Genomic DNA, 56,499 nt, shown 5'->3' with positions numbered 1-56,499 from the left:
ATTGAGATTAAGCGTTTTTTGTATGGATTAGAATCTTCTAAGTGAGAAGGAAGAATACAGACAAGAGAGAATAACATATCCAAGGGGGGTGTAGTATGAAACTGAGCTTTATGATAGCGTCTTTGTCAGCAGTTGTCGTTTTTACTCTTAGTCTGATCACGGGCAGTTGGTACTTCCTTATATATATATCAGGTTCCTTGGGTGTTATGAGCTTGTTCCTGGCTTTTTTTGTTTATTTAGATTCGGTTATGCAGGATAACAAAGAATCCTTTTTTTCCGAGTACGGAGTTAAAAAGGATAGAAGGGAGGCGGCGAAAGTACATGCAGCTGCTTCTGTTCCCAACCTGACAGTTGCACTTATATATTTATTTGTCTCCCACTTTATTTTTTAGTAAAGCTTGTTACATCTTATAGTTAATTTTGTAAAAAGCGCTCGTTTGCACTAAAAGGTACAAGTACGGGCAACCATTCATTCTTCATTTCATTCACGGTCTCATAGCCTCAGCTTCCCCGGGAAACTCAACCTGCAGGACCTTCTGCTCATCCTCTCCCGAAGGGGTTTCACACAATCTATAACGTGACTGATGCAACATTCGCCTTTACCAGTTCCTATAGGAAAAGACAGAAATGAGGTATTTTTTTGTCTCTTCTGGCTCACAATTTTATCCTCCGGCGGGCGTTCGATTTCTTCTACTTCACTAAACTTCCTCTCTCCTTGCTATTACCTCTCCCATTATTTTATTGTAAACGCCTTCAACTTATAGAAAGAGAAGACGATAAAGCATATAAGGAGTTAGAAAATTCTATATTTTTTGAAGGAGGGAGAATAATGGGGTTAAAAGGAAGGCTGCTATTACTGTGTTTGGTTACATTAATCGTTCCCATGAGTATTTTAGGGTGGGTAAGCTACAAAACCGCAGAAGCTGAACTTACACAAGCAGGCGAAATCAATTTAGAAAACAATGTTAATCTTGCCATGGAATTAATTAATAGTGTGCGAAGTGATGTGGAAGCCGGCGGACTGTCTTCAGAGGAGGCACAGGAGATGGTAAAGGAAAGTCTGGTCGGAGTGTTGCAGGAAGATGGGAGCCGCAAGATCACAGAACAAATTGACCTTGGGGAACATGGTTATTTTTACATAATAGACAGGGGCGGGACACTGCTTGCCCACCCATTGTTAGAGGGGGATAACATTTGGGGGGAACAAGGAGAAGATGGCTCCTTTTTTATTCAAAATGTTATTGAAGAGGCCGTCGCCGGCGGCGGATTTGTCTCTTATGACTGGCCGCTCCCTGATAACCCGGAGCAAGCTGCTCCTAAAATTATTTATTCCAGTCTTGACGAAGAGTGGGGATGGGTGGTTGCAGCAGGCTCCTATTATGTTGATTATAATGGAGGAGCTCAGGGAGTCCTGCATGCTTTACTGCTGACGGTTGCTATTTCTACACTTGTGGGTGGAGGAATTATTTTTTATTTTGCAAACCGCATCTCCAGGCCTGTAAAAGAAATAGAAAAAGAGCTAACGGAAATAGCAAATGGAGTATTGAGCAAAAAAGAGCTAAGAATAACAAGAAGGGATGAAATAGGTTCTCTTGGAACGCAAGTAAACATGATGAAACAGTCTATACGCTCTATTATCGAAAATGTAAATGAAGCAGGTGAACAAGTTTCAGCAATGGCACAGGAGCTTAATGCTGCGACAAATGAAAACACGCGTGCCTCAGAACTGATCTCCTCCTCGATACAGGAGGTAAGTGATTATGCCGGAGAACAAATAGCGGCCAGCAGAACAAATTCTGGAATTATGAATGAAATTAGTAATACCATTGACCAGCTGAATAGAGAAATGATAGCTGTCCGGCAATCAAATACAAACGCCAACGCCAACACAGAAACGGGAAAAGAAATGGTGAGAACCCTTGAAAAACAAATGAAAAATCTACAGGAGACGGCTATTTCTACAAGCAAAGAAATGGAACAACTGAAAGATAAATCCGCTCAGATTAATTATATTATAACTATTATTACTGATATAGCAGACCAAACAAATCTCCTGGCATTAAACGCAGCTATTGAAGCGGCAAGAGCAGGTGAACAAGGAAAAGGATTTGCTGTTGTAGCTGATGAAGTGAGGAAATTAGCAGAACAGTCCAGCGATTCGGCTAAGGAAATCAGAGCATTAATCGGCGATATTCAGGGAGGGGTTGAAAACTCAGTCAAGGCTATCGAAGTAAACAATAAACATGTGGAAGAGTGCCAGACAACCACCGTTCACACGGGTAAAGAATTCAACAGTATAGAAGAGGCTGTGACGTTGATAAATACGCATGTAAACAAAGTAACCTCCTTACTAAGAGAGGTTGTAGGGAAGACTGGCAGATCTTTAGAAAGTATTCAAAAAGCAGAAGAGGGCGTCAGCCACACCGCACAAGAGGTGGAGCAAGTAGCTGCGGCTACAGAAGAGCAAAGCGCTTCAATGGAGGAAATCAATGCTTCAGCTGAGAATTTAAGACAAGTTTCTGAAGATATGCAGAAGACAATTAATAAATTTTCACTTACAAAATAAAAAATATATAAAGCACTCTCTAAAATTAAAAAGAGAGTGCTTTATATATTTTTTATTTTGTTTCTGCTCTATAGACTGGCTTAAGATTCTTTCTTCGTGGGCTAGGGACAGACTCCAACCAATCATCGAGGCACTCCATTCTTCTTCTTTTCCAGAGAGCTCTATCTTTTGCTTCCTTGTTGAAGAGATGAGGACTGATTGTTAAGATAAGCATCGTGTTACATTACATCATTACATTTATTGGAGGTTTTATTTAATGCGTAAGTGGGTAGGAGCTCTTTCTGTGTCTATGGCTGTTATAATCTTTGGTGCAAACGAAACGGAGGCATCAAGTTCGCATACAGTGCAAAGCGGTGATACGCTCTGGTCCATTGCAAACAATCATGATGTAAGTGTCGAGGAAATTAAGAATACGAATAATAAAAGTGAGAGCATGATCCATGTTGGTGAATCCTTGCAAATTCCTTCGACTGACAATGAACAGGATCATAGCCCATCAGCAAATGAATATAGTGGTACTGCCAGTGAGGAAGATAAGCGTTTGTTATCCCAGTTAGTTACAGCTGAAGCAACCGGTGAGCCATATGAAGGTCAAGTAGCTGTGGCTGAGGTGGTACTTAATCGCGTAGAAAGCTCTAAGTTCCCAAATACTATTCAAGGCGTCATTCATGAGCAAGGACAATTTACGCCTGTTCAAAACGGATCAATTAACCAGGTCCCTACAGACACTGCAGAGAGAGCAGTAGAAGAGGCGTTGAACAATAGTGGGCAAGGGCATGGTTCTTTATTCTTCTACAATCCTCAAACAGCAACAAACTTATGGAATGCAACAAGAGAAGAGACAAAAACAATCGGCAATCACGTATTTTCAAAATAAATTCTATATCAAAAGTCATTAATCAGAGTGTTCAAAGAGAGACTGTCACAAAAGTAATTTTGCTGACAGTCTCTTTTTTGAAGAGGAAAATGAACTCTGGCTGCTTCATGCTATGTACTTGCTCCAACTGCTCTTTTATCTACAATAAAATGACTAAAAAATTTTACATTCGCCTTTAACAGGACCCAAAAAATTAATAACCACTGCTCGTAATTTTCAGACACAAGTGATAAAGTAAGTAAATGAAAAAGGGCGAATGTTATGAAAATCTTTTTGTATAAGAAAGTAGAGGAGAGGTGAAAGAGATGGAGAAAAACCTGGTTCCATCTATTGTAAAAGATCAGCACCTTGTTAAGCGAAGAAGAGAACAAATGGTTAATGCGGCTGTCGTGTTACTGAAAAAGAAAGGTTTTGACAGGATTACAACAAGAGAGATTGCCAGGGAAGCAGGCTTTAGTATTGGGACACTTTATGAATACATAGGAAGAAAAGAAGATATTTTATATCTAGTATGTGATTCAATCTTTGAAGAAGTTCGCGATCGCCTTGAGGCCAGTTTGACGAAAGGCGGAAATGGCATTGATTCACTGGAAGAGGTTATTTCTTCTTTATTTAAAGTGATGGATGAAATGCAGGACGAGGTGCTGGTGATGTACCAGGAAACAAAATCTCTCCCCAAAAATGCTCTTCCTTATGTTCTTAAAAAGGACGAGGAGTTAACAAAAATTATTGAAGAAACGATATTAAACGTTAGGGAAGCAGGCGGGATTTCCCTTTCCGATAAAGAGTGCTGGCTCCTTGCTCATAACATTATTGTCAGCGGGCAAATGTGGACCTTCAGACGGTGGGCTCTTCGAAAAACGTGCACCCTGGAAGAGTATACAAAGATGCAGGTTAATTTATTGCTGCATAAATTGGTTTAAACAATTGGATAGCGGGCTGTCCCAAAATTTTTTCAGCTGAAATACAATGAGCTTTTACCTAAAGTCAAAAGTGCGGCATCCGTTCAAGCTTCATATCTTTCCTATTTATGGTTTCTTTTAGCCGTTGGAAAGCTTCATCTGAAAGTCATTTGAAAAAATTGCAGCGTCACTGTGGGACAACCCCTTCATGACAGGAGAGTACTAGTAGTTCCTGTTTTGATTTCAGATATTTCCCAAATTTGATAATGAAATTTTCTTAATATTATGATATAGTGAGTAAAGATAAATATCTCCTTGTACATGTAAGAAATGGTTTTTATTTACCACCAACCTGAACGATTGTTCAGTCTACAGTCATAAGAGGAGAGTACAAAGTGAGATTAGATTCGAAAATAATGAAAGCCTTTACATAGGCAGGGAGGATTGTTATGAGCAGCATTAAAGCAGATATGGCAGGGAACTTGTGGAAGGTATTAGTCGGGGAAGGGGATCAAGTCAAAGCAGGAGAAGAGGTTGCCATTTTAGAATCAATGAAAATGGAAATTCCTATTGCTGCTGATAAAGATGGAGTGGTTAAGAAGCTTCTTAAGCAAGAAGGTGATTTTATTAATGAGGGTGATGATTTGATAGAGTTAGAGTAAAGGCGGGTCGAGTAATAGGCCAGATGAAATGAACATTGCCCCCCCAGAAGAAAGACAGTTAGAAATTACTTATGAACTCACTTTCCTTATATTCACACTATAGATTGAGAGAGGTGACAGTTCGTGGAGGATGTAATTAAGTTATTAAATTGTTCAATTGATAATTTAAATGAGCTGGAACGGGAAATAAAAGGATTAAATGAAAAAGAGTTAGAAACAGTAGCGTCTGCATATCCATTTAACCACCACTTTCTTGAAATGATTGATAGCTTATCCAAATGGAAGAGAGAGATTGAAAAAGTAAACACTAACTAAGGATTATTAATTATCATTTAAGAAGGGATGGTGCTCAAAAGCTTTACTTTTGAACACCATCCCTTCTTTTTAGTTGAGCATGCCAAAGTCTTCTTTTGGCAAGATAAATATCACAATGAAGCCGAAGAGATGTGACCCACTTATATATGAACTCAACTCATTTCTGACTTATTAAATATAGTTTCTTCGATAGATTGGTGTATGATCGCTGTCATTTCTTTTACTTCTTGTTCCGATGCACAAAGAGGCGGCATAAAGATCAGCGTGTCACCAAGAGGACGAGACAGCATGCCATTTTTTCTCATCGTTAATGTTGTTTGATAAGCTATTCTGTCTTCAAAAGGAAAAGATTCTTTCGTTTGTTTGTCCTTTACTAGTTCAATTCCCACCATAAAGCCCAGCTGACGTACATCCCCTGTATGAGGGAGCTGTTCTATAGGTTGTAATGTTTCTGATAACACCTCTGCTTTTTTCCGCACACTATCCACGATGTTTTCTTTTTCAAACAGTTCTAAGTTAGCCAGAGCTGCGGCACAGCCAAGCTGGTTTCCAGTATAAGAATGACCGTGAAAAAGAGTCTTTAATTTCGTGTAATCATCATAAAAAGCCTGATGAACTTTTTCTGTTGTTAAGGTTGCGGCAATTGGAAGGTAGCCCCCGGTTATTCCTTTTGCAACCGTCATAATGTCAGGCTTGATGTTCTCGTGCTCTACAGCAAACATTTTTCCTGTTCTGCCAAACCCTGTGGCTACCTCATCAACAATTAATAATACGTTATATTCCCGGCAAAGGCGTTCCACTTCCTTATAGAAACCTTCAGGCATAATTTTCATGCCGCCTGCTCCTTGAATTTTCGATTCCATGATGAGGCCGGCAATTTCTTTATGATGGTTTTCGAAAGTATCTCTGAGAGCCTGCAGGGAATCTTTCATCGCTTCGCCACCATTTCCGCTAGGATGACGATATGCATCAGGAAAGGGTACTTTCAAGCTGTTAAACATCAATGGATTATATATTTTGTGAAAAAGGTCCACAGCCCCTACACTAATTGCACCCACTGTATCGCCATGATAACCGTTAGTAAAAGTTACAAATTTAGTTTTCTTGCCATTCCCCTGGTTGTACCAATATTGAAAGGCCATCTTTAAGGCAATTTCAATAGCTTCTGCTCCGCTGTCAGAATAAAACACCCTTTTTAAGTTAGTAGGAGAGAGAGCTATTAATTTTTCTGCCAGTAATGTTGCAGGAACGTTCGAGGCACCTAGCAGGGTAGAGTGTGCAATGGAATCAAGCTGGTCTTTAATGGCCTGATCAATTTCCTGTTTCTTATGACCATGAACATTAACCCATAGGGAAGAGTATCCGTCGTAGTATTCTTTTCCGTATATATCTGTTAGCTTTACACCTTCTCCTTCTTTAATGATTAATGGATCCTGCTCGTAATCTTTCATTTGGGTAAAAGGAAGCCACAAATATTCCTTGCTCATCTCAATTAGTTTGTCTGGGTTAACCAATTGTTTTCACCTCTCAGTATGTTTACTAATTTTTCTGTTTCAATAAAAGGGGCCAGTGTTGCAAGTAAATCGGCAGAGCCAATTTTTTCTTCTATCTCGCGGACTTTCGGGATCGATCCCAGCACCGGGGCAAACTGCTGAATGTATCGAATGTTTTCTTCTTCTATAAAAGTTTTTTCAGCAGGGACATTGGAGAATATAACCCCCGCTATTCTCAGGCCTTTTGATTTTGCATAATAGATCGTCTGCAGTGTATGGTTTATGGTCCCTAAATTAGGACGAGCTACAATGAGAAGAGGGAAACCGGCTTCTTTGGCTAAATCGGCCATGTCTTTCTGTTCATTTATAGGGACCGACAGGCCGCCTGCTCCTTCCATAAGAATCGAGTTGTAGGTACGAGAAAGATTTCTCATCATCTCAAATATGACTGGGAAATCGATTGTTGTACCGACTAGCCTGCTGGCAAGATGAGGAGAACAGGGTGGTTCAAAAAGATAGGCTGAAAGATTGCTGCTGGCCTCTCTCACACCTGATTTTTTATACATCTCCACGTCAGGAGCAAGAGAGTGTCCTTCATCCTGGGAAATCGTACCCGTTTGTATTGGCTTAAAAGGCACAACATTGAAGCCTCTTTCATGCAGTAATTGATAAAGAAGACAGGTAACGATTGTTTTCCCTACTTCTGTGTCTGTCCCTGTTACAAAAAAACCATTCGCATTCATTGGCGTTCCTCCCTGAATGTAAACCTTAATATGAAATTGGTTGACAATGAAGATATAAATATTGGTTTCAAGGTTTTAAAGTTCCCTTGTCACATAAAGGTAAAGAGAATGATAGGTAGCTGGAATTCTTTGATCCTCAGTTAGGAAATTGTCATTGTATGTCTCAATCATTTCTTTAAACAAAGAAATGGATTGACTGTAATGGTGGCTGTTGCTGTTTGATGCACCGATTTCTTTTACACTTTTCAAGAACGCTTTTACATCAGGAAAAAGCTCAACGTGCCTTTCTTCTGTTCCGTGGAAGGAGAAATGTTCTTTATCTATACCGGCCTCTAACATAGCAAAGAGATCCTGTAATGAATAAAAATCCTGGCTGACCTTCACTCTTTTGTTATAAGAAAGTCGTTCAACTGCCCATTTCACAGCTTGGTTCAGTTCACAAAAGGTAGAGGAGCCGAAGGTGGAAAAAAGAAATAAGCCTCCCTCATTTACATGCCTGCACGTTTTAACGAGAGTTTCCGGAAGGTAATTGAACCATTGAAAAGCGGCATTCGAAATAACTAAGTCATAGGTGTTTTCAAAAGTGAACTCTTCAAAATCTGCACAATGAAAGGAAACATTATCATTGGTAACATACCTTTTTGCTGTCTCAACCATTCCTGGAGCCAGATCGACAGCATCAATTGAAGCGTCAGGATACACATTTGCAAGCTTTTTTGTCATGGTGCCTGTCCCAGAGCCAATTTCTAAAATGGAAAGAGGTTGTTTTTCCAGTTGGTTCTCACAATAATCAAGAAGATGATTGGCCATTTTTCTTTGTACGATTGCATGGTCATTATAGGTTGCTGCTTTGTCGGAAAATCTTTTTTTTACAAGTGTTTTATTTATCATGACACGACCTCACTGGTACAAGTAATAATCTTAGCTGACGTCTCTGGTAATGAGAAAAAAGGTAAGTGGCCGCACTCTAATTCGTGAAATGTACCATCAGGTAAATGACCTGCCAGGTTGATGCCAGCTTCTATTGGTATAATCCTGTCGTATTTTCCATGAATAATGTGGACGGGAACATGTATGCAGTGAAGCTTTTCTCTTACGTCTTTTTCAAGTAAATAATCAAGTCCGATCTTCAAATCCGTTAGAGGCTTGTTTCGTTGAGTTTGCTGCTTGAAAAAGGAATCTAAGGAATGTTTTTCTTTATCGGTTCTTGAAAACATTTTCCGGTGAAAGGACTCAAGGACAGTGTCTGCATTTGCTGTTAGACTGTCTCTCATTTTTTCAACCGAGCGATTACTCCATCCATAAGAAACATTGGCTGCAGAATCCTTTGTGAATCGGGGCGTTGCGCTAAAAAGATACATGTTTTCTATATTGCCAACTTTCTTTGAAGCTGCCTCGAGGGCTGCAATTGAGCCTAATGACCAAGCAATAAGAGTAACAGAGTCGAATTTTTGCAGTGTTTCTTCAACTCTCTGGTCAATATCCTCGACAGAGGAAAGATGAAACCAGGAAAGGTACTCTATATGAACCTTTTTCGGCAGGAAAGGAAGAAGAGGCTCCCAAATTGTCTCGTTCATAGCCCATCCTGTTAAAAAGATAAAAGCAGAACTCATGTTATCACCCCGAGTTCTTTTCCAATTCTTTTTATGACCTGGCATGCGCTTATCAAATCTTCATCACTGTGAACAGCCATAGTGCTTAAACGTATTCTTGCTTCCCCAGGGGGAACGGTAGGAGGTCGGATAGCAACAGCAGATATTCCTTCTTCCATAAGCAAAGAACTGAAGGTGAGGGTGGTTTCATTGTCTCCTGTCAGGATAGGAACAATATGAGAATCAGATAAACAGGTATTAAAGCCTGCTTCAGTTAGTATGCTTCGTACCAGCTTGCTTTTTTGAAGCAGGTTCCTGCGTCTTTCTTCATCTTTCTGCACTAGAGTTATAGAAGCCTGAATGGCTCCAAGAACAGAAGGAGGGAGGCCGGTAGAAAAAATAAAACTTCTCATTTTATTTACCAGGTACTGAATCACAATCTGATCCGCCACCACATATGCCCCGAATGAACCTAAGGCTTTTCCGCAAGTCCCTACAAACAGGTCGATTTCCTCGTCCACCTTTTGCTGGTAGGAGTAACCCCGGCCAAAAGGTCCGTATATACCGCTGCTGTGTGCTTCATCAACAATTAAAAATGCTCCGTAATGTTTTTTTAACGTAACTATGTCCTCTAACGGGGCAAAATCACCATCCATGCTGAAAAGGCTGTCTGTAATAATAATCTTGTTTTCTATATCTTTGTCTTTTTTTAAAAGGCTTTCAAGATGGTTCATGTCATTGTGGTTATAACGTCTTTTCTTTGCTCTGCTTAAAACAATGCCGTCAATGATACTAGCGTGATTTAACTTGTCACTGTAGACAACGGCATTTCTGGAAGCAAGCGCAGATATAGCCCCTACATTTGCAGTGTAGCCGTTATGTACAATTAAAGCAGAATCACGTTGCTTCCATGATGTAATAGCTTGTTCAGTTTCTTCATAAAGTGGGTGGCTGCCCACGATGAGACGAGAGGAGGAAGCACTGGCTCCATAATCATGAATGGCTTGTAAAGCACCTTGTTTTACTTCAGGATGGCCGGCTAAACCTAAATAGTCATTAGACGAAAAGTTAAGCATTAGTTTACCATTTCTTCGTATCCACCCCTTTTCTAACGGTTTATGAGAAACAAGACTTCTTGTTAGTGACTGTTTTGCTATGTCTTCTAACTCATTATTGATAGTCTGATAGAGAGGTGACTTTGTCCTTTGCCTCATAGTTTCACCTGCCTTTTCTTCCTATCATACAAGATAAGTTAAATAATGTTAACCATTAAATTTAAAAGGTTAACAATTAACGATGGAACGGGTAAGAAACTGTTTCAGGAATTAGAGACCAGCTCAAAGACATGGTATGATTGAATGGGAAAAATACTTACCTAATAGGCTGCCAGTGGAGGTCGCTTTATGAAACAGAAACAACAAAAGAATCAATCAAGGATAGAAGATAAGCATGTTCTTATCGTTACCTCTGTAGAGGCTGAAAAAGAGGCAGTAAAACGAGGGCTTCAAAATACCGGAAAATTTACCGTCATTACAGGAGGGGTCGGCCCTATGGCCGCAGCGGCAAGTACTGCGGAAGCTATTGCCGCCCACCCATATGATTATGTAGTAGTGATGGGTATTGCAGGCGGCTTTAAAGGGAGAGCGCCGGTCCGGTCTATTGTTGTAGCGACAGAGTTAATAGCTTCCGATATGGGGGCGGAAACCGAGGATACGTTTTTAAGCCTTGATGACTTAGGCCTTGGTACTTCTTCCATAGAAGCCGATCGTGCTATATCGGAAGACCTTGCCCTTTGCTTTAACCATAGGCAGGTTCCAGTATACCGGGGTGCTGTTTTAACTTCTGCGACCGTTACGGGAACGAAACAGAAAGAAGAGGTACTGAGGAGACGTTATCCTAATGCTGCAGCTGAAGCAATGGAAGGGTTCGGGGCAGCTACTGCTGCCGCGCAAAGGGGCATACCAATTCTTGAAATCCGCTCTATTTCTAATGAAGTTGGGCCAAGAAACAGAGAGGCCTGGGATATAAAAGGAGCGCTCTCTTCCTTAGAGACAGCTGGCGCAGTTTTAAAGGAGGCTTTTCTAAAATGAATATTGCATACTCATCGTGTCCAAATGATACATTTGTATTTCATGCCTGGGCTCATGGATTACTGCCTGAGGCACCAAAGCTTAATGTTACATACGCTGATATTGATAAAACAAACCAGTGGGCTATGAATAAGGAAGGGCCTGAGATTATGAAGATTTCCTTTGGAGCCCTCCCATGGGTATTAGACGATTACAATCTGATTCCTTGCGGGGGTGCTCTGGGAAGAGGGTGTGGACCTCTCGTTTTGTTGAAAGACCAAAGTGAAAACCCCGCTTCCCTTTCTGGAAAAAAAGTTGCTGTTCCCAGTGAGAGATCGACAGCTTATTTGCTATTTCGTTTATGGGCCGCGCAAAACGTCCCAGATGGATTGGGAGAAATTGTGGTCCTTCCTTTTAATGAAATTATGCCAGCAGTCCGAGATGGGAAAATTGATGCCGGGCTTGTGATACATGAAGCCAGGTTTACATATCAACACTACAATTTATGCTTGATGGCAGACTTAGGAGAGTGGTGGGAAAAGGATACTGGGCTGCCAATTCCCTTAGGAGCGATTATTGCCCGGCGTTCCCTTAACGTGGATGACGTAACAAAATGGATCAGAAAATCGGTACAGTACGCCTGGTCCAATCCTGCTGAGTCTGATGCATATGTTATGGAGCATGCTCAGGAAATGTCTGCTGAAGTAGCAAAACAGCACATTGACTTATATGTAAACAAGTTTACTGAAGACTTAGGAGAAGAAGGGTATGCTGCTGTAAGAGCTTTATTAGGTAGAGCTGCCAAAGAAGGACTGGTACCGTCTATAAGTGGAGGTTCTTTGTAACAGACGAGAAAAATCCGGCTTCCTTTGAGAAGAAGCCGGATTAGTCCTCTGGTTGTTTGTAGAAAAGCGAGTACATTCAGATGTGAGGAGCTGTTTCTTTCCACTGTTTTCTTTGTGAAGCCTGGAGATAGACAGCCCCGGCACCGGCTATGAATGTAAGAACTGCTGAGAGCAGGAAAGCACTTAAGTAGGACTGAGTATAGTCAATAAGAAAGCCTGTAATAATTGGAGAAATAAGCTGCCCTATGCTGAATAGCAAAGTAATAAATCCCATAGCTACCGGCACAAATTTCACTCTGACGTAATCTCCCGCGCTTGCGTTCATTATTGTTGGCACGCCCCAAAGCGTTATTCCGTATAAAAGAACCTGTACCAAAATAAGCCCGGTGTGGGTGGAAATGCTCAAAAACACCAGCATAAAAAACTGGATAAAATAAACGAAAGCAAGAGCCGGCATTCTCCCAATTTTGTCAGAGACGGAGCCCCAAATAAAGCCGCTGACTATACTGGCTGCTCCGGCAGCAGCAAAAAACAGTCCAGCCTGGCTGCTGTTAAACCCTCTGTCGACAATGAGGTAATCAACGAGGAAGGTAGAAAAAATTAAGTAGGCAATTCCCCACAAGAAATAGAGAATACCAATAAACCATAAGGTCTTATTGCGATACACAGTATCTGTTTTTAATACTTCCTCCGCTTCCTCACGAGCGGCCGGGTTCTTCTTTTCTTTACTGGAAGCTATGGGGCTCAGGTTGATATCAGACGGAGTATTTCGTAGAAAAAGAACATGCAAAACGGCGATTATAATTACTGTGATGGATAAGATATACCAGCTGAGCCGCCATCCTGTACCGTCGGCAATTTCAACGATAACTGGAACCACAATACCGCTGAATACAATGCCAAAGCCTGCTCCGGCCATGACAATCCCCATTACCATTCCACGCATTTTAGGGGAAAACCATTGGCCGATTAACCCAAGGGACGGGACATATGCTCCACCGCTTCCTACCCCAATGAAAAAGCAGCCGATGTAAGCATGAACAAAGGATGAAGCATTTGCAGTAACAATCATTGCTAAACCAATAAGAAGTAAGGAAAATATAATGACTCGTTTGGCTTGAAACCGAATGACAAAATAACCGACACTAGTAACTGAAAGTAAGTATCCTAGGAAGATGGATGAGGCAATGAGCCCGGTTTCACGGTAATCAAAGTGAAGGCCTTCTCTCATAAATGGAAGAATGGCTCCAAATGAAAAACGCCCAAATCCTAAGCAGGCAAACACACTGAGTACGATTAGAAACAGGATCAGCCACCCTTTATGTACGCGCATAATTCTCAGCTCCTTACATACTAAGAATAGGTATAATGTGCTGGCTTGTCCATTCTTTTAAGCAAGGTTTTGGCAGAGAAGAAGAACGGGTTAAATTTAATTTAACTTTATATGGGAGGGAAACGTAATGGATGTACTTGAAGCAATTAAAACAAGAAGAAGCACAGGCCTGGTTTCACAGGAGCCTGTACCTGAGAGCCTCATTGAACAAATACTTGAAGCAGGAACCTGGGCCCCAAGTCATCACCAGACCGAGCCGTGGAAGTTCTTTGTCATGACAGGGGAGGGGAGAAAACCTTTAGGAGAAGTGCTGGCAGACATTGCAAAAGAGGGAATGGACGAACCTTCTTCAGAGGAAAATATAAAAAAGCTTGAGAAAACAAAAGAAAAGCCCTTCAGAGCCCCTGTAGTGATAGCAGTTGCTGTTGAACCTAGCGATAATCCTAAAGCGATTCAAGTGGAAGAGTACGGTGCTGTATTTGCTGCCACTCAAAATATGCTTCTAGCTGCCCATGCTTTAGGGCTGGGAGGATTCTGGAGGACAGGAAAACCATGCTACCATTCAAAAATGAAAAAGCTTTTTGGTCTTTCTGAAAATGGCGATATCCTGGGTTTTCTTTACATCGGATATCCTCAAAAAAAGAACCCTGAAGGGAAAAGAAGACCTTACCATGAAAGTACAAAGTGGATACAAAAGGAAGATGATTTCAATTAACCAGCAGGGCACTTCCTGCTTGCTTTGATATACTGTTACTCATTGACAACATAATACCGAGGAGTGGAAGTCATGTCCGAACCGATTTTAGATATTACCCAAAGCCCACATAAGAAAGCAAAGCCGGATCCTGAACATTTGAGCTTCGGAAAAGTTTTTACCGACCATATGCTTACCATGGAATTTTCCAGAGATAAAGGGTGGCATAGTCCGCAAATCGTCCCTTATGAACCTGTGTCTCTTGACCCGGCAGCGATGATCCTTCATTACGGACAAACCGTGTTTGAAGGCCTTAAAGCTTATCGGGGGGCTGATAATCAAATCCTGCTGTTCCGCCCGAAAAAGAACTTTGAACGCTTAAACCGTTCCAGTGACAGGATGAGTATTCCTCCTGTCAATGAAGAACTGATGCTGGAATACTTAAAGCAGCTGATCAGCCTTGAAAAAGACTGGGTACCGGCAGCGGAAGGTACATCCTTATACATTCGCCCTTTCATTATTGCAACTGAACCAAACTTAGCGGTCGCGCCATCCTATTCATACACGTTAATGATTATTTTATCCCCGGTAGGTTCCTACTACCCGGAAGGGATACATCCAGTCAGCATTAACGTAGAATCTGAATACACAAGAGCAGTGAGAGGCGGAACAGGAACGGCGAAAACAGCCGGGAATTATTCAGCTGCCTACAAAGCTCAGGAAAGGGCAACAGAAAAGGGGCACGCTCAAGTTCTTTGGCTTGATGGCGTTGAAAAGAAATATATTGAAGAAGTAGGCAGCATGAACGTTTTCTTTAAAATCAAGGGTGAAGTTATTACTCCCGAGCTCAGCGGCAGTATTTTGGAAGGGATTACCAGAACTTCTATCATTGAGATGCTGAAAGATTGGAAAATACCTGTAAGTGAAAGAAAGATCACCATGGAAGAAATCCATCAGGCTTATGAGGAAGGAACCCTGGAGGAAGCGTTTGGTACTGGGACGGCAGCTGTCATCTCGCCAATCGGTGAGCTTCATTGGGAAGACAAAGCGATGGTGATCAACCACAGACAGACAGGCGAATTATCCAGATCCTTATATGATACGTTAACAAGTATTCAAACGGGCAAGCTTGAAGATCCTTACGGATGGACAATAAAAATAGACTAAAAAAGAGAACGAGGTGACAAGCCTCGTTCTTTTTTTATGCCCAGCGTGTAAGGTTAATGAAAGAAACGACTGATAAATGATAATAGCATGATCCCGGCAATTACAAAGCAGACAATGACCAGGACTTTTTCTTGATCTGTCGTTTTCTTTCCCTGTTCTGTATTTTCATTCATATAATAACCTCCTGCCATAAGCGAGTGAAAACATTGCCGTTATCTTCCCCGTGCGTATTCAGCATTAAAGATAAACAATCTCATTAAGAGAAACAGAGAAGGGACGAGAAGAAGAAGACCTGCAAGGAAAGCAAGAATAAGGGAGATACCCATTTCCGGACTGGTGACATTTTCATAAATGGTAATATGCGGGTAGAGAATGTAGGGAAGATGAGTGTATCCATAACCAAAAAATGCAAATCCATATTGGAAACAAACTAAGAGAAAAGCAATCCCCATAAATTTTCTTTTATATATACAGAGGATCGCTGCTAAAAATGCCAGCAAAGATAATACAAACAACCAACCTTCCTCCACCATAGCCTGAAAATGCTCAGGATTATGGGTGCTTAAGGTTAAAAACACTAAAAAGCTCAAAAAAATGGTAGGTCCTCCCCAAATTAAAGAAAATTTCCTCATGAGTTCAAAGGCATCCTTATCTTTCGCTACGTTGGCGTAATAGGTTAAAAATGAGGCACTGATAAAAAGGACACTAACAATCGCAAGCATAACGACAATCCATGAATACGGACTTACAAACAGTTCACCTAGAAGCAGCTGGACATTTGAATCGTCCACAGTGATGAATCCACCTTCTGAAATGGTTAAGACAGTTGATAAAGCTGCTGGGATCAAAAGCCCTGTAATACCGTACAAAAATAAATATACGTTGCTTTCTCTGGCACCATAGTTCGCAAACGCATAAAATGACCCTCGGATAGCAAGAAGCACTAAAGCAATGCTGCCTGGAACAAGTAGAGCCGTTCCAAAGTAAAAGGCTGAAGCCGGAAAAAAACCGACCAGGCCAATCATAAAAAATACAAGGAATACATTGGTGACTTCCCATACAGGCGAAAGGTAACGGTCAATCACCTGCCTGATTGTATGCTTTTTGTTTGTCACCTTGGCATAGTAGGAATAAAACCCAGCTCCAAAATCTATCGAACCGATAATCAGGTATCCATATAAAAACACCCACAAGATTGAAATACCGATTGTTTCTATCACACCGAGCACCTACTTTTTCTATAAAATAATGTTTTGATTTTCGATTTCTGATTCCACGGTCTTCTTTTTAAACAAGCGGATCAGAATGATAGGCAGTAATATAGCCAGGGCTAAATATAAAGAAGAAAAAAGAAGAAGCATTTCAAAAACGTGTTCAGAGGTAGTAGCCGCTTCTGCCACAGTCAGATACCCCCGTAAAATCCATGGCTGTCTGCCTGCTTCAGTCATAATCCATCCAAACTCAATAGAAAGAATAGAAAGAGGAGCACAAATGATAATGGCTCGCAGCAACCACTTGTTTAACGAGTTAAACCGATTAAAGTAATAAAAAACTAAATAGGCAAAAGCCACGGCAGCAAGAAACATACCAATTGTTATCATTAGGTTAAAGAAATAATGGATATAGAGAGGAGGCCAAAGTTCTTCAGGAAAGTCGTTTAACCCAATAACTTCAGCTGTCGGCCGGTTAAACGCCAAGATACTTAGTGCGTAAGGAATACGTATACCAAACTTTACTTCCTGCTCATCAGGGTCCAAAATTCCTCCTAACAATAAGGTGGCACGATCCTCTGTTTCAAAATGCCATTCCGCAGCAGCCAGCTTTTCAGGCTGATAAACTGCGAGAAATTTTCCCCCAATGTCTCCATTTATAATAGTGGCAATCGAAAATACGAAACATCCAATCATGGCTAAGTGAAGAGCTTTTTTGTAATAGATGTGTGTCTTTCCTCGAAGGATATGAAAAGCTGCGATAGCAGCTAACAAGAAAGCTCCGGTTAAATACGCGGTGGTAAGTACATGGGAAACCTTAGAAGGCATCGCAGGGTTAAACATAGCTACTAAAGGCTGGACGTTCATAATTGTACCTTCTGCCAGATCAAATCCTTGAGGAGTATTCATAAAAGCGTTCACACTTGTAATAAAAAAAGCAGACGCCGATGAACCAATAATGATGGGAATGGATAAAAGCCAGTGGTATATAGGATTTTTGAATCTCTCCCACGTATATAAATAAATCCCCAGGAAAATAGCTTCAAAAAAGAAAGCGAAGGTTTCCATAAATAAAGGGAGACTAATAACATGACCTGCGGCTTGCATGAAGCTTGGCCACAATAATGATAATTGAAAGCCGATGATTGTTCCTGTCACGACGCCAACGGCTACTAATATCGTGTATCCTCTCGTCCACCGGCGTGCAAGCAATATGTAATGGGGGTCTTTTTTTTTGATTCCAACCAGTTCAGCAATGGATATAAAAATGGGCAGGCCTACGCCAATGGTAGCCATCACAATATGAAAGGCCAGGGTCACAAACGTTAATAATCGGCTTAGCACTACCGGATCATCAATCATTTTTCTCCTCCTCCATCGTATTCTCTGTAGCATACGGCTCCTTAGATCTGCTTACCCAAAAGAAAAAAACAGCTAAAGAAATGAAAATTACCATGACGGGCAAGATCATAATCATGAAATTATTGATCACTGTACCATCCTCCTCTTAATGCTCTTAGTATGACTGCATAAATGTGGAAATATGTAGGGTGAGAAAAATCAGGATAGTGGGAGAAGGTTTGTTGCATGTGATGAACTGAATAAAGCTTTCTTTCATTAGAGAAAATAAAAGGGGTTGATCAGGAGGTGAAACGATGAGGAACTCATTTGCCAATCATGAAGCAATGGAAGCCCATGAAATCCTGAACTTCAAGACTGTCTGTCTGTTAAAGGCCAAAATGATGCAGGGTATTGTCTTTGATCAGGATTTGCGGGCGCTGATGGAACAGGATGTTCAACAATCAATTCTGGATATAAAGGAACTGGAGCGTTTGTATCAGGAAGGAAATATGCAGTAAAGGAGAAAAAAGGATGAATGAAGATTTTTTAGACCCGATTAATGCTGTTGGAATGCCTGATCAGGCTGATTCAGCTATAGCCTTAGATTTTCTGTTGACTGCTAAAACAGGGGTAAGATATTATTCTATGGCTTTAACAGAAACAGCAACACCAGAGTTAAGGACAGCATTAATTAATCAAATGACAGCCGCGATTAACCTTCATGGGCAAATATCACAGCTTATGATGAATAAGGGATGGCTTAGGCCGTTTGATGTGAAAGAGCAATTTGAACTAGACATAAAATCTGCACAAACAGCAGTGGAGATAGCAAATTTAACTCTCTTCCCTAATGATACAGATCGGTTAGGAACGTTTGCGACTCCATATGAATAATTAACCTGTAGGAGGAAGAGGAATGAAAGCAGTGACATATCAAGGGATCAAGGATGTAAGAGTCAAAGAAGTCCCTGCACCCAAAATCGAAAAACCAGATGATATTATTGTCAAATTAACCACAACTGCTATATGCGGCTCTGATCTTCACCTTATTCATGGAATGATTCCAAATTTTCCAGAAGATTATATTATTGGCCATGAGCCACAGGGTATTGTAGAAGAAACAGGTCCGGAAGTAACCAAAGTTAAAAAAGGGGATCGGGTCATCATTCCTTTTAACGTCAGCTGTGGAGAATGCTGGTTTTGTCAGCATGAATTAGAAAGCCAGTGTGATAATTCAAATGAAAATGGGGACATGGGAGCTTATTTTGGATACTCAGATACAGCAGGAGGGTATCCGGGCGGACAAGCTGAATATATGAGAGTGCCCTATGGAAATTTCGTTCCTTTCAAAATCCCTGAAGATAGTGAAATTGAAGATGAAAAGCTGGTTCTCCTTTCTGATGTCATGCCCACGGCCTATTGGAGTGTTGATAACGCCGGGGTGAAAAAGGGAGATACAGTAATTATTCTTGGGTGCGGACCTGTCGGCCTTATGGCTCAAAAGTTTGCCTGGCTGAAAGGAGCAGAAAGGGTCATAGCCGTCGATTACGTGGATTATCGTCTTCAGCATGCCAAGCGGACAAATAATGTAGAAATCATAAACTTTGAGCAGCAAAAAGAAATAGGGTTACATTTGAAGGAAATGACCAATGGCGGTGCGGAAGTAGTAATTGATTGTGTAGGCATGGACGGTAAGATGACTCCCCTTGAATTTTTAGCGACAGGAATGAAATTACATGGCGGTTCCATGAGTGCGATTACTATGGCAGCTCAGGCTGTGAGAAAAGCAGGTACTATTCAATTAACGGGCATATATGGAATGCGTTATAATGCTTTTCCTCTTGGCGATATATTTCAGCGCAACGTCAATATAAAAACCGGCCAGGCTCCAGTGATTCATTATATGCCTGCCCTTTACAATATGATTGCTGAAGGAACAGTCGATCCTGGGGATATTATTACTCACGTCCTGCCGTTAGAAGAAGCAAAACATGGGTATGAAGTATTTGATACAAAAACAGAAGAGTGTATAAAAGTCGTATTAAAACCGTAAAAAGAATTGATGTAGAGAGTATCTCTGGTGCCCAGAGGTGCTTTTTATTTATTTTTTAATGGCTTTGTTACATTTTGCTGGTGATTTTCGTTAAAAGCCGCTCGCTTGCATATAAAGGTACATGTGCGGTACCAGGCGTCTCGCACTTTTGTCAATCAAATGAGTTAAAAAACAACACAGAGCCTCTTTACTAGACAAAGGGTAAAATAAATGTGTGATAAACTTCACATCATCTTTATAAAGGAAAATATATAGTACTTATATAAGCTTCCATGTAAGAGGAGCTTGTAAATGGTGAACTGGTAAAGGAGAGATTCTAATGGAATTTGTCATAAGAGGTAAAGGAATGGAAGTAACAGAAAGCTTAAGAGAGTATTCTTTAAATAAACTCCAAAGAATTGAAAGATTCCTTGATCAAGCAAATGAAGCTGTTGTTCATGTAACGTTGAAAGTGACTCGGAATCAGCAGGGAGTGGAAGTTACAATTCCAAATGCGCCTATCATCCTTAGAGCTGAAGAGATGAACAAAGACATGTACGCTGCGATTGATGCAGTTATTGAAAAATTAGAACGCCAAATGAAAAAGTATAAAACTAAAGTTAACCGTAAATTCAGGAATGACAACAGCTTAAAAGCAATGAACAGCGAGGAGTATGGAGGAGGACAAGCTGTCCTTACAGAGGATCCAGAAGAAATTATACGGAAGAAAAGATTTGCATTAAAGCCTATGGATGAAGAAGAAGCAATTCTTCAAATGAACATGCTTGACCATCAATTCTTTGTTTACAAGGATATGGAAACAAATGAAACGAACGTCGTGTATAGACGTCATGACGGAAGGTACGGTCTTATACAGGGAGCGTAAGTATGATAAAACTACAAACTCCTTTTGCTGTGAGAAGCTCTTCTCACAGTTTTTTTTACATAACCTGTGAAATGTACCCTGGGGGCTCTTCGGCTCACTCGATTCCCGAAGACATTTTGGGCTATACAATCAAAATATTTATAAATACAATTCCTGACATTAACAAAACCTTGTAAAAATAGCCCCCCATTTTACTAAATGAGGGACTTTTAAGTTTCTTTTGCCCTAACGTCTTACGATCAATACATCACGTTTTGCGTTTCTGGCAACTTGTTCAGAAACACTGCCGATGACAAATCTTTCTACGGCTCCCAGCCCTGTTGCGCCGACAACAATCAAATCAGCCTGCCATTTGTCTGCAATTTCTCTGCCGAGCATGACTTTAGGGGAACCAAAATCCAGGGAGGTTTCTACATTCTCGATCCCGCTTTCAACGGCTTCTTTTTTATATTGATTCAAAAGCTGCTGTCCTGTATCTTCTATCCAGTTAGTGAAATTAGGGCTGTACGGCTCGATTCGAGAAAAGGAACGCAGGTCCACAACATGGGAGATGATGAGACGCGCTTTAGACTTTTTGCTAATCTTTAACGCCTTTTCGAAAGCATGTTTTGCCCCTTCTGAGCCATCAACAGCTACTAAAACATTCTTATATTGTAAAGTCATCTTTGTTTCCTCCTATGAAAAATGGTATAAACTAATCAGTAGACTTACGAACAATTAATACGTCGCAATCAGCACGACGGGCAATGTTTTCCGAAACGCTGCCAAGAAAGATCCGCTGTGCTGCATTAATGCCTGTGGCCCCGACTATGATTACGTCAGCTTCATGTTTTCTGGCAATTTCTGTTGGTATTTTCACTTTGGGTGTTCCATACTCAAGGACGGTTTCCACGTTGTTGATTCCACTATTGATTGCTTTTTCTTTATAATTTTCAAGCAGTTCTTCACCGTATTTTTTAGCTCTGAGAAATGCGGCGTCATCATATTGTTCGAGGGAAGAGGTAATTCTTGTATCTACGACATGGGAAATGATCAACTTAGCATCGTTTTCTTTGGCCAGCTCAAATCCTTTTTTGAGGGCTTGAAAGGATTCTTCTGAACTATCAACAGCTGCTAGAAGCGTTTTATATTCTTGGTTCATGTTTACTGCCTCCTTATTAAAACTCTCTATACTCTTATTATAAAAAAAGAGAAGAGAGCAAGGTGTGAGATCTGTCACACTTTATGGGTTTTAATTTTTGTGACCAGAAGTATATTTTGAGGCATCTGACTCTTCATTGATTAAAAAACTATGATCATTTAAAGTAATAGAATATATTAGTAAGGAGAAATTATATGAGTGAAATAAAAGGTAAGCTAGAAAATGGGAAAAATGCAGTAGGAGATAAACCTGAGATTTGTGTCCCCTTGATTGGTAAGGATGAGCAAGAAATCATGCAAGAGCTTGAAAAGATAGTGAAAGATAAACCAGACATTATAGAATGGCGGGCAGACTTCTTTAAGGACTTATCTAATGTTGAAAAAGTAATTTCCACCCTGCAAAAAATCAAAGAGAGTGGGAATGAAATACCCATTTTATTTACGATTAGAAGTGAAAAAGAAGGAGGACAACCTGCAAGAATTGGGGAAGAGGAGAAAATGGAAGTGTTTGCACAAGTTTGTGCAAGCGGATACGTTTCTTTTGTTGACTACGAATTAGCCAATAATCATGAAAGTATAGCAAGGCTTAGGCGTTTTTCGAAGGAAAATGGTGTTAAACTGCTCATTTCCCACCATAACTTTGAGGAAACCCCGGAATTGTCAGAAATGATCTCCAAATGTAAAGAAGCAGAATTATTACAGGCTGATATTGTTAAAATTGCTGTGATGCCAAATAATATGGATGATGTTCTTTTGTTGTTGGAAGCAACAAATAAATTATCTAAAATGTTAAGTGTCCCGTTAGTAACAATTTCAATGGGCAAGTATGGAGCCATAACAAGGATGTTAGGATGGGTCTTTGGTTCAGCAATCACTTTTGCAGTTGGGGAGCAGAGTTCAGCACCGGGCCAAATACCAATAGAGAAACTTAAAGAAATGATCAAACTAGCAGATGAATCAATGTCCTAACCTTTTATACCTCCTATAGTTGGAAAAGACTATTTCCAGCTAGGGAGGTTTTTGTTATGAAAACAAAACAAAAAGAACTCAATTGGATAATTCCAATGTAAGTTCTCTATTAAGAAAAGTAATAGAGTTTTGTATAAGAGTTATGCAGAAAAGACAGAAATCGTTTCACCCAAAAGCAAGTAAAGCTCGTTCTCTAACTCTTTCTCTGTTGCCTGGTAAAGCTGTCTGCCATCAGACATTTTATAAATATTGTGGTGCAAAAGGATATCAATCATTTCATTTTTATTGATGTAGTTTGATGTAACAGTAAAAGACATAGAAACCATACCCCCTAATATGTAAGCGCTTTCAATTTAATTATAGTTTATCTCTATGAACCTGTCAATTTGCAATTACAAAAATTAGTAAATGAATATATTATTTTCTTACTTCCATTTTTTTCTTAGACAATTTTATTAGCTTCCTAATAAAAAAGAATAGCTTCTATTACCATATATTTATGATGATTATCTCATTTACATTAGGAAAAGAAAGGAGTATACTCATTAATTGTTTAGGAGGCTAACTATTTATGAAAAAGTTAGAGGAAAATTTGAGCTATAACATAGGAGTGCTGGCTCACCTGTTGCGTAATCACCACAACCAGGTATTGATGAGTTTTGATCTGAGTTTTTCGCAAGCTAAAGTTCTTTATTTTTTGCATGAGTTTGGTGAGCAAAGTCAATCTTCTCTGCAAAAACGGTTATATATACAGCCTTCATCTATGAATGGACTGGTAGAATCAATGGTTAAGAAAAACCTTATTGAAAAAAAAGAAAGCCAGCTTGACCGAAGGACAAAGCTCATTTCTTTGACCGAAAAGGGAATAGAAACAGAAGGAAGACTGCGAGAAGTAAGAGAAGAGGTTGAAACCGACCTTGTGAGGGACTTTGAGCCGGCAGAAAGGGAATTGCTTCTTAGCTGGCTTAAGAAAATGACTCTGAGAATGCAGCAAAGAAACGGCCAGAATGAAAAGGAGTTAAAGTAATGAAAAAGCAAAGTGACCAGCTTGGAACTGAACCGATTCCCAAGCTATTAAGAAACATCTCCGTCCCTGCTATGATAGGGATGTTTGTCATGGCTTTATATAACGTAGTTGATACAATCTTTATTTCTCATGGGGTTGGTCTGGACGCAGTAGCAGGAGTGACGATTGCCTTCCCTGTTATGATGATTATGATGGCTGTAGCAGCGGCTTTTGGAATGGGTGGTGCTTCGGTCATTTCACGGCGGCTTGGAGCCCAGAAAAAAGATGATGCCGATAAAGTATTAGGAAATATCCTGTTTATGATTCTTTTGATAGGGGCTGTTTCCTTTATAGGAGCTTTCACGATCATTGAGCCGCTTGCTCAATTGTTCGGAGCAACTCCCGAAGTTCTTTCCTATGCAGTAGAGTACCTGTTTCCGATTCTTATTGGGTCCGTTTTCTTTGCTTTTGGTTTTACAGCAAATGCCATTATTCGATCAGAAGGGAATTCCCGTTTTGCCATGTTGACGATGGTCATCCCTTCGATTCTGAATATTATTTTAAGCCCCATTTTTATATTTGTATTTAACATGGGTGTAGGCGGGGCTGCAATAGCTACTGTTTTGTCACAAGGAATTATTAGTGTCATCGTTCTATGGTATTTCCTGACAGGACGGAGTACATTAACGATTAAGATTGAAAACCTGCTTCCTCAATGGGTGATTATCAAGGAAGTGTCTGTTATAGGGTTTCCGGCTTTTGTCCGTCAGTCATCAGGAAGCGTAATGATGATAGCAATAAACACAATGCTAATCCGTTATGGCGGTGAATTCTACGTCAGTGTGTTTGGTATTGTTCAAAGAATAGCGATGTTTACGTTGATGCCCATGATGGGGATTCTTCAGGGAATGCAGCCTATCGTAGGGTATAATTACGGAGCAAAACAATACGGGAGAATGAGGGAAACCATTCTCCTGAGCTTTAAAGTTGTAACTGTTATATCAACTTTTATTTTTGTTCTAATGATTGCTGTACCTGCCCCATTTATGAGAGTCTTTACAAGTGACCCTGCAACGATAGAATCCGGTGTGGAGGCTATAAGAATTATGTTTGCTGCAGCCTTTTTGATTGGGGCGCAGGTGTTAAGCGGCGGATTATACCAGGCATTGGGCATGGCAAAACCAGCTCTTGTGTTATCAATGGCAAGGCAAATATTGTTTTTGATTCCTTTGGTCCTTATCCTGCCATCATTTTTAGGGGTGTACGGTGTATGGATAGCTTTCCCCCTTGCAGATATCCTTGCTTGCGCACTAGCTGCCATTTTCTTATGGAAAGACAGAGAGTTGTTTTTTAAGAAAAAAGACAAAGATCATACAATGGAACAGGAAGCAAAAGCCTAGAATAGTAATCAAATAAAAGCTGAATATGAATCTTTCTAAGGGCCGGTCCCATATGAGAACCGGTCCTTTTCATGTAAGGACCAAAGCAGGTTTTCTCCCATTAAGGGAGAGAAAACGACAAGGAATTTAGATTTACTATAGACAAAAAGCAGAAAAACAAATAAAATAAATATTCAGAATAATTTTTCAAATCATAGGGAGGGCAGCAGGAAAGGTAAGGAAATAATCTGGGTGATTGTTAAAAAACGTAAGAGAAGTATTCATGCCCTTTTGGCTGGCTTTAATATTTCCTTATGAATAAGAAAGGGGAAGAGACATGAGCAATCTTAGGGAGAGAGCTTTAGCTCTGCACAAAGAACATAGAGGAAAGTTACATGTGAACGTTAAAATGCCTGTTAATGATGGAAATGATCTTAGCCTTGTCTACTCCCCTGGAGTAGCTGAACCGTGTAAAGAAATTGCCGAGGATCCTGAAAAAATTTATGACTATACGAGCAAAAGTAATCTAGTAGGTGTAGTCTCAAATGGTTCGGCCGTTTTAGGATTAGGAAATATTGGGGCAGGAGCTTCCATGCCAGTAATGGAGGGGAAAGCAGCATTATTTAAGGAATTTGCGGGCCTTGATGCTTTTCCAATTTGTTTGGATGAATCAGACCCTGAAAAATTAATCCAGACAATTAAAATGCTGGAGCCCACTTTTGGAGGTATAAATTTAGAAGACATTGCTGCACCTGATTGCTTTTTGATTGAGCAAAGGTTGAAAGAAGAAATGAATATCCCTGTCTTTCATGATGACCAGCATGGAACAGCCATTGTGACTGCTGCGGGTCTTATTAATGCCTTGAGGATCGTGGATAAAAAGGTGGAAAATATCAAGGTGGTTATTAACGGTGCCGGCTCTGCAGGTGTGGCTGTTACCAAGCTGTTAAGAACGATTGGAATAAATAATATCATCATCTGCGATTCTATCGGTCCTATTTATAAAGGGCGCACTGAAAGAATGACACCGGTTAAAGAAGAATTAGCAGAGTTGACCAATAGTCAGGGCGTGCAGGGCAGTTTGGAGGATGCCATTATCGGAGCCGATGTGTTTATTGGCGTATCGGTGGCCGGCGCACTCACACAAGAAATGGTGGAAGTAATGAGTGAGGACAGCATTATTTTTGCCATGGCTAATCCTGTTCCTGAGATCATGCCTGCTGAAGCGTTAGCTGCAGGAGCGAAGGTAATAGGAACAGGCAGGTCTGATTTACCTAACCAGGTAAATAATGTGCTGGCCTTTCCAGGTATTTTCCGGGGTGCACTGGACTGCCGCGCCTCTACAATTAATGAGGAAATGAAGCTGGCAGCCGTGTATGGGATAGCAGACCTTATACCAGAATGGGAGCTATCTCCTGAATATATTATCCCTCAGCCATTTGATAAAAGAGTGGTTCCCGCGGTGAGGGGTGCAGTAATTGAGGCGGCTATCAATTCTGGCGCTGCCCTTCTGAAGAAGGGAAATGAGTCTGTGAAGACAGGAATTTAATGCGTTTGTAAATAGGTAAAGGAGTTAGAAGGTTTCGTTCTAACTCCTTTCTATATTTACATAATGATGGGGAAAGCGAATGGATACCAGGTATGAAACAAACACTACATAAAAAATACAGGGTGATCGGCGTTGAAGAAAAACAAGGTGACTAAGCTGACGAATCATGAACCACTTGAGCTGAACAAGATCATTGAAGGATTAGGATTTACAAAAAATTTTCGCTCAGCTACTGCAGAGGAATGGTATGTATTTATACCCGGCTTTGAAGATCCTTCCCTTGGGGGGGCACCTGCAAAGGTGTTTATCCAATACGATCTACAAGGAAACAGAGATGTGTTTATCAATACCACGATTATAATAAATGATCCCGAACTGCACCAGCAAGAAAAGAGCCTGCTCATACAGCAGATAGCTGACGAACTGATCAACAGGCTCGTAGGATACGCAGATACGCTTCTTACAGTTCATGCAGGAGAAAATAGTTACGATGCGGAATACATTAAAGAGTAAGTCATAAACATAACGGTCACATCTTAAAAAGGTTGAGCATACTCATGGAAGAAAAAAAGGCACAAATATTTTGGAATGGTCATTTCTGCCTTCTTATTGACTTTCACCATTTACTGCATTAAAATTTTCACCATAATATGTGACCTTCATAAAAAAGGAAGTTGTTATAAATGGGACCAAAAGTTTATCCGTTAAGAGAGCGAAATATTGTTTTAATAGGTTTTATGGGTGTGGGAAAAACAAGCGTAGGTTCTTTGCTTGCCAAAAATCTATTTCGTGATTTTATAGACATAGATCAGGAAATAGAAAAAAAGTATAGTATGAAGGTGCCGGATATATTTAAAGAACTGGGAGAAAAGAAATTCAGAGAAATGGAAAGGGAAATGACGATCAGCTGGTGCAGGGATACCCGCTTAAAAGTCATTTCTTTAGGTGGAGGAGCATACGCACAGCCTGATATCAGAAAGGTGTGCTTAGAATCTAATATCGTTATTTCTTTAGATTTGACGTGGGATTCCTGGAAAGACCGGCTTGATCTGATTATAGACAGCCGCCCTGTGCTTCAAAACAAAAGTCTGGAAGAAATTGAAGCTCTTTATAAAGAAAGAGAACAAATGTATAAGCTCAACAGCTTTGAAGTAGAAACCGATGAGAAAGACGTTGAAGAGGTTGTTGATTATATCGTTAGCTCGTTAAAGCTAGGCTGGGAATTGTACCAGCCACAGCCGGAATAAATGAGAGGTCCGGGCCTAATATATAGTGGCCCGGACCTCTTTTATTTGTCATCAATAATAATGTAGGTAGCCCTGACAGGACCATGGACACCGACAACTAAATTTAACTCGATATCAGCACTGTTGCTTGGACCTGAAATGAAGTTGACACATGAAGCCACATCATTGCCTCTTTCGATTTCATGATGAATGAAAGAAGCAGCCTGGGTCATTCTTGGTACTAGCGAGCTTTTAGGAATAAGAGCAATGTAGTTTGTTGGCAGTAAACTGACTGATCGTCCTTTACCAGAGCCGCTAAACAAAACCACTGTTCCTGATTCGGCCAATGTTATATCACTAAAAGTGATTCCTACGTCAGCTTTTTCAGTCATCTTGACATTTTCTTCTCTTGAAAGGGTGGGATCCCATGTAAATGAATCGATATCCTGCTCTGGGCATTCTTTTGTGAAAAATTCAGAGAGCCCATATTCGAAAAAGCGCTCATCTTTCCAGGTGACAAGAGAAGAAGCATTAAGATTCATTAGTTCTTGGCGTATGGTTTCTTTTAAGTCAGACACAGAGGTTTCTACAAGCTGAGTGTGAATAGCCAAGCATTGTTTTTTCAGTACCTCGACAAGCTCCTCCTGGTTGGCATTACGTAACACTTCCCACTGGGGAGAGTTTTTCCATACAGGGCGAGCCACTGGGTCAGTTTTACGGGGACGGTTTAATTTATCTGCAATCATTCCTAAAAAGCTGTCTTTGTTTTCCACGGTTCCTTTGTTCATGATTGGCCCTCCTTCCGGTGCTTTTTAAACCACTCTCTGAAAGAATCTTTTTTAGGAGCAGGAAGATCACGAATATCAGTCCACGGCTTCATTGGTCCCGGGCCTCTGGAAATAATTTCGTTTCTGGCGAACGGAACAGTCATTTGCGGAGCTGACTTTACACCAATACGATACCAGGTGGAAGAAGTGGCTACCATTTCAAATCCTCTCATTGCCATTCTTTCTCCAAAGCTTGTTTTCTTTTCTTCCTCCACGATCTTTCGACGATGGCTGATTAGAAGCTCATGAAGAGGAATTTTTACCGGACAGGCATCTGTGCATGCAGCGCATAAAGAAGAGGCATAAGGCAATTCTTTATAATCATCATAGCCCCCCAAAAGAGGTGTCAGTACTGCTCCGATGGGCCCGGGATAGATAGAACCGTAGGAGTGACCGCCTACATGTCTGTAAACAGGGCATACATTTATACAGGCAGCACAACGAATACAGTGAAGGGCAGATTGAAATTCTGTTCCCAGGATATTCGAGCGGCCATTATCAACAATGACCAGGTGAAATTCTTCAGGTCCGTCTGCATCTTCTTCATCTTTTGGACCTGTAAGTCCTGTAATATAGCTTGTCAGCTTTTGTCCGACAGCGCTTCGGCATAACAGGGAGACCAGTATATCAAGTTCTTCCCACGTTGGAACAATTCTTTCCATCCCCATAACGGCAATCTGAGTTTTGGGAAGGGAGGAAACGAGTCTTGCATTTCCTTCATTTGTCACGAGAGAAATGGAACCTGATTCTGCAACGGCAAAATTACAGCCAGTAATACCCAGGTCAGCAGACAAAAATTCTTTCCTAAGCATCTCTCTTGCAAAGAGGGTAAGCTCTTCTGGTTTTTCAGTGTTGGTGTAGCCCTTTTTTTCACGAAAAGTATCACGAATTTGTTCTTTATTTTTGTGGAGAGCAGGGACAACGATGTGGGAGGGAGGGTCGTGATCGTCAATTTGAAGAATGTATTCACCGAGATCCGTTTCAATCACTTCACAACCCATCTCTTCCAAGACGTGATTCATGTTGATTTCTTCTGTGACCATGGACTTTGATTTAACGATCTTTTTAGCTTCCTTAGTCTGAGCTACTTTTTTTATATAGTCATTTGCCTCTTCCGGTGTCTGAGCAAAAAAGACATGACCCCCTCGGCTGCTGAGGTTTTCAGCCAGCTGCTCTAGGTAATAATCAAGGTTTTCTAACGTATGTGAACGGATTTCTTCACCAAGCTCCCGCCATTTCTCCCAGTCTCCCAATTCTTCAGAAGCTTTTGCCCGCCTGTCCTGCATGCGTTCTTGCGCTCCTGCTACAGCTTTTCGCATAAAGCTGTTTTGGATGCCGTCTTCAACCCGTCCAAAAAAATCTTTTTCTCCTATTTTCATTGGCATGTTATTTCACCTCGTTATTCAAAACTTCGGCAATATGCATTACTTTAATTGGTTTCCCTAAGCGGTTAATCCGACCGCCGATATTCATCAGACAACCACAGTCTCCCCCAATAAGAATTTCTGCTCCTGTCTCTTCTATGTGGGCTACTTTCTCATCTACCATTTGTTCGGAAATCGGTGTCATTTTCACAGAGAAAGTTCCCCCGAACCCGCAGCAGTCCTGGCTGTTAGGAAGTTCTTTTATCTCTAAGTCCTCCACTTTTGAAAGAAGGGTTTGGGGAGCGTCAGTCACCTTTAACAGACGGGTCATATGACAGGATTTATGGTAAGCAGCTGAAGCGGGAAATCTTGCAGAAATTTCTTCAACCTTTACTACTTCCACTAGAAATTGCGTAAGCTCATAGGATTTCCTGCTTAGGTTTCTCGCTTTATCCGCCCATTCCTTGTCCTTGCTTAATAAGTGCTCATATTCTTTTACCATGGCTATACAAGAACCAGAGGGAGCTACAACATAATCAGCATCCTCAAACACTTCAATGAAATGTTTAGCGATTCTTTTCGACTCTTTATGATAACCGCTGTTATAGGCTGGCTGCCCGCAGCACGTTTGGTTTACTGGGAAATCAACTTCGCACCCATACTTTTCAAGCAGCTCGACTGTACTTTTTCCAACGTTTGAGTACATTACATCAGCTAAGCATGTGATAAATAATGAGACTTTCATTCTAATCCCCTCGCCTTTTGAGAAATCGCTTACAAAGATCTTTTAAAGCCATTTTAACAGAGTAATGTGAGAAAATGCTTTATTTTTTGATAATAATAGATAATGAATTGTTTTATCCTGGCGTATAACGTGTTTTTTTCTTTATTGACGGTTTCAATACCTGATTTATACTTAAAGCTATAGTGGCAAACGGGGATCTTTAGGGATAGAAAAGGAAGAAAATATTCATATGTGTGAAAGAATGGAACCATAATATAGTATGTATACTTACTAAGTTCCCTGGAAAGGAGGCAGAAGATGAAGCTTTTTCTTCTTTGCAGTTTAGGCATAGTTACTTTCTCTATGACAACAGGTCTGGATAAAGCCCATAATGTCTTATTGCTGCCTTCAGTAGCATACAGTGATGGGGAAATGGTGCCAGAGCCGTTGAATATTTTTTATACTTCAGTGAAAACGGGAGATATATATTTCCTCGAAGCAAATAGAGAAGAAACAACGAATATTGAATTTATATCTGATGAGTCGGTTGCACTTATGTTAAAATATTTATTGTCTTTACCTGTGAAATTCCAGTCTACTTTTATCTTTGATGAGATTGCTGAGAGAATATCAAAGGTAAAGGAGGACAACGTATGGAAAGCAGAGCTGGTAATGAAACAAAAGAAGCTCTACGCGGCCTGACTGTAGGAGTTATCTTAATGATCGTTGGTTTTGCGATTGCTCATTATGTTTTCGGTATGCCTTTTTTTCCAAATTAAAAAACAAGAGGAGCTGTTACTTCCCATGGCTCCTCTTTCCTTTTAAAGGAGCCAAGAATGCGCACTTTCAGATGAATAAGGAGACAAGGAGATTTTTTACATATGGATTTTACTAACAAGAAAATAACAGCTGGACTGGCTTTAATGATGTTTGTTATATCCTTCCTTATCGGGAGTTGGACTTTTGCCATTGATTTTGATATCTTTCATTGGTTTCAAGGAATAACAGAAACAGCGTTCGGCCAGTGGCTCTATAATGCAGCACTCATCTTTTCAAGCCTTGGAGCCCCGGAGATCATTCTATTTGTCACCATATTTTCAGCACTGTTACTTTGGATAAAAAAGTATAGATTTGAAGCTTTGTCTTTTGTACTGCTTACTGGTACTGGAATTGTTTTTAATTATCTTTTAAAAGTATTTTTTCAAAGAGAACGGCCGGGAGAAGCGCGAAGCATAGAAGTTTTCCAGTTTAGTCTGGATATTCCGTCCTTTAGCTTTCCAAGCGGACATACGATGCGTATTACGCTTCTATGCTTATTGCTTTTTTATGTATGGGACAGGGTCATAAGAAAAGGCGGGATGGTAAAAGGCACCGTCATTCTTCTTCTTTTTGTTATTGCTATTGGAACCTCGCTTGCCCGGGTAGTCCTGGGCTGGCATTACCCAACTGATATCCTGGCCGCTATATTGTTTTCACTTGGTTTATTTCTTTTGTTTTATTCTGGTGAGGAGAAACTTAGAGGTAAATTCCAACAAAGCTTTCTTAGGAAGTAACTAGTCAACAAAGGATATTATTTATGGTGGGAGCTGGTACAGTGGAAAAAGGAAGCGTAGTTTCATTAAATACTGGCAAGGCAAAAAAATTAAGCCATCAAGGGGAAAATGAAATATTGTCTGGTATCTATAAGGAGGCAGTAAAAGAGAAGGCCCTGTATTTATCCTTTTATAACCTTGACGGAGATGAGCAAGCTGACCTGGTAAATCATGGAGGGATAGATAAGGCTGTATGTGTGTATCCATTTGAACACTATAAATATTGGAAAAACAGGTTTCCAGGCTCTTGGCCATCAGGCTCCTTTGGTGAAAATGTAACTTTACAAGGCTATACGGAAACGAACACGTGCATTGGAGATATATTTCAGTGGGGGGAATCCCTTGTAGAAGTAGCTCAACCGAGAAAGCCCTGTCATAAGCTGGCCAAACGCCATGGAATTAAAGAACTGCCTTTGGATGTACAAAATACGGGTTATACTGGCTATTACGTCAGAGTTCTGGAAGAAGGGTATGTGTCGGACAATGACTTGTTTATCCTGAAGAACAGAGGTTCAGATGTCTCAATAGATTTTGTGAATCAAGTTACCTACCACCATCAGCCTGATCAAAAAAGCCTGAAAAGGTTGACTGAGCTTCCACAGCTTACTGACAGTTGGAGACTTTCATTTGAAAAGAAATTAAAAAAACTAGAAGAAATGTAAAACATTACAACCTGGCGTTCAATTCTATTAAAATTTTCAATGAATTGAGCGCTAATTTTGTATGATAAAATATAATCAATACGTTGAGAAAAAACATAAAAGCTGAACATCAACCAAGACTTTTGATATAGTGTCTTTAGCAGAAATGCAGAACAGTGGCTGACGTGGTATCCTGCCTCCAGCAGTCACAGCCGGGGAGAGTTCCATGCGAGAGATCTTAGAAAGAGTTAGAAAGTCTATTGGGCTCCAAGCCTGGATGACAATATTAATATGTATTGTGCTGGTCGTATCCCTTGCCTTAACCGGAGTGTTCGCGGGCAATTACACGACACACCAAACGCGTGAGCATCAGGCTGATAAGGTTATGTCGATAGCGAGAAGTGTAAGTTGGTCGGAAGCAGTACAAGAAAGCTTGCATAATGAAGAGGCTGATGAACATGTCCAAGCCTACACTCGTACCGTTCAGGAAGATACAGAGGTAGAATACATTGTGGTTATGAATATGGAAGGTTTACGTTTTTCCCATCCAGTACAAGACAGAATTGGAGAATATTTTGTGGGGAACGATGAGTCGAGAGCTTTTACCGGGGAAAGCTATACGTCAATTGCAGAAGGGACATTAGGGGAATCACTACGTGCCTTTGTGCCCGTATGGTCTGGTGACGAGCAATTAGGAGTCGTTTCTGTGGGAATTTTAATTGATAACATTGAGGAAGAAGTGTTAGAGTCTCAATCTGTTGTATTCTTTGGCACATTGATGGGTCTTTTAGTAGGACTTTTAGGAGCCCTTGCTCTGGCCCAAAGAGTGAAACAAACCATGCACGGCCTGGAACCTCAAGAAATTGCCCAGCTGGTTAAAGAACGAGATGCCATGCTTGCTTCAGTACGGGAAGGGATTATTGCTGTAAATGATAAGGGTGAAGTCGTTGTTGCTAATGAAGAGGCTAAAGAGTATTTCCAGCGAGCAGGTTTTATGAAAGACCCTATCGGAGAACAAATTGATACCTTTCTCCCTGAGCTCGGAATGAAAAACATTATCGACAATGAAAAGGGTGAGTATGACCGCGAGGAAACGCTTGGAAGTATAGATATTATTATCAGCAGGGTTCCTGTCATAACTGATAAGAAGATTGTAGGGGCAGTGGCAACATTTAGAGAGAAAACAGAGCTTACTACATTAATTGATCAGCTTACTGATGCCAAAACGTACGCAGAAACCTTGCGTGTCCATACACACGAATTTATGAACCGTCTTCACGTGATGTCCGCCATGGTTCATACTGAGTCATATGAGGAGTTAAAGGAGTATATTGATCAGATCTCCAAAAATTATCAAAAGGAAATCGGCTCTGTTTCCCGCCTTGTAAAGGATCCTGTATTAGCTGGATATATACTGAACAAAATGAGTCAACTGAGAGAAGAGGGTGTGACAGTAGATCTTAAAGGAGAATATCCGTTACCTGACCTAAAGGATTCAGAGCAGATGGATGGTTTAATTACAATCATTGGGAACTTAAGTGAAAATGCTTATGAAGCAGTTAAAAATCAAGAGGAAAAGAAAGTCACATTTACTGTAAATTATGAAGAGGGTTATTTTTATTTTAAAGTCCAAGATAATGGACATGGAATTGACCCTTCCGATAAAGACTATATATTTGAAAAAGGCAGGTCAGGAAAAGGACAGAATCGCGGGTACGGCTTGTACTTAACAAAGAGAGCCCTTGATAATGTAAATGGGTCAGTGGAAGTCATATCTGAAAAAGAAGAAGGTACGACATTTGCAGTGAAAGTTCCTTATAAAGGGGAAGAAGTATGATAAATGTGTTAATAGTAGAAGACGATCCGATGGTTGCTAAGTTTAATAAAATTTATCTTGAAAAAATTAATGGTTTTCATGCGGCGGGTATTGTTCATAACGTTAAAGAAGCATGGAAGGTTTTGAAACAAGAGAAAATCGATCTTCTTTTATTGGATGTTTATATGACTGACGATACTGGTCTTGATATGCTCGTTGAACTGCGAAGAGAAGGCAGCAATATTGATGCAATTGTTATTACGGCTGCCAATGATAATACCTCTATAAAAACGGCTTTACGCTATGGAGCGGTTGATTATTTGATTAAACCCTTTGACTTTGAAAGATTTAAAGAATCTTTACTGCAATACAAAAAGAAAGCTGAATTAATGAAAGATGAACAGGCTGTCAGCCAGGAGGAGCTGGATGCGTTTCTTTTAAGAAAAAAAAGATCTAATTATAACCCCCTGGAACTGCCTAAAGGGCTTACAGAAGTTACTTTTGCTATCATTGCTAAACAAATTCTTGACTGGGAAACGACATCGTTTTCCACAGCGGATGTGGCCAAAGAAACGGGGATATCACGTGTGTCTACTCGAAAATACTTACAGCACCTTGTGGATATAGAAATATTGCTTGTCCAGGTGAGTTATCAAACGACGGGGAGACCCCTTCATAGATATCGCCTGAAATCAGAAAAAAAGGATGTGCTTCAGTCTTTTGTAGCCTCTGTTGACTAGCTCTGGATACATTGTGAGAATATCCAAATGTAATGTCAGGACATGCTGTTGAGAAAGGATTTTCAACAGCATGTTTTTAATGTTTAAACCTATTATTCCTATAAGTATAGTAAACAAAATAAGCTGTTTTTCATGAGGCATATGAGGAAGCAATAGAAACCTCTGATCTGTTTTTTTCGCAGGAGATCAAAGAAAACACATGCTTGGCTCCTTGAATACATGAGCAAGTGAAAATTTTTCTCTGCCATATTTTCAAAAGACAATCTGTCTGCTCCTTCTTTACTTATCCAGGTGCGGGAAATTACTCGTGTTTTCGTTTTAGTAAGAAAGAAGCTGTTAATTGTAACAGTCGTTTCTATAAAATTCTTAAAATAGGGAATATATTTGATTTTTTTACTTACAAAAGGTTTGTAATAGTTACAAAAGATATACTTCGACAAAATATTCAATTAATCTTATGGTAAGCGTTTACAGGAAGGGTGAAAAAGCTTATGGAAAGAAGTTCACTTACATCGTCGATTTGGAAAAGTCTATGGGCTTCTTCAACTCAGACAAAGAAATTGTTAACTTTTTCTCAATTTAAGGAAATGGGTAACAAGAACAACGGTGCTGATTCACAAGAAAAGAATACTGATTCGAATACTTCATCCGGTGGTCCCCAAGGTCCGTCTGGAGATTCAAATAAGCCTGCTTATACTCGTGCACAATTAGTAGGACTTATTTTAGGGCCATTGTTATTTGCCCTGACACTTATGTTTTTCAGGCCGGAAGGATTATCTTCCGAAGGGCTTGCAGTGCTGGCAGTTACAATGTGGATTGCAACATGGTGGATCACGGAAGCCATACCTATTCCGGCTACCTCGCTCCTGCCTATTATTCTCCTGCCTCTTACAGGAGCATTAGATGGCGACACTGTTGTATCAGCTTATGGAAATGATATTATTTTCTTATTCCTTGGAGGATTCTTTATTGCGACCGCAATGGAAAAATGGAACCTTCACAAGCGGATGGCATTAGCCATTATAGGTCTTATTGGTACAAGCACACAGCGTATTATCCTTGGATTTATGATTGCCACAGGTTTTCTTTCCATGTGGGTTTCCAATACTGCAGCGGTTATGATGATGATTCCAATCGGCCTGGCCATCACCTATCAAGTATCCGAAGCGTTGAAAGGTGATAAAAGCAGTGAAAGTGAAATTAAGAAATTTGAGAAAGCCATTATTTTTGGTATTGGATATGCAGGGACAGCTGGTGGACTAGGTACATTGATTGGTACACCGCCGAATATTATCCTTGCCGGGACTGTTAATGAATTATTTGGTACCGAAATTTCGTTTGCCAGCTGGATGGCATTCGCAGCACCATTAGTATTTATCTTGCTTGTAGGTACGTGGCTGTACCTTACAAAAGTGGTTTACCCTATTAAATTAAAACAACTTCCTGGTGGAAGAGAGCTTATTCAAAAGGAAAAGGCGGCTCTTGGAGTAACATCACCAGAAGAAAAAGCAGTACTAGCTGTCTTCTTGTTTGCAGCGTTTATGTGGATTACACGAACGTTCTTATGGGATGCAGATGGAATCGTGGAAATCCCAGGTCTTACGGATGGTATGATCGCTATTACGGCTACCATTCTGCTGTTCCTAATTCCAGCGGGACAAGGAAAAGAAGCAAAGATTTTGGATTGGAAAGATTCAAAAGAGATTCCTTGGGGAATTCTTCTCTTGTTCGGCGGTGGTTTGGCTATAGCTGCCGGCTTTAGTGAAACAGGACTTTCCGGATGGATTGGAGAGCAGCTGACAGTTCTTGAAGGCATGAACTTTATCTTAATTGTACTAGTAGCGACAGCTTTGGTATTGTTCTTAACAGAAATCACTTCAAATACTGCTACGGGAACGATGATCCTGCCAGTAGTTGCGTCTCTTGCGATTGCTTTAAATATCCACCCGTACGCTCTGATGGTACCTTGTGCGATGGCAGCTAACTGTGCATTTATGCTTCCAGTTGGTACGCCGCCAAATGCCATTATCTTCGGGACAGGAAAACTGAAGATTATCGAAATGGTAAAGAACGGTTTCTGGATAAATATTGTTGCTATTATTCTCATCGTGGTGTTTGTCACTCTTTGGCTTCCAATGCTATGGGGAATCGATCTCCAGCAGGGGCTCTAACGATAACAAAATAGTCGTTCCTTTAATAAAACAGGTCCGCCAGGTTGATCATATAACCGCGGGCCTGTTTTTTTTATGTTTGGAAAGCGTATTGGTTTTGTTTTAAAGAAATGTACGTTATTTTATACTTATGTCACTAAAAAAAGGTTAGTAACGTATGAAAAGTGTAAGGTGACGTTATTCGATAATAAGGAGTGAGAGCTGTGGATCTGAAAGAGCTAAAAGGGGTTCACCATGTTTCGGCTATAACCGGGGACGCAAAGAAGAACTATGAGTTTTATACAAATATTTTAGGTATGAGACTTGTGAAAAAAACTGTAAACCAAGACGACACCTCTGTATATCATTTGTTTTATGCTGATGAAAGAGGAAATCCGGGGACAGATTTAACATTTTTTGAAATACCGAACGCAGGAAGCACTCATTACGGAACAAACAGTATTTCCACTACCTCCTTACGAGTTGCAACTGATGCATCCTTAGGTTACTGGGAAAATCGTTTTAATGAGTATGACGTAGAACATGACGGTATCACACAGGAGTCAGGAAGAGCGGTTTTGCCGTTCCGTGATTTTGAAGGCCAGCGGCTCGTTCTGGTATCAGATGAGAAGAATAAAGGAGTCCCTGCAGGAAAGCCTTGGGAAAAAAGTCCGGTTCCTGCAGAACACGGCATAAGAGGATTGGGTCCTGTCACGTTGACTGTGTCCAGGCCGGAGCTGACAGCCAGTGTATTAACGGATCTTTTAAGCTTTAAGGAAACAGGAACCTTCACTTCTGCAAAAGGCTCATCCACCATCAGAGTGTTTGAAACCGGAGAAGGAGGAACAGGAGGAGAAGTGTTTCTGGAAGAAAATAATGATCTTCCGAGAGAAAGACCAGGGAGAGGCAGTGTGCACCATGTCGCTTTTCGTGTAGAAAATGAAGAAGAGCTGAGAAAATGGGTGCAGCTGTTCAATGATAATAACCTTCCTAACTCTGGTTTTGTGGAGAGGTACTATTTCCGTTCATTATATTTTCGGGAAGCAAACGGGATTCTTTTTGAGCTTGCCACAGACGGACCTGGTTTTGAAGGGGATGAGCCCTTTGAAACCTTGGGAGAAAGCTTGGCGCTCCCTCCTTATTTAGAGAATCAAAGAGAATCCATAGAAGCACGACTCAAGCCCCTTGATACAAAACAATAGGTGTTAAAAGGCCATAGAGAGGAGAACGACGATGGAACACATTTATAACAAAGGAAGTAACACAGACGCTCCAACATTATTGCTCCTCCACGGAACGGGGGGGAATGAACGTGATTTACTGCCACTGGCACAAATGATAGCTCCAGAAGCTTCTGTATTGGGAGTACGGGGGAACGTGCTTGAAAATGGAATGCCCCGTTTCTTTCGGCGTCTTGCAGAAGGTGTATTTGATGAGGAAGACCTGGTCTTTCGCACCAGAGAACTGCATGAATTTATAGACGAATGCGCAGGGAAATATGGCTTTGATCGTCAAAATGTTGTCGCAGTAGGATATTCCAATGGAGCAAACATTGCAGCAAGTTTGCTGTATCATTATGAAAATTCTCTATCAGGAGCAGCTCTTTTTCATGCCATGGTACCCCGCCGCGAGGTAGAGCTTCCTTCATTAAATAAAACCCCTGTTTTCATCGGGGCAGGCAAACAAGATCCCCTTATTCCTGCTGAGCAGACAAAAGAGCTTAGTCGCCACTTACAGGAGGCGGGAGCTTCAGTTACTGAGTACTGGACAGAAGGCGGTCACCAGCTAATAAGAGAGGAAGTAGAAGAAGCAAAAAAGTGGTTTGAACAATATTATTGATTTAGACCAATCGTACAATTGTTACATTAAGCAAATAAAACAGAAAGTCAGGCTGAAAGCCTGGCTTTTTTTTATGAAAGGTTATAACAGAAACCCGGCTTCCTTTAGTGATTTCTCGGTTTCAATCAGTATTTTTTCCTCAGGGGCTTCAATGGTGTGCAAGTGAACACCACCAGTTAATTCTGAAAGAAGAGTTGCTTTTGTCTCAGTAAACTTTTTTATGAATTCATGTACATCCCTGCGGCTTGCAATCATAAGAGAAGCGGTGATATCACCATAAAGCTGATGCTCTACTGACACATCCAAGACAGTGGCTCCCTGATCCACAATGATTTGCAGTTCCTCTTGAGTTACATTCTTATCAGCCGAGTGACAGCAGGCTATTTTTTTTCTAAACACATTCGGTCTTGAAGAAGAAATCAGAAGGTATCCCTGGGATGTAGAAAGAATAGGAGTATTTCTGGCTTTTAATATGGAAATATCCTGGACAATGACTTGACGGCTTACATTCGTTTTTTTTGCTAAAACGCTACCTGTAATGGGCTCGTGAGCTGTTTTAAGCCACTCTAAGAGAAGCTTTCTTCTATCTTCTCCTATTAATTTTTCTTTCATTATATCCCCCCTGTCATTTCCCTGCTGGCCAGGTTTTGCATTATTTCCACGGCTTTTTCAATATCATCTCTTGTCGTAAATTTTCCCATGGAAAGACGGATCAGACCATGTGCTTCCTCTGATGATCTCCCCAAAGCAATCATGGAGGCTGGTGGAGAAGAGCTCCCTGAACGACAGGCACTCCCGGTGGAAACGGCAATCCCCCGGCGATTGAGCTCAAGCATGATATATTGGCCTTCTCTTTGATCAAAACGCAAAGCAAAGTGTCCTGGAATCCTCTTATCAGGATGGCCTTCCAGGATGATTGATTCCTCTGAGAGCACAGTTTTCGTAAAGTACTCGCTCAGCTTTCTTACTTTCTTTTCAATGTCTGTTTGCATAGAATAAGTCTCCTCGGCTGCGGCAGCAAATGCGGCTATTCCAGCAGTGTCTACTGTTCCAGGTCTCAATCCTTTTTCATGAGACGTATGAGGAAAAAAAGAATCCCAACTCGTTTGCGGGGAGATATAGCAAGCCCCTGCACCCTTTGGCCCGTAAACTTTGTGAGAGGAAATAGAGAAGGAATCAAGATGTGCTTCCTTTACTGGTATCATGACTTTTCCAAAGGTTTGGACACAATCACTATGAAACAAAGCTCCATGCTCTTTTACTATGTCACCAATGCTTTCAAGGTCCTGAATGGTACCCAGTTCTGCACTTGCATGTCCGATAGAGACCAAAACGGTCTTTTCCTGTAAAAGTTCCCGCAAATGGGATAAACATACTTGGCCATATTCATTTACTCTGACTTTTGAAACAGTAAAGCCTTGTGATTCTAAGTAAGCAAAGGTTTGTAAAACAGATGGATGCTCAAGAGGAGTAGTAACAAGCTGTTTTCCATTACGTCCGTTTCCCTTCGCAAGGGCAATTAAAGCAGAACTGTTAGCTTCTGAACCACAGCCTGTAAAATAAATACTGCGGGGGGTGACAGAAAGCAGGGAAGCTATTGTAGATCGGGCTGATTCGATAATAGAAGCAGCATCTGTTCCGCAGGTATGAAGACTGCTAGCGTTTCCAAAGTAATGTGTGGAAACATGCATATATGTTTTTAAAGCAAGATCGGATATGGGAGTAGTAGCAGAATAATCTAAATAAATCATGATATCACCTTTAATTTTGTCTTGTATTTATTGTAAAGTTGTGTAAACATAAGTGTCAAGACACATGTTAAGATTCGGAGTGAAGGGAATGGAGCATCAGGCAGATGTGGTTGTGGTTGGAAGTGGTTTAGCAGGATTGGTTGCAGCTGAATCCTTAGGTTCTTCCTGTCAGGTGACCATAATAACGAAGGGAAGAAGGCAGCAAAGCAACTCGTTTTTAGCTCAGGGAGGGATTGCAGCAGCAATAGGAGCAAACGATCACTGGAAGCTCCATTACCAAGATACGCTGTCGGCAGGGGGAGCTCATCAACGAAGAAGAATGGTAAAAAAGCTTGTCCAGAATGGCCCTGATATTACAAAGTGGTGCCAGTCGAAAGGGATTATTTTTGATATTGATTCAGCCGGCAAGGTGGCCTTAGGAAAAGAAGGCGCTCATCAAAGAAGGAGAATCCTTCATGCGGGTGGTGATGCAACAGGGGCCGTCATGGTATCTTCATTTCTAAAAACTGTTGAAGACTATGTTACTTGGCGGGAAGATGAAACAGCCTATGAATTGATTGTCCATGAAGGAGAGTGCCGAGGGGTACGTACGGTTACACCGGAAGGCCATTATCATACATACTTTTCAAAAGCTGTCATATTAGCTGCGGGAGGAGCCGGTCAGTTATATCCAGTCACTTCGAACGGCAAGCAGGCAACTGGGGATGGATATTCCCTTGCTTACATGGGCGGGGCTCTGCTGACTGACTTAGAAATGGTTCAGTTTCATCCCACAGTGACAAGAGGGGACAATGGCAATACTTTCTTAGTTTCAGAGGCAGTGAGAGGGGAAGGGGCACGCCTGATTACAAAAGAAGGAATCCCTATTATGGAAAGTCATCCGTTAAAAGATCTGGCACCTCGGGATATAGTGGCAAGAGAAGTAACCAAGTGGAGAAATAAAGGACAAAAAGTATTTTTGGATATTCAACATATAGTTGATTTTTCAACAAGGTTCCCAACGATATATAAATGGTGCAGTGACAACCAAGTTTCATTTTCAGACGGGAAAATCCCGATTGAGACGGGGGCTCACTTTAATATGGGAGGCGTGGTCGTAAATAGCAGAGGGCAGACAACCCTGCCAGGACTGTTTGCTGCAGGAGAGACAGCTTATACAGGTATTCACGGGGCAAACAGGCTTGCCAGTAACTCTCTCCTTGAGGCATGCGGGTTTGCAAGATGGTGTGCCGAAGAAGTGAAGAAAATGGTAGAGATGAAAAATGATTTTCCAGGTGAGTCAGCGGAAGAGAGGAATAATCCTTCCTTCACTAAAAGACATCTTCCATCCAAGGAAGAGATAAAACAGAACATGCATGATGGAGCTGGTGTGATCAGGCATGAGCTGGCCATGAAGAGATCGTTAAACTGGTGTAAAAGACATTTACAGGCTATCGAAGACAGCTTTGTGCCCGCGACATCTGAGGAAGCAGAAATAAGGCACATGCTTGTCACCAGCTCTTTAGTACTGGAGAGTGCCCTAAATCGTGAAGAAAGCCTCGGGGCTCATTACCGTAACGATAGTCAAAACAGGGAAAGAAAAAAACAGTGGATGTGTCATAACGGCATGACAAAAACACTGATAAAAGCGAGCAAACCGCCTGAAGGAGGCTTTTGAGAAAAGTGAATAGCATTTTGATGAGGGAAGAAATAGCTAGATTTTTAAAAGAAGATATTGGAGCACAGGATCTTGCATCGGAAATTATTTTTTCAAAAGAGGATTATTCTAAAGGAACGTGGGTTTGCAAAGAACCTGGCATTGCTGCAGGCCTGGAAGTAGTAAAAGAAGGATACCGGTTCATTTCACCTGACATTAAAGTAACCTTTTTCGTAAGAGAAGGGGAAGAAATGAAAAAAGGCCAGACGATAGGAGAGGTAGAAGGTCCTGTACAACTCTTATTAAGCGGAGAGAGAGTCATGCTTAATCTTTTTCAGCGTATGAGCGGAATTGCAACTCTTACAGCACAGGCAGTAAGTAAATTATCTGAAGGGAAGACAAGGGTTTGTGATACAAGAAAAACCACTCCTGGTCTGCGAATGTTTGAGAAAGAAGCCGTTCGCGTAGGGGGAGGGTTTAATCACCGTTTTGGTCTCTATGACGCAGTGATGGTTAAGGATAACCATATAAAAGCTGCCGGAGGCATTTCAAAAGCAATAGAAAAAGTAAGGAAGCACGTTGGGCCGACTGTAAAAGTTGAAGTTGAAGCTACAAATCAGAAAGAAATAGAAGAAGCTGTGGTAAGCGGAGCAGATATTATTATGTTTGATAACTTTACCCCTGAAGAGATAGAGAGAACGATATCATTAGTGCCTTCCTCTATACTGACTGAAGCTTCAGGAGGAATCAATTTATCAAATTTAGATAAATACAGTCAGTGCGGTGTAGATTTTATTTCCATGGGATGTTTAACTCATTCAGCCCCATCCCTTGATATTAGTTTTAATTTGGAGGTAAAAGCATATGAGCTTTCTTGAGATGATTGAACAAATCCCTCGTCTACCAGAACATTATTTACAAATGAATCAGGAAGAACTGCGTGAAAGGGTGATGGCACATAAGAAGAGGCTGGGTCAGCGCCTTTATATTCCCGGCCATCACTACCAAAAAGATGAAGTCATAGAATTTGCTGATGACACGGGAGACTCGTTGCAGCTCGCCAGACTTTCTGAGCAAAACAATAAGGCAGAGTATGTGATCTTTTTGGGCGTGCATTTTATGGCTGAAACAGCCGACATACTTACTTCTGACGATCAAAAGGTAATCTTGCCTGACTTACGGGCAGGCTGTTCTATGGCCGATATGGCCGACATCGACCAGACAGAAAAAGCGTGGGAAAAACTCATGGAGCTTTTTGAAGATACTATTGTTCCTCTGACGTATGTGAACAGCACCGCAGCTATAAAAGCTTTTTGCGGAAAACATGGAGGGGCCACTGCTACTTCTTCTAATGCAGGTGTGATGTTTGATTGGGCACTCATCCAAAAAAAGAGGGTTCTGTTTTTGCCCGATCAGCATCTTGGGCGGAATACTGCTTATGATAAGGGAATTCCTCTTGAAAACATGGCTGTGTGGGATCCGATAAAAGGCAGCCTTGAATATGAGGGGAGGATTGAAGACGTTCAAGTTATTCTATGGAAAGGGCATTGTTCTGTCCACGAAAAATTTACCGTGAACCAAATTCAAACCTTAAGAGCCGCTGATCCGGAAACAAAGATTATCGTTCATCCAGAATGCTCCTGGGAGGTCGTTCAGGCTGCTGACTACAACGGTTCGACGAACAAGATCATAACGACAATAGAGCAGGCTCCGGCTGGGAGCAAGTGGGCTGTTGGAACCGAGATGAACCTGGTTCAGCGTCTAAAACATACTCATCAAAATAAAGAGATACATTCGTTAAATCCTGCTATGTGTCCTTGTTTAACAATGAACAGAATTGATCTTCCTCATTTGCTGTGGTCCCTTGATTCAATAGAAAAGAACCATCCTCATCACATTATCAAAGTGGATAAGGACACTGCTGCTTTTGCGAAATCAGCATTGGAGAGAATGCTTTCCTTTGCTTAACCAAACAAGAGTGTAAGCCGTCTCATGAAAGAGACGGCTTAGGCTTATCATGAGATAACTGAAAATTATATATATTCAATGGGAGGTGCAGTATGTTATATTTGTGGGAAAGGGAGGGATTTTGAATGGAAAGCTATCTCCTGTGTAACATAAGGGAAAATCAAAAGACAATCACACTTAAAGCTGAGAAACTTGTTATGTATCTTCAAAGCAAATGGGTTGAAGCTTTCGATGAGAATGGCCATGTATACTATTTGCTGTTTTACAAAAATGACTATATTACATGGACGAAGCCAGTCTGGCAAAACAGACATTCCCACCTGGAACAATCCTTTAAAAAAGGTATGACTTTTCCAGCGCCCCACCCTTTTCTTGTTAATCTGCTTGCAACGAAAGAAGTATTTCCGAAAGTGGCTGTATCTCATCTCCCTGAAAAACTCCAAAAAAGCTATACTCCTCATGAAACCTCTCTAATTCTAACCTTCTTAGATTCATTTGAATCAAAAGGTACTATTTTTAAACCAATCCAGTCAATTTATTATAAATACAGGCGAAACGGTCAAATGTTTGCAGGCTATCGGATCATTCGAATTCTTCAGGACTTTTTGCCAGAACACTCCTGGGTTAAAGATATTGCAAGTTCCTTTGAGTTTGAAAAATACAATAGTATGTATCACTTAGTTTCAGAAGAGCTGATGGAAAAGGATCCATTATTTTCCGAAAAGTCTTTATATAAAAGCGCAGAAGAAGAAGATTCTTATCGCTTACTGGAACTAATGAAGAAAGAACATCGCATTCTCGATCACACAGCCCTGTCCTTGGAAGCTTACCGGAAGTTCAAATCATTATCATCCTATACTCTTATGAAATCTTTACTCGAGGACGCTTTCTCAGTGGCCGAACAAATTTATATTATAGAAGAGCTAAAGGGTATAAGTGGAAAAAACAATCACATCCTACAAGATCTCTTACACCTCTACCTAAAAGAAAATGAAGTAGAAAAATTGTGTAACTTACTCGCTCAAGACGCCATTACGCTTACGGTTGAACAAAGAAATTCGTTTGAAAAGATGCTTCTTACTATGGACTTTGAGGAAAACCGGGTACAGGTAGAGAAGCTGAATTCTTATCTTCTTCCTATTTTAGACACCAACTCCCTCAAAGCCAGTGAGCTTCTTCAAAACTGTGTCAGCCGTCTTCTTTCTGAATATGACATCTCTTATGTCCTGGAATGGCTTGAGCCGTTAAAACGGAATGAGGAAGCAGGGAAGCTTTACTATACTTTTGAAAAGATGAGCCATTTAGTAGATGACCCGGATCAACAATTTTTGTTAGGGGAACTATATTATGAGTTTCAACGTTTTGACGCAGCGATTGACTGTTTCAGCTGGCAAATGGAGCTGGATAAAACAGATCCTAAACCAGTACAATGGCTTTCAAAGATTTATTTGGAAACTGGGAAAGAAGATGAATCAAAAGCATATCAGCAGCTTTACCAGGAGATGTCAAAGGAAGCGTAAATAACATCATGGCTCTCTTTAGAGGGATGACAGCCTCTTTTTAAGAGGACTACACTTCTAATTACGGGGTATTAAACTTATGAAAAAGGCGGTTGAGAAGATGTTCTCAACCGCCTGAATAAAGAGGGGGGCTACGTAAGCATTTTTGCATTAACCTTCAGCAGAAACCGTCTGGGAGGTCTCATTATTCTGTTTGATTTCTTTATCAAAGTAATAATTCCTTTACAGGTCTGCGTCTGTTACGGCTCCTTTGGCACTTGACGAGACAAGTTTTGAATATTTACCAAGAATCCCTGTTTTGTATTTAGGTTCTAATGGTTTCCACTCTCTCATCCTCTTATCAATTTCTTCAGAAGAGATGTTAATATTGATCTCCTGGGTTTCACTGTCGATAACAATCGGATCGCCATCCTTTAATATAGCGATCGGTCCTCCGGCTTGAGCTTCTGGTGCAATATGGCCGATAACGAATCCGTGAGATCCCCCTGAAAAACGTCCGTCCGTGAGGAGGGCAACCTTCCCTCCCAATCCTTTTCCAACAATCATAGAGGTTGGTGAAAGCATTTCAGGCATTCCAGGTCCGCCTTTTGGTCCCACATTCCTAATGACCAATACATCGCCTTCTTGTATTTCATTGCTCATAATTGCTTCTGTTGCTGAAGCTTCACTGTCAAACACTTTAGCTTTTCCATCAAATCTGGTAATTTCAAGACCTGACATTTTGGCCACCGCTCCTTCAGGTGCAAGGTTCCCGCGGAGTACAACCAGGGGACCTGTTTTTTTGATAGGACGGTCCAAAGGAAAGATGATGTCTTGATCTTCTTTTAGAGAAGGCGCTTCATCCAGGTTTTCAGCGAGCGTTTTTCCAGTCACTGTTAAGCAGTCTCCGTGAAGAAGTTCTTTTTCTAGTAATAGCTTCATCACTCCCGGAACACCGCCGATTTCATATAAGTCCTGCATGACATATTTTCCGCTTGGTTTCAGGTTTGCGATATGCGGCACTTTCTCTCTTATCTTTTCGAAATCCTCATAAGCAAGATCTATACCGGCTGAATGGGCAATAGCTAACAGGTGTAAGAAAGCATTCGTAGAACCGCCTAACGCCATCACTACAGTAATTGCATTTTCGAAGGCTTTTTTTGTCATGATGTCTTTAGGGTAAATATCTTTTTCAAGAAGGCGGACAACCATTTCTCCTGCCTGTCGGCATTCTGTTTCCTTATATTCATAAATTGCAGGAGTAGAAGAAGACCCTGGAATGCTCATACCAAGTGCTTCTACGGCAGCAGCCATCGTATTGGCTGTGTACATGCCGCCACATGCGCCGGCCCCTGGACAGGAGTGACATTCAACCTGATGAAGCTCTTCGTCATTAATTGTTCCTTGGTGATACTTTCCAACGGCTTCAAAGGAAGAGACAATATCAAGATCCTCTCCGTTTAATTTACCAGGCTGAATGGTACCACCGTATACGTAAACGGAAGGAATATTCATACGACCGATAGAAATAAGGCAGGCTGGAGTAGTCTTGTCACAGCCTCCAATGGCTACCACACCATCAAATCTCTCAGCCCCTGTTACAGTTTCAATTGAATCGGCAATAACTTCTCTGCTCGGTAAGGAAAAATTCATGCCTTCGTGACCCATGGCAATGCCATCGGAAACAGTAATGGTATTAAAAATTAAGGGAGCACCTCCGCTTTCAGACACTCCTTCTTTTGTTTCCCGTGCAAGCTTATCAATATGTATATTACATGGTGTCACTTCACTCCAAGTGCTCGCTACTCCTATTTGAGGTTTCTTGAAATCCTCGTCTTTGAATCCAACGGCCCGAAGCATGGCTCTGTTAGGGGTCTTGTTAACACCTTCGCTGATCACTTTACTACGTATGCGGAGATCTTTTTTTTCCGACATATAATCACCCTTTCTGAATTGATTGATATCCCTGTCCCAACCATACTTGAAACAAAATTATCAGTCAATTATATAAGGCTCAAACTTTTCCACTCAGAGCCGATGAATAATATAGGTGTCAGACACAATAAGAGATATGTATTTCTTCTTTCCAGTGTTTGCACGAATATTTCCCAGCGGAGGGGTCTTACATGAAGAAGAGAATAAGACAGCTGACAGGTGGAGGATCACTTAGAAAGAAGCTAATAGCCTGTTTTTTGCTAGTTGGCCTGCTTCCTATGATTATTTCTACATATTTTGTCTATCACTCAAGCAGTGATGAAATCGTTGCTAAGGAACAAGAGTCCATGGAAAGCATCGCGGCAGGCACAGCCGATGCTATGGAACGGTGGCTTGACAGACGAATGGGAGAAATAAAATTAACAGCACAGACAGAAGCAATTGAATCACTAGATACAGAAGCCCAGCTACGTCTAATGCACCGTGTCAAAGAACAAAATGAAACCTATGAAACCGTAGTATTTACTGATCCTGAAGGAATAGTTAGGGCGCACACTACTGAGGAAAATATTGGACAATTAAATTTAGCAGACCGAGCCTACTTTCAAAATGGCATGGATGGAGAAGATACGATTTCCAGTGTGCTGGAATCCAATGCTACCGGGAACAGAATTGTGGTCGTGGCGACGCCAGTGAGAGAACAAAGCGGAGAAATTACCGGGGTGTTATCTGCTTCCGTAAACTTTGAAGAATTGATTTATCAGTTTCTTGATGAGGAGTCTTCAAATATTGGTGGACTGCCTCTTCTCATAGATGATCAGGATATCATTCAACTTTCTCCAGATGAGGAACAGATAGGGCTAGTAACCAATGAAACAGGACTAAGCCAGGAATGGCTCACTGCTTTTGAAAGCGGTAAACAAGAAACAGGGGCTACAGTATTAAGCAGAAACGGGGAAGACGTCCTTTTAGCCTATGCTCCGATTTCTTTAGCGGGTTATGGTCTATATATGGTTACGCCCATGGAAACCGTACTGGCTGTATCTTCTGACATTCTTATGCAGACAGTCATTATTATTACCATTGCGGCTTTACTTATTATATTCTTTGCCTGGTTTATTGCTCAAAGAATAAGCAAGCCTGTGAGAGCTGTAACAGAGGAAGTGAGAAAAGTTGCAGCTGGTGATATAAGTGGAGAAGAAATATCAGTCTCTTCTCATGACGAAATAGGTGAATTGGCGGCAAATGTAAATCAAATGACAGCAAATCTCAAGAAGCTGATTAGGCAGGTAGATGAAAGTGCAGATCTTGTAGCTGCTTCCTCAGAACAGCTTACAGCAAGTGCTGAACAATCAAGCAAATCATCAGAAGCAATAACGAATGCTATGCAAGAAGTAGCAGCAGGTTCGGAACAGCAAAACACCGGTGTTCAAGAAAGCCAGTTATCAATGGAGGAAGTTACGAAAGGGGTACAGCAGGTCGCAGAATCCTCCGCAGCTATTACTGAAAGCTCCAATACAACAATTGAAAAAGCAGAAGAAGGAGGGCAATTTGTACAGCAAACCCTGGAGAAAATGGAAACGATCAATACGTCAGTGAATGAATCTAGTTCAATAAATCAATCATTAAATAATCACTCAAAAGAGATTGAAAAGATATTGGGAGTGATTACTGATATTGCAGAACAAACTAATCTGCTAGCTTTAAACGCAGCCATAGAAGCTGCCAGGGCAGGTGAAGAAGGACGGGGATTTGCAGTAGTGGCTGAAGAAGTGAGAAAGCTGGCGGAAGGATCTCAAAAGTCTTCTAAGCAAATAGCAGTGATTATCGGGGAAATTCAGCAGGATATGGAAAGATCAATCAACTCAATGAGCAAAGTGACTAAGGATGTAGAAGAAGGGTTAGAAGTGGCTCAAGGCACAAAAGAAAAGTTTCAGGATATTATAGAAAACACGACTTTAGTGGCAGAACAAATCGAAAATCTGGCTGCCACCTCTGAAGAGATGTCCGCAGGTACTCAGCAAGTGTCTGCTTCTTTTGAAGAGATAGCGAAGGTTATTCAAGCTACGACATCAAGCACTCGTCACGTAGCTTCGTCCTCTGAAGAACAACTTGCTTCTGTTCAAGAAATAAATTCATCAGCTCAGTCATTACGTGATATGTCAAGCCGTCTTAATGAAGTGATAAAAGAATTCAAGGTAAAATAAATGACAGAGAGGGGTTGTGTTGTCCCATAAGTCAGGATGGCTGTTATTATTTAACTTCATCAGCTGAAAAAGTCTCTTGGGACAGCCCTCCTTCCCTTGTGAGGAGATAAAAAACCTGTTTTGGTTCCACCTTTTAAGGGAACAAAAGACAAAAACAGTTGATGAATTTTTTTGTCTACCTTAGCCTTTAATTAGTTGGAGAGATCATATGGCCATTCAAAAGAAAAGCGTGTTCCTGTTCTATCTTGCAAGCATTATTCTTATTGCAGTCAGCTATGCTGCCCATAACCCTGAAATTATCTCACCAGCAGAGGGAGTTACTTTTACATTTAGTGACTTTCTCCTCTTATTTGCAATGAAAACATTGCTTTTTGTTCTGCTCATTCTTACTTCATTTCTTGGTCTGCCATTCTTGCTTCTGCCTCTTATCATTTGGCAGATCGGTGCAGCTGGTGCTGAAAGCCCCCTGACTCCACTAAGCTACTATAGTATGTCATTTATACCGATAGCATTGAATCTTTTTGTAATGTTTATTGTATTTATGTTTACCATTTACCATGTCAGGATGCTTTTCCGGTTTTTAAAAGACCGGAGTGAAAAAGAAAACCTGAAAGGATTATACATATCCTTTTCAAAAAGGTATCTCCCTATTATATTTATCCTCATTTTTATATCTTCAATAGCAGAAGCGTTAGTCGCAAATATGCAGTATTTATAAGAAATGCCGATTTTAAAAGCAGTCAGAAAAAAAGACTGAGCATGATCGTGAAGGTATCCGATCATACGCAGTCTTTTTTCTTTTATTATTTATAGGGATTGGCGCTCAGAGGTATAAGCTAGTGCATCAGCAATACTGTAAAAGCAAAGCTGGACATCTCTTTTCCCTTCTTTTGCAGATTTAACAAGGCAGTAATGTTCATCCATTTTTTCAACAGTCAGTTGATCGTTGATTTTGTAGTTTTGCATACTTATCACCTCCATTAAGTAGTAGAAATTGAATAGAAAATAAAAGGTCTCCGAAAACAGAGGACCATATTTCATTAAGAGAAAATCTGACCATAAACTGCCTGGAATTACTCAATGGGTATAACTTCTTTACACAGGCTCTCTTCTTTATAATTCATATTAACATCATAATTAATTAAAAATCAATACTAATTTATAACTATTATTAAAAAATACAAATTTAAAATAAAAATTGTTAAGCTAAATAGTTCATGAACCACCAATGTAATGGGGTGTAGCCATGAACAACCTTCTTTTGGAGGACACTGAAAATGAGCAATTTCATTCAACAGAACTGTTTATAGAAAAAATATATTTTCATTCACGTTCTTTCATTCCCAATTAGAAAGAATATAAACACTTTTTCTTAGCCTCTTCTCAGTCTGTCATAAAAGACAAAACGTCTAACTTCTTAGGAAATTTCTGCACAATTTGTGAAGTGAATGTTCAAACTGCCTGGTGATAGCATGGATGGCAATACGGATAAAGGAGCTGAGGTTTTGACTTACGTGTCTACTACAAAAGAGAATAATGAAAAGGAAGAGCTGCTGGATAAGGACAGGGCCCATCTTTGGCATCATATGTCTCCTCATAATGATCATCCACATGTTTTTGTAGAAGGAAAATCCAGCTGGATTAAGGATATTGACGGAAATAATTATTTAGACGGCATGTCTGGCCTATGGTGCGTAAATATAGGGCACGGTCGTGAGGAAGTAGCCAGGGTAGCAGCGGCTCAAATGTCAAAATTAGCATTTGCTCCTTTATCGCAAAGCCATGTTCCCGCAATTGAATTATCTGCAATGCTTAATGAATGGCTGCAAGGAGATTATAAAATTTTCTTTTCTAATTCTGGTTCAGATGCAAATGAGGTAGCCTTCAAGATTGCAAGACAGTACTTTGCACAGACCGGAAAAGGAACAAAATATAAGTTTATTTCAAGGTACAGGGCGTATCATGGGAATTCGATGGGAGCAATGGGTGCTACTGGACAAGCTGAAAGGAAAGTGAAATATGAACCGGGCGGTGAAGGATTTAAGCATGCCCCTCCCCCTTATTGCTATCGTTGTCCTTTTGGACAGGAAAAAGGTCATTGTAAGATGGAGTGCGCTCAAGCGATAGATGAGATGATCGAGTGGGAGGGAGAGGAAACTGTAGCCGGAGTCATTCTGGAGCCTGTGATTACAGGCGGGGGCGTCATCGTGCCGCCGCCAGAATATTTGAAAGAGATTCGTGAGATTTGTGATCGGAGGAATGTCCTCTTAATTGTAGACGAGGTGATTTGCGGTTTTGGGCGCTCTGGAGAAAAATTTGGCCACCAGAACTTTGGGGTGGAACCAGACATTGTGTCAATGGCAAAGGGTATGACCAGTGCTTATGCTCCATTATCTGCGACAGCTGTTTCCTCACATATCTATGAACCTTTTAAAGAGAAGGGAAAAACGAATCATTTTCGTCATGTTAATACATTTGGAGGTAACCCTGTTTCATGTGCCATTGCGTTAAAAAATTTGGAAATACTGGAAAGAGAACAACTAATCAAACAGGCAAAAGACAAGGGGAAGTATGTAACAGAGCGCCTTGCTGGCCTAACAGAGCTTTCCTTAGTAGGAGATGTTCGTACATTTGGATTAATAGCTGGAATTGAATTAGTAGAAGATAAAAAAACAAAAGTGCCTGCTTCTCCAGAGAAGGTAGCCAATGTGCTGGCAATGTGCAAGAAACAAAACATACTAATAGGGAAAAATGGAGATACCGTACCTCACCATAATAATGTTATCACTGTTGCTCCTCCTTTTGTTACGACGAAAGAGGAACTAGATCTTATTGTAGAAACACTATATGTAAGCATAAAAAATGCAAACAAGTAGAAAAAAGGCTGCCTGGTTCAGCCTTTTTTTGCTGTCTTGCACAAAGGACTGAATATTTAAATATTATCCGTTATGTTATCTGACGCTTGAAGCTGCTGAAACTAGTGAGATATTTACACTTTGTACAGAATGCTTAGAACAATCTACACAAAATGTCACATGGAGGATGAAGTGTTTTTTTATAAAATGATCACCAAGATAGTAAGAAACAAATTTCTTCCTACAAGGAGTGATTCATTTGTCAGATCAAGTGAAAATAGGGATTATTCAAGCATCTAATGAGGTGCATGGGGATGAACCGGTTGAAGTTCACAAGGAAAAGGCTATTGAAAAGCATATAGAGCTTATAAAAGAGGCTGCCGCTGGTGGAGCTCAGATTATAGGGCTGCAAGAAATTTTTTATGGACCATACTTTTGCGCTGAACAAAGTACAAAATGGTATGGAGCAGCTGAACAAATACCCGAAGGCCCTACTACTAAACGTTTTCAAGTGCTTGCCAGGGATCTTCAAGTAGTTATCATCCTGCCAATTTATGAAAGGGAAGGTATTTCCACATATTACAATACAGCAGCCGTAATTGACGCGGATGGTACTTATTTAGGAAAGTATCGAAAAAATCATATACCTCACGTAGCGGCAGACACCAGAGGACATGGATTTTGGGAAAAGTACTACTTTAAGCCGGGAAATCTGGGCTACCCAGTCTTCGATACTGCCTACGCCAAGGTAGGAGTCTACATCTGCTATGATCGCCACTTTCCAGAAGGAGCAAGGCTTCTTGGATTGCACGGGGCTGAAGTAGTCTTCAATCCATCAGCCACAGTTGCGGGTTTATCAGAATATTTGTGGAAGCTTGAACAGCCCGCTCATGCTGTAGCTAATGGCTACTATCTTGCAGCAATTAATCGAGTGGGGACGGAAACTCCGTGGGAGATGGGAGAATTCTATGGCCAGTCTTATGTCGTAGATCCCCGTGGGAATTTCTTAGCCGTGGCAAGTCGGGATGAAGATGAAGTGGTCATAGCAGAAATGGATAAGAAGAAGATCCGTGAAGTAAGAGACACGTGGCAATTTTATCGTGACCGTCGTCCTGAAACCTATGAGAGAATGACTGCGTTAATCCCTTAAGAAAAGGAGTGGAGTATATGGAAGGTCCAAACAAGAAATCATGGATTTCATTGGAGGACATTAAGAAAAACTTTATGGAAGAACGACGGGGGATGCCGGACAAAGAAGCAATTGATGAGGCAAATCGCTGCCTCTACTGCTATGATGCTCCTTGTATCACTGCCTGTCCGACGGGTATTGACATTCCTAAGTTTATCAAACGAATTTCCACAGGTGACTTGAAGGGCTCTTCTAAAACAATAATGGAAGCGAACCCAGTAGGAGCCAGCTGTTCACGGGTTTGCCCAACAGAAGAACTGTGTGAGGGAGCGTGTGTGTTAAATCACGCCTCTGCCCCTATAATGATTGGTGACTTACAAAGATATGCCACAGACTGGGCAATGAAAAATGAGCAGGAGTTCTTTAAAAAGGGTGAGTCGCTGGGTAAGAATATTGCAGTGGTAGGTGGAGGGCCGGCAGGGTTGTCCGCGGCTCGTGAGCTGGCCCGTTTTGGATATGAAGTGACAATCTTTGAAGCTAAAGAGAAAGCAGGAGGATTAAATACTTATGGAATTGTATCCTTCAGACTCCCACAAAAAATTTCAGCCTGGGAGGTTGATCAGGTTGAAAAGCTTGGAGTAAAAATCAAAACAGGTGTGAAAGTTGGGAAAGATGTTTCAGCAGAAGAGCTTCAGAAGAATTATGATGCTGTCGTGCTGGCAGCTGGAATGAGTAAGGTTCCAGCTTTGGGCATTAAAGGAGAAACTAGTAAGGATGTTTATGACGCTATTGACTTTGTAGAAAAAACAAAAACTGAAGAGTTAACAAATGAGCTGTCTGGAAAACGTGTAGCTGTAATCGGGGCAGGGAACACCGCTGTAGACGCAGCAACCTGTGCTAAAAGACTTGGCGCAGAATTGGTGAAAATGGTATATAGAAGAACCGAAAAGGAAATGACAGCTTACCAGTTTGAATATGAATTTGCAAAACAGGATGGAATAGAATTCAGCTGGCTCACTTCTCCTCTTTCTATCTTAGAAGGTCCGGAAGGGGAAGTGAAGGGACTGGAATGTATAAAGATGGAACTAGGTAAACCTGATGAGGGAGGGAGAAGGCGTCCGGTGCCTATCCCAGGAACCGAATTTATAATGGAAGTTGATGTAGTCATTAAAGCCATCGGGCAAACACGGCATTTATCATTAATAGAACAGTTTGGCCTTTCTCATGATGAGGGTGTGGTGATTGTCGATCATGAAACTATGACAACATCGAAAGAAGGTGTCTTTGCTGCGGGAGATGTGGTATTTGGGAACGGCCAGGGTGAAGCCATGGTGGTGACGGCAGCAGAGCAAGGGAAGAAGGCAGCCTACAATGTTCATAAAAAGCTGATCAATCAGTCAGTAGAGCTTTTAGGATAGTAATGATTAATAAGAAAGAATAAGGAGGAATCACAATGGCAGATTTACAGACCAATCTAGCAGGCATAAAATCTCCTAACCCTTTCTGGCTTGCCTCAGCACCGCCGACAAATAGCGGGTATCAAGTCCAAAGAGCCTTTGAAGCAGGATGGGGGGGAGCTGTCTGGAAAACACTAGGCGATCCTATATTAAATGTTTCATCCCGTTTTGCAGCCACCTCTTTTAATGGACAAAGAGTTGCCGGTTTTAACAACATTGAGTTGATTACAGACCGTCCCTTGGAAGTTAATTTAAAAGAGATTGAAGAGACGAAGAAAAGGTTTCCTCATCATGCTGTAGTAGCTTCACTAATGGTTGAACCTAGGCAGGAAAAATGGCATGAAATTGTAAAAAAAGTCGAAGCTGCCGGCG

The 56,499-nt window shown here is 40.9% G+C and carries 58 protein-coding genes (1 of these 58 cut by a window edge); 39 read left to right on the top strand and 19 right to left on the bottom strand.

Annotation, left to right across the window (positions count from 1 at the left end; all coding sequences use genetic code 11):
- Positions 1 to 95 precede the first annotated feature (95 nt).
- The 6 genes from ACFPU1_RS08970 to ACFPU1_RS08945 all read left to right on the top strand — a co-directional run bounded on the left by ACFPU1_RS08970 (position 96) and on the right by ACFPU1_RS08945 (position 5,322).
- Positions 96 to 392 carry a hypothetical protein gene (locus ACFPU1_RS08970; protein WP_054636331.1) on the top strand — a complete coding sequence of 99 codons (297 nt, stop codon included), beginning with the start codon at positions 96 to 98 and terminating at the stop codon, positions 390 to 392.
- A gap of 437 nt (positions 393 to 829) precedes the next feature.
- Positions 830 to 2,566, top strand: coding sequence for a methyl-accepting chemotaxis protein (locus ACFPU1_RS08965; RefSeq protein ID WP_385940267.1), 1,737 nt, complete (start codon positions 830 to 832; stop codon positions 2,564 to 2,566).
- 256 nt (positions 2,567 to 2,822) lie between these two features.
- Positions 2,823 to 3,443: a cell wall hydrolase gene (locus tag ACFPU1_RS08960; RefSeq protein WP_054636336.1), complete on the top strand. Its 621-nt coding sequence runs from the start codon at positions 2,823 to 2,825 to the stop codon at positions 3,441 to 3,443.
- Positions 3,444 to 3,748: 305 nt separating this feature from the next.
- The gene (locus tag ACFPU1_RS08955) at positions 3,749 to 4,366 is read left to right on the top strand and encodes a TetR/AcrR family transcriptional regulator (RefSeq protein WP_385940264.1); all 618 of its coding nucleotides are present in this window, start codon (positions 3,749 to 3,751) and stop codon (positions 4,364 to 4,366) included.
- 428 nt (positions 4,367 to 4,794) lie between these two features.
- Positions 4,795 to 5,007 carry an acetyl-CoA carboxylase biotin carboxyl carrier protein subunit gene (locus tag ACFPU1_RS08950; RefSeq protein WP_385940262.1) on the top strand — a complete coding sequence of 71 codons (213 nt, stop codon included), beginning with the start codon at positions 4,795 to 4,797 and terminating at the stop codon, positions 5,005 to 5,007.
- A 123-nt stretch (positions 5,008 to 5,130) separates the two neighbouring features.
- Positions 5,131 to 5,322 carry a hypothetical protein gene (locus tag ACFPU1_RS08945; RefSeq protein ID WP_054636337.1) on the top strand — a complete coding sequence of 64 codons (192 nt, stop codon included), beginning with the start codon at positions 5,131 to 5,133 and terminating at the stop codon, positions 5,320 to 5,322.
- A 152-nt stretch (positions 5,323 to 5,474) separates the two neighbouring features.
- On the opposite strand, the gene bioA is transcribed toward ACFPU1_RS08945, so the two are convergent.
- From bioA to bioF, 5 genes are all read right to left on the bottom strand, one after another.
- Positions 5,475 to 6,809 carry an adenosylmethionine--8-amino-7-oxononanoate transaminase gene (bioA, locus tag ACFPU1_RS08940; RefSeq protein WP_385940507.1) on the bottom strand — a complete coding sequence of 445 codons (1,335 nt, stop codon included), beginning with the start codon at positions 6,807 to 6,809 and terminating at the stop codon, positions 5,475 to 5,477.
- 5 nt (positions 6,810 to 6,814) lie between these two features.
- Entirely contained in the window at positions 6,815 to 7,558 is a 744-nt protein-coding gene (bioD, locus tag ACFPU1_RS08935) for a dethiobiotin synthase (protein ID WP_385940260.1), read from the bottom strand.
- A 75-nt stretch (positions 7,559 to 7,633) separates the two neighbouring features.
- The gene (gene bioC, locus ACFPU1_RS08930; protein ID WP_385940258.1) at positions 7,634 to 8,449 is read right to left on the bottom strand and encodes a malonyl-ACP O-methyltransferase BioC; all 816 of its coding nucleotides are present in this window, start codon (positions 8,447 to 8,449) and stop codon (positions 7,634 to 7,636) included.
- The gene (locus tag ACFPU1_RS08925; protein ID WP_385940256.1) at positions 8,446 to 9,171 is read right to left on the bottom strand and encodes an alpha/beta fold hydrolase; all 726 of its coding nucleotides are present in this window, start codon (positions 9,169 to 9,171) and stop codon (positions 8,446 to 8,448) included. Before ACFPU1_RS08925 ends, bioC begins: the two co-directional genes overlap by 4 nt.
- Entirely contained in the window at positions 9,168 to 10,364 is a 1,197-nt protein-coding gene (gene bioF, locus ACFPU1_RS08920) for an 8-amino-7-oxononanoate synthase (protein WP_385940254.1), read from the bottom strand. The genes ACFPU1_RS08925 and bioF overlap by 4 nt, the downstream gene beginning before the upstream one ends.
- A gap of 189 nt (positions 10,365 to 10,553) precedes the next feature.
- Here bioF and ACFPU1_RS08915 point away from each other — a divergent pair, with 189 nt between their 5' ends.
- A complete protein-coding gene (locus ACFPU1_RS08915) occupies positions 10,554 to 11,240 on the top strand; it encodes a futalosine hydrolase (RefSeq protein WP_385940252.1) in 687 nt (228 codons plus the stop codon).
- Positions 11,237 to 12,064, top strand: a complete 828-nt coding sequence (locus ACFPU1_RS08910; protein ID WP_385940250.1) for a 1,4-dihydroxy-6-naphthoate synthase — start codon at positions 11,237 to 11,239, stop codon at positions 12,062 to 12,064. Before ACFPU1_RS08915 ends, ACFPU1_RS08910 begins: the two co-directional genes overlap by 4 nt.
- A 76-nt stretch (positions 12,065 to 12,140) precedes the next feature.
- Here ACFPU1_RS08910 and ACFPU1_RS08905 read toward each other — a convergent pair whose 3' ends face one another.
- Positions 12,141 to 13,397: an MFS transporter gene (locus ACFPU1_RS08905; RefSeq protein WP_385940248.1), complete on the bottom strand. Its 1,257-nt coding sequence runs from the start codon at positions 13,395 to 13,397 to the stop codon at positions 12,141 to 12,143.
- Positions 13,398 to 13,524: 127 nt separating this feature from the next.
- Here ACFPU1_RS08905 and ACFPU1_RS08900 point away from each other — a divergent pair, with 127 nt between their 5' ends.
- Together ACFPU1_RS08900 and ACFPU1_RS08895 are read left to right on the top strand one after the other, a co-directional pair.
- Complete coding sequence (locus tag ACFPU1_RS08900; protein ID WP_385940246.1) at positions 13,525 to 14,112, top strand: nitroreductase family protein; 588 nt, start codon at positions 13,525 to 13,527, stop codon at positions 14,110 to 14,112.
- A 72-nt stretch (positions 14,113 to 14,184) separates the two neighbouring features.
- The gene (locus tag ACFPU1_RS08895; protein WP_385940244.1) at positions 14,185 to 15,258 is read left to right on the top strand and encodes a branched-chain amino acid aminotransferase; all 1,074 of its coding nucleotides are present in this window, start codon (positions 14,185 to 14,187) and stop codon (positions 15,256 to 15,258) included.
- Positions 15,259 to 15,470: 212 nt separating this feature from the next.
- Here the strand turns inward: ACFPU1_RS08895 and ACFPU1_RS08890 are convergent, their stop codons facing one another.
- Genes ACFPU1_RS08890 through cydS form a run of 3 tightly spaced genes read right to left on the bottom strand, consistent with a single transcriptional unit; the run spans position 15,471 to position 17,961 of the window.
- Positions 15,471 to 16,478 carry a cytochrome d ubiquinol oxidase subunit II gene (locus ACFPU1_RS08890; protein WP_385940242.1) on the bottom strand — a complete coding sequence of 336 codons (1,008 nt, stop codon included), beginning with the start codon at positions 16,476 to 16,478 and terminating at the stop codon, positions 15,471 to 15,473.
- A gap of 18 nt (positions 16,479 to 16,496) precedes the next feature.
- Entirely contained in the window at positions 16,497 to 17,831 is a 1,335-nt protein-coding gene (locus ACFPU1_RS08885) for a cytochrome ubiquinol oxidase subunit I (protein WP_385940240.1), read from the bottom strand.
- Positions 17,824 to 17,961, bottom strand: coding sequence for a cytochrome bd oxidase small subunit CydS family protein (gene cydS, locus ACFPU1_RS08880; protein WP_385940238.1), 138 nt, complete (start codon positions 17,959 to 17,961; stop codon positions 17,824 to 17,826). The genes ACFPU1_RS08885 and cydS overlap by 8 nt, the downstream gene beginning before the upstream one ends.
- A gap of 163 nt (positions 17,962 to 18,124) precedes the next feature.
- Between cydS and ACFPU1_RS08875 the strand changes: the two genes are divergently transcribed.
- From ACFPU1_RS08875 to hpf, 4 genes are all read left to right on the top strand, one after another.
- On the top strand, positions 18,125 to 18,328 hold the full coding sequence (locus tag ACFPU1_RS08875; RefSeq protein WP_385940236.1) for a spore coat protein: 204 nt from the start codon (positions 18,125 to 18,127) through the stop codon (positions 18,326 to 18,328).
- Between the two features lie 13 nt (positions 18,329 to 18,341).
- The gene (locus ACFPU1_RS08870) at positions 18,342 to 18,704 is read left to right on the top strand and encodes a spore coat protein (RefSeq protein ID WP_100399986.1); all 363 of its coding nucleotides are present in this window, start codon (positions 18,342 to 18,344) and stop codon (positions 18,702 to 18,704) included.
- A gap of 22 nt (positions 18,705 to 18,726) precedes the next feature.
- Positions 18,727 to 19,863, top strand: coding sequence for a zinc-dependent alcohol dehydrogenase (locus ACFPU1_RS08865; RefSeq protein ID WP_385940234.1), 1,137 nt, complete (start codon positions 18,727 to 18,729; stop codon positions 19,861 to 19,863).
- Between the two features lie 319 nt (positions 19,864 to 20,182).
- Positions 20,183 to 20,728, top strand: a complete 546-nt coding sequence (gene hpf, locus ACFPU1_RS08860; protein WP_054636347.1) for a ribosome hibernation-promoting factor, HPF/YfiA family — start codon at positions 20,183 to 20,185, stop codon at positions 20,726 to 20,728.
- Positions 20,729 to 20,953: 225 nt separating this feature from the next.
- On the opposite strand, the gene ACFPU1_RS08855 is transcribed toward hpf, so the two are convergent.
- Positions 20,954 to 21,391, bottom strand: coding sequence for a universal stress protein (locus ACFPU1_RS08855; protein ID WP_385940232.1), 438 nt, complete (start codon positions 21,389 to 21,391; stop codon positions 20,954 to 20,956).
- A 31-nt stretch (positions 21,392 to 21,422) separates the two neighbouring features.
- Positions 21,423 to 21,869, bottom strand: a complete 447-nt coding sequence (locus ACFPU1_RS08850; RefSeq protein ID WP_385940230.1) for a universal stress protein — start codon at positions 21,867 to 21,869, stop codon at positions 21,423 to 21,425.
- A 194-nt stretch (positions 21,870 to 22,063) separates the two neighbouring features.
- Between ACFPU1_RS08850 and aroD the strand changes: the two genes are divergently transcribed.
- Positions 22,064 to 22,837 (top strand): type I 3-dehydroquinate dehydratase, encoded by a 774-nt coding sequence (gene aroD, locus ACFPU1_RS08845; RefSeq protein ID WP_385940228.1) that lies wholly within the window; start codon positions 22,064 to 22,066, stop codon positions 22,835 to 22,837.
- A 140-nt stretch (positions 22,838 to 22,977) separates the two neighbouring features.
- Here aroD and fbpA read toward each other — a convergent pair whose 3' ends face one another.
- Entirely contained in the window at positions 22,978 to 23,154 is a 177-nt protein-coding gene (gene fbpA, locus ACFPU1_RS08840; RefSeq protein ID WP_232725509.1) for a Fur-regulated basic protein FbpA, read from the bottom strand.
- A 254-nt stretch (positions 23,155 to 23,408) separates the two neighbouring features.
- Between fbpA and ACFPU1_RS08835 the strand changes: the two genes are divergently transcribed.
- From ACFPU1_RS08835 to ACFPU1_RS08815, 5 genes are all read left to right on the top strand, one after another.
- The gene (locus tag ACFPU1_RS08835; protein ID WP_385940225.1) at positions 23,409 to 23,864 is read left to right on the top strand and encodes a MarR family winged helix-turn-helix transcriptional regulator; all 456 of its coding nucleotides are present in this window, start codon (positions 23,409 to 23,411) and stop codon (positions 23,862 to 23,864) included.
- Entirely contained in the window at positions 23,864 to 25,243 is a 1,380-nt protein-coding gene (locus ACFPU1_RS08830; RefSeq protein ID WP_385940223.1) for an MATE family efflux transporter, read from the top strand. Before ACFPU1_RS08835 ends, ACFPU1_RS08830 begins: the two co-directional genes overlap by 1 nt.
- Before the next feature lie 316 nt (positions 25,244 to 25,559).
- Positions 25,560 to 26,771, top strand: coding sequence for an NAD(P)-dependent malic enzyme (locus tag ACFPU1_RS08825; protein WP_385940221.1), 1,212 nt, complete (start codon positions 25,560 to 25,562; stop codon positions 26,769 to 26,771).
- A 132-nt stretch (positions 26,772 to 26,903) separates the two neighbouring features.
- Positions 26,904 to 27,284, top strand: a complete 381-nt coding sequence (locus ACFPU1_RS08820) for a hypothetical protein (protein ID WP_385940219.1) — start codon at positions 26,904 to 26,906, stop codon at positions 27,282 to 27,284.
- Between the two features lie 170 nt (positions 27,285 to 27,454).
- Entirely contained in the window at positions 27,455 to 28,018 is a 564-nt protein-coding gene (locus tag ACFPU1_RS08815; RefSeq protein ID WP_385940217.1) for a shikimate kinase, read from the top strand.
- 41 nt (positions 28,019 to 28,059) lie between these two features.
- Here the strand turns inward: ACFPU1_RS08815 and ACFPU1_RS08810 are convergent, their stop codons facing one another.
- The 3 genes from ACFPU1_RS08810 to ACFPU1_RS08800 are packed head-to-tail and all read right to left on the bottom strand — an operon-like array spanning position 28,060 to position 30,933.
- Complete coding sequence (locus ACFPU1_RS08810; RefSeq protein WP_385940215.1) at positions 28,060 to 28,785, bottom strand: LutC/YkgG family protein; 726 nt, start codon at positions 28,783 to 28,785, stop codon at positions 28,060 to 28,062.
- Positions 28,782 to 30,209 carry a LutB/LldF family L-lactate oxidation iron-sulfur protein gene (locus ACFPU1_RS08805; RefSeq protein WP_385940213.1) on the bottom strand — a complete coding sequence of 476 codons (1,428 nt, stop codon included), beginning with the start codon at positions 30,207 to 30,209 and terminating at the stop codon, positions 28,782 to 28,784. The genes ACFPU1_RS08810 and ACFPU1_RS08805 overlap by 4 nt, the downstream gene beginning before the upstream one ends.
- A 1-nt stretch (position 30,210) precedes the next feature.
- Positions 30,211 to 30,933, bottom strand: coding sequence for a (Fe-S)-binding protein (locus ACFPU1_RS08800; RefSeq protein ID WP_385940211.1), 723 nt, complete (start codon positions 30,931 to 30,933; stop codon positions 30,211 to 30,213).
- Between the two features lie 297 nt (positions 30,934 to 31,230).
- Here ACFPU1_RS08800 and ACFPU1_RS08795 point away from each other — a divergent pair, with 297 nt between their 5' ends.
- From ACFPU1_RS08795 to ACFPU1_RS08755, 9 genes are all read left to right on the top strand, one after another.
- Positions 31,231 to 31,614, top strand: a complete 384-nt coding sequence (locus tag ACFPU1_RS08795) for a hypothetical protein (RefSeq protein ID WP_385940209.1) — start codon at positions 31,231 to 31,233, stop codon at positions 31,612 to 31,614.
- The gene (locus ACFPU1_RS08790) at positions 31,566 to 31,691 is read left to right on the top strand and encodes a hypothetical protein (RefSeq protein ID WP_269799457.1); all 126 of its coding nucleotides are present in this window, start codon (positions 31,566 to 31,568) and stop codon (positions 31,689 to 31,691) included. The genes ACFPU1_RS08795 and ACFPU1_RS08790 overlap by 49 nt, the downstream gene beginning before the upstream one ends.
- A 102-nt stretch (positions 31,692 to 31,793) precedes the next feature.
- Positions 31,794 to 32,465, top strand: a complete 672-nt coding sequence (locus ACFPU1_RS08785; protein WP_054636355.1) for a phosphatase PAP2 family protein — start codon at positions 31,794 to 31,796, stop codon at positions 32,463 to 32,465.
- Positions 32,466 to 32,488: 23 nt separating this feature from the next.
- Positions 32,489 to 33,166, top strand: a complete 678-nt coding sequence (locus ACFPU1_RS08780) for an MOSC domain-containing protein (RefSeq protein WP_385940207.1) — start codon at positions 32,489 to 32,491, stop codon at positions 33,164 to 33,166.
- Positions 33,167 to 33,371: 205 nt separating this feature from the next.
- Entirely contained in the window at positions 33,372 to 34,982 is a 1,611-nt protein-coding gene (gene dcuS / locus ACFPU1_RS08775; protein WP_385940205.1) for a DcuS/MalK family sensor histidine kinase, read from the top strand.
- Complete coding sequence (locus tag ACFPU1_RS08770; protein WP_385940203.1) at positions 34,979 to 35,701, top strand: response regulator; 723 nt, start codon at positions 34,979 to 34,981, stop codon at positions 35,699 to 35,701. Before dcuS ends, ACFPU1_RS08770 begins: the two co-directional genes overlap by 4 nt.
- Before the next feature lie 491 nt (positions 35,702 to 36,192).
- On the top strand, positions 36,193 to 37,872 hold the full coding sequence (locus ACFPU1_RS08765; protein ID WP_054636398.1) for an SLC13 family permease: 1,680 nt from the start codon (positions 36,193 to 36,195) through the stop codon (positions 37,870 to 37,872).
- A gap of 203 nt (positions 37,873 to 38,075) precedes the next feature.
- Complete coding sequence (locus ACFPU1_RS08760; protein WP_385940200.1) at positions 38,076 to 39,053, top strand: ring-cleaving dioxygenase; 978 nt, start codon at positions 38,076 to 38,078, stop codon at positions 39,051 to 39,053.
- A 31-nt stretch (positions 39,054 to 39,084) separates the two neighbouring features.
- Positions 39,085 to 39,690: an alpha/beta hydrolase gene (locus tag ACFPU1_RS08755; RefSeq protein ID WP_385940198.1), complete on the top strand. Its 606-nt coding sequence runs from the start codon at positions 39,085 to 39,087 to the stop codon at positions 39,688 to 39,690.
- An 81-nt stretch (positions 39,691 to 39,771) separates the two neighbouring features.
- On the opposite strand, the gene ACFPU1_RS08750 is transcribed toward ACFPU1_RS08755, so the two are convergent.
- Together ACFPU1_RS08750 and ACFPU1_RS08745 are read right to left on the bottom strand one after the other, a co-directional pair.
- A complete protein-coding gene (locus tag ACFPU1_RS08750) occupies positions 39,772 to 40,302 on the bottom strand; it encodes a transcription repressor NadR (protein ID WP_385940196.1) in 531 nt (176 codons plus the stop codon).
- Complete coding sequence (locus ACFPU1_RS08745; protein ID WP_385940194.1) at positions 40,302 to 41,441, bottom strand: cysteine desulfurase family protein; 1,140 nt, start codon at positions 41,439 to 41,441, stop codon at positions 40,302 to 40,304. Before ACFPU1_RS08745 ends, ACFPU1_RS08750 begins: the two co-directional genes overlap by 1 nt.
- A gap of 88 nt (positions 41,442 to 41,529) precedes the next feature.
- Between ACFPU1_RS08745 and nadB the strand changes: the two genes are divergently transcribed.
- The 4 genes from nadB to ACFPU1_RS08725 all read left to right on the top strand — a co-directional run bounded on the left by nadB (position 41,530) and on the right by ACFPU1_RS08725 (position 46,565).
- Complete coding sequence (gene nadB / locus ACFPU1_RS08740) at positions 41,530 to 43,098, top strand: L-aspartate oxidase (protein ID WP_385940192.1); 1,569 nt, start codon at positions 41,530 to 41,532, stop codon at positions 43,096 to 43,098.
- A 5-nt stretch (positions 43,099 to 43,103) separates the two neighbouring features.
- Positions 43,104 to 43,955, top strand: a complete 852-nt coding sequence (gene nadC / locus ACFPU1_RS08735; protein WP_054636399.1) for a carboxylating nicotinate-nucleotide diphosphorylase — start codon at positions 43,104 to 43,106, stop codon at positions 43,953 to 43,955.
- Positions 43,942 to 45,045 carry a quinolinate synthase NadA gene (gene nadA / locus ACFPU1_RS08730; protein WP_385940190.1) on the top strand — a complete coding sequence of 368 codons (1,104 nt, stop codon included), beginning with the start codon at positions 43,942 to 43,944 and terminating at the stop codon, positions 45,043 to 45,045. Before nadC ends, nadA begins: the two co-directional genes overlap by 14 nt.
- A gap of 125 nt (positions 45,046 to 45,170) precedes the next feature.
- On the top strand, positions 45,171 to 46,565 hold the full coding sequence (locus tag ACFPU1_RS08725; protein ID WP_385940188.1) for a hypothetical protein: 1,395 nt from the start codon (positions 45,171 to 45,173) through the stop codon (positions 46,563 to 46,565).
- 222 nt (positions 46,566 to 46,787) lie between these two features.
- On the opposite strand, the gene ilvD is transcribed toward ACFPU1_RS08725, so the two are convergent.
- Complete coding sequence (gene ilvD / locus ACFPU1_RS08720) at positions 46,788 to 48,479, bottom strand: dihydroxy-acid dehydratase (protein WP_385940186.1); 1,692 nt, start codon at positions 48,477 to 48,479, stop codon at positions 46,788 to 46,790.
- 191 nt (positions 48,480 to 48,670) lie between these two features.
- On the opposite strand from ilvD, the gene ACFPU1_RS08715 reads away from it, so the two are divergent.
- A complete protein-coding gene (locus ACFPU1_RS08715) occupies positions 48,671 to 50,686 on the top strand; it encodes a methyl-accepting chemotaxis protein (RefSeq protein WP_385940184.1) in 2,016 nt (671 codons plus the stop codon).
- 208 nt (positions 50,687 to 50,894) lie between these two features.
- Complete coding sequence (locus ACFPU1_RS08710; RefSeq protein WP_385940182.1) at positions 50,895 to 51,404, top strand: hypothetical protein; 510 nt, start codon at positions 50,895 to 50,897, stop codon at positions 51,402 to 51,404.
- Between the two features lie 89 nt (positions 51,405 to 51,493).
- On the opposite strand, the gene ACFPU1_RS08705 is transcribed toward ACFPU1_RS08710, so the two are convergent.
- Positions 51,494 to 51,652: a hypothetical protein gene (locus ACFPU1_RS08705; RefSeq protein ID WP_157049843.1), complete on the bottom strand. Its 159-nt coding sequence runs from the start codon at positions 51,650 to 51,652 to the stop codon at positions 51,494 to 51,496.
- 506 nt (positions 51,653 to 52,158) lie between these two features.
- Between ACFPU1_RS08705 and ACFPU1_RS08700 the strand changes: the two genes are divergently transcribed.
- From ACFPU1_RS08700 to preA, 4 genes are all read left to right on the top strand, one after another.
- The gene (locus tag ACFPU1_RS08700) at positions 52,159 to 53,562 is read left to right on the top strand and encodes an aminotransferase (protein WP_385940180.1); all 1,404 of its coding nucleotides are present in this window, start codon (positions 52,159 to 52,161) and stop codon (positions 53,560 to 53,562) included.
- Positions 53,563 to 53,800: 238 nt separating this feature from the next.
- Positions 53,801 to 54,691 carry a nitrilase-related carbon-nitrogen hydrolase gene (locus ACFPU1_RS08695; protein WP_385940178.1) on the top strand — a complete coding sequence of 297 codons (891 nt, stop codon included), beginning with the start codon at positions 53,801 to 53,803 and terminating at the stop codon, positions 54,689 to 54,691.
- Positions 54,692 to 54,708: 17 nt separating this feature from the next.
- The gene (locus ACFPU1_RS08690; RefSeq protein ID WP_385940176.1) at positions 54,709 to 56,088 is read left to right on the top strand and encodes an NAD(P)-dependent oxidoreductase; all 1,380 of its coding nucleotides are present in this window, start codon (positions 54,709 to 54,711) and stop codon (positions 56,086 to 56,088) included.
- A gap of 35 nt (positions 56,089 to 56,123) precedes the next feature.
- Positions 56,124 to 56,499, top strand: the 5' portion of a protein-coding gene (gene preA / locus ACFPU1_RS08685) for an NAD-dependent dihydropyrimidine dehydrogenase subunit PreA (RefSeq protein WP_385940174.1). 908 nt of this gene lie beyond the right edge of the window; only the first 376 of its 1,284 coding nucleotides appear in the window; the start codon lies at positions 56,124 to 56,126; its stop codon lies off the right edge, out of view.

The sequence above is a fragment of the Thalassorhabdus alkalitolerans genome, assembly GCF_042656525.1.
In the GTDB taxonomy this organism is placed as follows: domain Bacteria; phylum Bacillota; class Bacilli; order Bacillales; family Marinococcaceae; genus Thalassorhabdus; species Thalassorhabdus alkalitolerans.
The sequence above is the reverse complement of the archived record's forward strand: the minus strand, read 5'-3'. Positions and strand labels throughout refer to the sequence as shown.

Coding starts and splice junctions, on each gene's coding strand:
- ACFPU1_RS08970 (WP_054636331.1), top strand. CDS start 96: ATGAAACTGAGCTTTATGATAGCGTCTTTGTCAGCAGTTGTCGTTTTT.
- ACFPU1_RS08965 (WP_385940267.1), top strand. CDS start 830: ATGGGGTTAAAAGGAAGGCTGCTATTACTGTGTTTGGTTACATTAATC.
- ACFPU1_RS08960 (WP_054636336.1), top strand. CDS start 2,823: ATGCGTAAGTGGGTAGGAGCTCTTTCTGTGTCTATGGCTGTTATAATC.
- ACFPU1_RS08955 (WP_385940264.1), top strand. CDS start 3,749: ATGGAGAAAAACCTGGTTCCATCTATTGTAAAAGATCAGCACCTTGTT.
- ACFPU1_RS08950 (WP_385940262.1), top strand. CDS start 4,795: ATGAGCAGCATTAAAGCAGATATGGCAGGGAACTTGTGGAAGGTATTA.
- bioA (WP_385940507.1), bottom strand. CDS start 6,809: ATGAGCAAGGAATATTTGTGGCTTCCTTTTACCCAAATGAAAGATTAC.
- bioD (WP_385940260.1), bottom strand. CDS start 7,558: ATGAATGCGAATGGTTTTTTTGTAACAGGGACAGACACAGAAGTAGGG.
- bioC (WP_385940258.1), bottom strand. CDS start 8,449: ATGATAAATAAAACACTTGTAAAAAAAAGATTTTCCGACAAAGCAGCA.
- ACFPU1_RS08925 (WP_385940256.1), bottom strand. CDS start 9,171: ATGAGTTCTGCTTTTATCTTTTTAACAGGATGGGCTATGAACGAGACA.
- bioF (WP_385940254.1), bottom strand. CDS start 10,364: ATGAGGCAAAGGACAAAGTCACCTCTCTATCAGACTATCAATAATGAG.
- ACFPU1_RS08915 (WP_385940252.1), top strand. CDS start 10,554: ATGAAACAGAAACAACAAAAGAATCAATCAAGGATAGAAGATAAGCAT.
- ACFPU1_RS08910 (WP_385940250.1), top strand. CDS start 11,237: ATGAATATTGCATACTCATCGTGTCCAAATGATACATTTGTATTTCAT.
- ACFPU1_RS08905 (WP_385940248.1), bottom strand. CDS start 13,397: ATGCGCGTACATAAAGGGTGGCTGATCCTGTTTCTAATCGTACTCAGT.
- ACFPU1_RS08900 (WP_385940246.1), top strand. CDS start 13,525: ATGGATGTACTTGAAGCAATTAAAACAAGAAGAAGCACAGGCCTGGTT.
- ACFPU1_RS08895 (WP_385940244.1), top strand. CDS start 14,185: ATGTCCGAACCGATTTTAGATATTACCCAAAGCCCACATAAGAAAGCA.
- ACFPU1_RS08885 (WP_385940240.1), bottom strand. CDS start 17,831: ATGATTGATGATCCGGTAGTGCTAAGCCGATTATTAACGTTTGTGACC.
- ACFPU1_RS08875 (WP_385940236.1), top strand. CDS start 18,125: ATGAGGAACTCATTTGCCAATCATGAAGCAATGGAAGCCCATGAAATC.
- ACFPU1_RS08870 (WP_100399986.1), top strand. CDS start 18,342: ATGAATGAAGATTTTTTAGACCCGATTAATGCTGTTGGAATGCCTGAT.
- ACFPU1_RS08865 (WP_385940234.1), top strand. CDS start 18,727: ATGAAAGCAGTGACATATCAAGGGATCAAGGATGTAAGAGTCAAAGAA.
- hpf (WP_054636347.1), top strand. CDS start 20,183: ATGGAATTTGTCATAAGAGGTAAAGGAATGGAAGTAACAGAAAGCTTA.
- ACFPU1_RS08855 (WP_385940232.1), bottom strand. CDS start 21,391: ATGACTTTACAATATAAGAATGTTTTAGTAGCTGTTGATGGCTCAGAA.
- ACFPU1_RS08850 (WP_385940230.1), bottom strand. CDS start 21,869: ATGAACCAAGAATATAAAACGCTTCTAGCAGCTGTTGATAGTTCAGAA.
- aroD (WP_385940228.1), top strand. CDS start 22,064: ATGAGTGAAATAAAAGGTAAGCTAGAAAATGGGAAAAATGCAGTAGGA.
- fbpA (WP_232725509.1), bottom strand. CDS start 23,154: ATGTCTTTTACTGTTACATCAAACTACATCAATAAAAATGAAATGATT.
- ACFPU1_RS08835 (WP_385940225.1), top strand. CDS start 23,409: ATGAAAAAGTTAGAGGAAAATTTGAGCTATAACATAGGAGTGCTGGCT.
- ACFPU1_RS08830 (WP_385940223.1), top strand. CDS start 23,864: ATGAAAAAGCAAAGTGACCAGCTTGGAACTGAACCGATTCCCAAGCTA.
- ACFPU1_RS08825 (WP_385940221.1), top strand. CDS start 25,560: ATGAGCAATCTTAGGGAGAGAGCTTTAGCTCTGCACAAAGAACATAGA.
- ACFPU1_RS08815 (WP_385940217.1), top strand. CDS start 27,455: ATGGGACCAAAAGTTTATCCGTTAAGAGAGCGAAATATTGTTTTAATA.
- ACFPU1_RS08810 (WP_385940215.1), bottom strand. CDS start 28,785: ATGAACAAAGGAACCGTGGAAAACAAAGACAGCTTTTTAGGAATGATT.
- ACFPU1_RS08805 (WP_385940213.1), bottom strand. CDS start 30,209: ATGCCAATGAAAATAGGAGAAAAAGATTTTTTTGGACGGGTTGAAGAC.
- ACFPU1_RS08800 (WP_385940211.1), bottom strand. CDS start 30,933: ATGAAAGTCTCATTATTTATCACATGCTTAGCTGATGTAATGTACTCA.
- ACFPU1_RS08795 (WP_385940209.1), top strand. CDS start 31,231: ATGAAGCTTTTTCTTCTTTGCAGTTTAGGCATAGTTACTTTCTCTATG.
- ACFPU1_RS08790 (WP_269799457.1), top strand. CDS start 31,566: ATGGAAAGCAGAGCTGGTAATGAAACAAAAGAAGCTCTACGCGGCCTG.
- ACFPU1_RS08785 (WP_054636355.1), top strand. CDS start 31,794: ATGGATTTTACTAACAAGAAAATAACAGCTGGACTGGCTTTAATGATG.
- ACFPU1_RS08780 (WP_385940207.1), top strand. CDS start 32,489: ATGGTGGGAGCTGGTACAGTGGAAAAAGGAAGCGTAGTTTCATTAAAT.
- dcuS (WP_385940205.1), top strand. CDS start 33,372: ATGCGAGAGATCTTAGAAAGAGTTAGAAAGTCTATTGGGCTCCAAGCC.
- ACFPU1_RS08770 (WP_385940203.1), top strand. CDS start 34,979: ATGATAAATGTGTTAATAGTAGAAGACGATCCGATGGTTGCTAAGTTT.
- ACFPU1_RS08765 (WP_054636398.1), top strand. CDS start 36,193: ATGGAAAGAAGTTCACTTACATCGTCGATTTGGAAAAGTCTATGGGCT.
- ACFPU1_RS08755 (WP_385940198.1), top strand. CDS start 39,085: ATGGAACACATTTATAACAAAGGAAGTAACACAGACGCTCCAACATTA.
- ACFPU1_RS08750 (WP_385940196.1), bottom strand. CDS start 40,302: ATGAAAGAAAAATTAATAGGAGAAGATAGAAGAAAGCTTCTCTTAGAG.
- ACFPU1_RS08745 (WP_385940194.1), bottom strand. CDS start 41,441: ATGATTTATTTAGATTATTCTGCTACTACTCCCATATCCGATCTTGCT.
- nadB (WP_385940192.1), top strand. CDS start 41,530: ATGGAGCATCAGGCAGATGTGGTTGTGGTTGGAAGTGGTTTAGCAGGA.
- nadA (WP_385940190.1), top strand. CDS start 43,942: ATGAGCTTTCTTGAGATGATTGAACAAATCCCTCGTCTACCAGAACAT.
- ACFPU1_RS08725 (WP_385940188.1), top strand. CDS start 45,171: ATGGAAAGCTATCTCCTGTGTAACATAAGGGAAAATCAAAAGACAATC.
- ilvD (WP_385940186.1), bottom strand. CDS start 48,479: ATGTCGGAAAAAAAAGATCTCCGCATACGTAGTAAAGTGATCAGCGAA.
- ACFPU1_RS08715 (WP_385940184.1), top strand. CDS start 48,671: ATGAAGAAGAGAATAAGACAGCTGACAGGTGGAGGATCACTTAGAAAG.
- ACFPU1_RS08710 (WP_385940182.1), top strand. CDS start 50,895: ATGGCCATTCAAAAGAAAAGCGTGTTCCTGTTCTATCTTGCAAGCATT.
- ACFPU1_RS08705 (WP_157049843.1), bottom strand. CDS start 51,652: ATGCAAAACTACAAAATCAACGATCAACTGACTGTTGAAAAAATGGAT.
- ACFPU1_RS08700 (WP_385940180.1), top strand. CDS start 52,159: ATGGATGGCAATACGGATAAAGGAGCTGAGGTTTTGACTTACGTGTCT.
- ACFPU1_RS08690 (WP_385940176.1), top strand. CDS start 54,709: ATGGAAGGTCCAAACAAGAAATCATGGATTTCATTGGAGGACATTAAG.